This is a genomic window from Pseudarthrobacter sp. SL88 (assembly GCF_026672455.1).
Classification (GTDB): domain Bacteria; phylum Actinomycetota; class Actinomycetes; order Actinomycetales; family Micrococcaceae; genus Arthrobacter.
The window spans coordinates 2,622,569-2,680,239 of record NZ_JAPPRD010000001.1; the positions used below are offsets into that span (position 1 = coordinate 2,622,569).

Here is a 57,671-nt window from a genome sequence, read left to right on the forward strand (position 1 = left end):
CGCCACGGTGGCCGAGGTGTCCAAGGCAACCCGCGCGGGGACCGGCTGCGGCGGCTGCCACGAGGACATCAAGGGCCTGATCGAGCAGCACTTCTCCCCAGCCTTGCCCTGACCTACATGTGGACGTGCAGGCGCCGGGCGGCTTCGGAAATGGAGCCGGTCAGCGACGGGTACACCGTGAAGGTGCTGGCAACGTCGTCGACGTGGAGCTTTTGCTTCACGGCGATGGCGATGGGGAAGATCAGCTCCGAAGCGTTCGGGCCAACCACTACGCCGCCGATGACAGTCCCGGATCCCTTGCGCGCGAAGATCTTCACGAAACCATCACGGGCGCTGCGCATCTTGGCGCGGGCGTTGCTGCGCATTGAGAGCTTCACGACGTCGCCCTGGTACTTTCCGGAGTCGATGTCGGCTTCCGAAACACCCACGTTGGCGATTTCCGGCGAAGTGAAGATGTTGGAGGCCACCTGGTGCAGCTTCAGCGGAGTCACGACGTCGCCCATGAAGTGGGCAACGGCGATCCGGCCCTGCATGGCCGCCACGGACGCCAGTGGCAGGACGCCGGTGCAGTCGCCGGCGGCGTAGATGTTCGGGGCGCTGGTGCGGGAGACACCGTCCACCTTGATGTGGCCGCTTTCGCTGACGGCGACGCCGGCTTCCTCGAGGCCGATGCCGTCGGTGTTGGGGATGGAACCAAGGCACAGGAGGCAGTGGCTGCCGGTGACCTTGGTGCCGTCACTGAGGGTGACCACCACGCCGTCGTCCGTCCGCTCCACTGATTCAGCGCGTGAGCGGGACAGCACGCGGACACCGCGGCGTTCGAAGACCTCCTCCAGGACCACGGCGGCGTCAACGTCCGAGCCCGGGAGCACCCTGTCGCGGCTGGATACCAGCGTCACCTTGGAGCCCAGTCCGTTGTAGGCGGAGGCGAACTCGGCACCGGTGACGCCGGAGCCCACCACGATCAGTTCCTCGGGCAGTTCATCAAGGTTGTACAGCTGGGTCCAGTTGAGGATGCGTTCGCCGTCGGGACGGGCTGTGGCCAGTTCGCGCGGATGGGCGCCGACGGCCAGCAGGATGGTGTCCGCCTCGATGGTTTCGGTGCCTTCCGCGGTCAGGACCTCGATGGTGTGGTTGTCCAGGAGCCGGCCGGAGCCTGCGAGGATCCTGACGTTCTGGCTGGCCAGGGCGTCGTGGATGTCCTTGGACTGGCTGCGGGCCAGGTTGAGCAGGCGGTCGTTGATGTGCTTGAGGTCGGCCCTCATCACGGGGACGAAGTCGCCGCCGTCGACGTCGAACTTCACGCCAAGCTCCCCCGCTTCGGCAACGCGGGTCATCAGGTCGGCCGTGGCGATGAGGGTCTTGGAGGGGACGACGTCGGTCAGGACCGCGGATCCGCCCAGGCCTGCGCGCTCGATGATGGTGACCTGCGCCCCCAGCGAGGCGGCCACGATAGCGGCTTCGTATCCGCCTGGACCACCTCCCAGGATCGCGATCCGGGGTGAACTGAAATCTGGGTGCGTAGTCACAAACGATTATTCTCCCGCATCCTCGCCTGACCACCAAAGAAACCGGTCTCTCGGGGGTGCGGACCAGAGGGTGGGCGGAGCGGGACCGGCAGGATACCTTGTACCAGTGAGTACAACTGACTTCCTGAACACGGACCCTTTCGCCGCCGCGCGCGCTGCTGCCGACTACATTGCCGAGGAAGCCGGGGTGGACTCCCACGACGTCGCCCTGGTGCTCGGTTCCGGCTGGGGCGGGGCCGCTGACCTGATCGGGGAAACCACTGCCACCCTGTCGGCCGAAGAGGTGCCCGGGTTCCATGCACCCGCCGTCGAAGGGCACGTGGGAACCATCCGGTCGATCCTGACCACCGAAGGCAAGCGTGCACTGGTCCTCGGCGCCCGGACGCACTACTACGAAGGCAAGGGCGTGCGGGCCGTGGTTCACGGGATCCGCACCGCGGCCGCCGCCGGCTGCAGTACCCTGGTCCTCACGAACGGCTGCGGCGGCCTCAACGAGGACTGGGCACCGGGCACCCCCGTGCTCATCAAGGATCACATCAACCTCACCGCCGCTTCGCCGCTGGAAGGCGCCACGTTCGTGGACCTGACAGATCTTTACTCCGCACGGATCCGCGGGCTGGCCCGCGAGGTGGATTCCAGCCTCGACGAAGGTGTCTACGCGCAGTTCCCCGGCCCGCACTACGAGACTCCCGCGGAAGTCCAGTACGCAAAGCGCATCGGTGCCGACCTGATCGGCATGTCCACCGCGCTGGAGGCCATCGCCGGGCGCCACGCCGGCATGGAAGTGTTCGGCATTTCGCTCGTCACCAACCTGGCCGCCGGGATTAGCCCCCAGCCGCTCAGCCACCAGGAAGTGCTGGAATCCGGCCAGGCGGCGGGTCCGAGGATTTCGGCCCTGCTTGCCGGAATCATCGCCAAACTCTGATCCAGGGGGCGCGGCACCGGGGCTGCGGTGCCGCACGGGCAGCGCCAATGACGATAGCGTTAGGCCCATGACGTCTTCCGATGCCGATGCTCGCCTGCTCAACGATGCCCGCGAGTGGGCAGCCCAAGACCCGGATCCGGCAACGTCGGCTGCGCTCCTGGAACTCATCCGGGCATCGGTAGAAGGAGACCCCGCGGCCCGGCAGGAACTCCAGGACAGCTTCCGCGGCACGCTGCAGTTCGGCACCGCCGGGCTCCGGGCCGCCCTCGGTCCCGGGCCCAACCGGATGAACCGCGTGGTGGTGCGCCGTGCGGCCGCCGGCCTGGCGGACTTCCTCACCGACGCGGTGGCGAAAGCATCCACGGGAACCCGGCCACGCGCCGTCGTCGGCTATGACGCCCGCCATAACTCGGATGTGTTCGCAGCGGAAACCGCGGCCATCTTCACCGCGGCGGGGATCGAAACCTTCCTGATGCCGGCGGCGTTGCCCACTCCCCTGCTCGCCTACGCCGTCCGCGCCTTGGAATGCGACGGCGGCGTCATGGTCACAGCAAGCCACAACCCGCCCCAGGACAACGGCTACAAGGTGTACTTGGGACGCCACGCCGTGGCGGAAAACGGCAACGGTGCCCAGATCGTGGCACCGTACGACGCCGAAATCGCTGACCGGATCAGCGCCGTGGGCGCCTTGAACACCATCAAGCTGGCCGCGGACGGCTGGACGGTGCTGGATGGATCGCTCGCGGCCGGGTACCGGTCCGAGACGGCGGGACTCGCCCTTCCGGACCTCTTCCCGGCGAGGGACCTGCGGATCGTGCTGACCCCTATGCACGGCGTTGGCGGGGAGACCGCGCTCGCGGTGCTGAACGCCGCAGGTTTCGGGGATGTCACCCTGGTCAAGGAGCAGGCCGAACCGGACCCGGAATTCCCCACCGTGAGTTTCCCGAACCCCGAGGAACCCGGCGCGCTGGACCTGGCCCTCGAAACGGCCGATCGCCTCGAGGCGGACATCGTCCTGGCCAACGACCCGGATGCCGACCGTGCGGCCGTGGCCGCCAAGGACCCGGACACCGGTACGTGGCGGATGCTCCGCGGCGATGAGGTGGGCGCCCTCCTGGGTGCGCACGTCGCCGCACGGCATGCTGCCGCGGGCGCGGAAACCCCTGACGGGGAAAATCCAGGGGTGTTCGCCAACTCGATTGTGTCCTCGCGGCTGCTCTCCCGCATCGCCGCGGCGTCAGGATTCGCCCACGAGGAAACCCTGACGGGCTTCAAGTGGATTTCCCGCGTGCCCGGCCTGGTCTACGGGTACGAGGAGGCCCTGGGCTATTGTGTGGCACCGGACCTGGTCAAGGACAAGGACGGCATTTCCGCTGCAGTCCTCATCGCCGAACTGGCCGCCACCGCCAAAGCCGACGGCAAGACCATCTTCGATACGCTCGATGAGCTCTACCTGCAGCACGGCCTGCACGCCAGTGACCAGCTGAGCATCAGGGTGGCGGACCTTGGCCTGCTGGACGCCATGATGAACCGGCTCCGGGTTTCCCCGCCGGAGTCCTTTGGCCCGTCGGCAGTTGAGGTCTCCACCGACCTCTCCGTCGGCTCCGACCACCTGCCGCCCACCGACGGCCTGCTGTACGTCACGCGCAACCTCACCCGCGTCATCATCCGGCCCAGCGGCACTGAACCCAAGCTCAAGTGCTACCTCGAGGTGATCCACCAGGTGGGATCCGCCGCGGAACTTCCCGAAGCCCGCCAGGCAGCACGGGCAGCGCTGGACGAGGTCCTCCGCGACGTCAGCGAGGCGCTGGGGCTTTAACGCCCTGAAGGGGCGCCCTTTGGGGCACCCCTTGTGGGTGATACGCGTGTCCTCCCGGTTTACAGCTCAACCTCGACGAAGCCGTCAACGATCCGGGTGCCAAAAGCCTCGATCCGCAACCCGGGGGCGCTGAAGCACTCTCCGGTTTCCAGGTCGTAGACCTCTTTGTGCAGCGGTGAGGCAATGGTGGGGCGGGAGCCCTTGGATCCGAGGATTCCGCGGGCCATCACGTGCGAACCCGTGGCCGGGTCCTGCTGTGCCACTGCGAAAACGCCGCCAGCCAAGGTGCGGAAAAGTGCCACCTGCCGGCCGCCTACCAGGGCTGCTTCTCCCCATGCCGGTTCGAGGTCCTCAAGGCGGCAGACACGGTGCCAGCCTGCCGCGGTGTCCGCTGCTTCGGCGTCGAGTGTCCCGAGTTCCAGTGTTGCCGTCATGTCCGGCTCCTCTCCCTGCGCTGCTTGTCCTGATCTCACGTGGTGGCAGCCTGAGCGGCCGTGTTCCACGCTAGGCGCCGGGTGTTTCAGCGGCATGCGCCAAATGTGTCCGGGGCGTAAAAGAGACCTAACCCGGCCGGAAATGCGTTCGTGATGCAGAAGTTAAGTTGACGAAACAATTGGGAAACTGAAGCGAAACTGCCCCTCCCTAGTCTGGTTGGACTGCTCGACAGAGAAAGCCGCGGAGCACCGTCTGCGGCCCATGCGAAAGGCCCACAGTGACCGAACAGACTTCAAGCACCGAGACTCCGCGCCGCATCGTCGTCGCCGGCGGCGGCCCCGCGGCCCACCGTTTTGCGGACGCCATGCATGCCCGCGGCCTCGATGACTGGCATGTCACGGTCCTTACCGAGGAAGCCCACCTCCCCTACGACCGGGTGGCACTGTCCAAGGCCCTTACCGACGGCGGGGTCGACCTGACGCTGGGTACCGCGTCAATGTGGGACCACGGCTCCCTGGACCTGAGGACCGGCGAGCGCGTGGTGCGTATTAACGCAGAAGCCAAGTCGGTGGAAACCGCCGCCGGCAGCGTTTTCGAGTACGACGAACTGGTGGTGGCCACCGGCTCCAACGCCGCACGGCTTCCCATTCCCGGCAACGAACTCACCCACGTTTACCGGACCCTTGAAGATGTCTGGGCCATCAACAAGTCCATCGCGGAACTCACCGTAAAGCTGGGCCGCAAGGTCAACGCCGTCACCATCGGCGGCGGCCTCCTGGGCCTGGAATCCGCTGCCGGGACCGAGCAGCTGGGCGCGACCCCCATCGTCATCGACGGATCGCAGTGGCTGATGGCCACCCAGCTGGACGAAGGCGCTGGCCAGGCCATGGGCCGGCTCATCAAAGCCAAGGGCTTTGAAGTCCACGGCGGCGTCTATCCTTCCGAGGTACTCTCCGATGGGGACGGCCAGGTCACCGGCGTCCTCATGGCCGACGGCCGGATCGTCGACGCCGACATCGTCATCGTCGCCATCGGCGTCCGTCCCCGTGATGAACTCTTCCGCGCCGCCGAGGGAGAAGAACAGGTCTTCAGCCTGGGCCCCCGCGGCGGCGTGGTCATCAACGACTACTGTGCCACCGAAATCCCGGGCATCTGGGCCATCGGCGAAGTAGCCAACTACGGCGGCATGTGCCTGGGCCTGGTGGCCCCCGCCAACACGATGGCCGAGATCGTGGCGGACCGGCTGCATGGCGGCGACGCCACCTTCCCCGGTTTCGACACCGCCACCAAGCTCAAGCTGTCCGGGGTGGATGTGGCCAGCTTCGGCGACGCCTTCGCGAAGACCGAGCACGCCCTGGAAATCGTCTACGCCGACCCCGCCCGCGGCGTGTACCAGAAGATCGTTACCACCGATGACGCCAAGACCCTGCTGGGCGGCATCTTCGTGGGCGACGCCTCACCGTACATGAGCCTGCGCCCGCTCCTGGGCCGCGAACTCCCCGCCGAGCCGGGCGCGTTCCTCAGTGCAGCCGGCGGCGGTGACGCCCCGGAAACCGAACTTCCGGACGACGCCACCCTGTGCTCCTGCAACAACGTCACGGCCGGGACCATCCGGGACACCATCAACGGCTGCGGCGCCTGCGAGGGCAACGCGCCCGTCCAGGAACTCGGCGAGCTGAAGGGCTGCACCCGGGCCGGCACCCAGTGCGGTTCCTGTGTACCGATGCTGAAGAAGCTGCTGGAAACCGAGCTGACCAAGTCCGGCGTCGAGGTTTCCAAGGCCCTCTGCGAACACATCGAACTGTCCCGCCAGGAACTCTTCGATGCCATCCGTGTCCTGGAACTGACCTCTTTCGAAGAGATCATGGCCAAGTACGGCACCGGCGAAGGCTGCGACATCTGCAAGCCCACCATCGCCAACATCCTCGCCAGCCAGAACAGCGCCTACGTCCTCGACGCCGGCCGCGGCACCCTGCAGGACACCAACGACCGCGCCCTGGCCAACATGCAGAAGGACGGCACCTACTCGGTGGTGCCCCGCATCGCCGGCGGTGAGATCACCCCCAAGAAGCTGGGCGTGATCGCCGCCGTGGCGGAGAAGTACAACCTGTACACCAAAATCACCGGCGGCCAGCGGATCGACATGTTCGGCGCCCGGCTGGAGGAGCTGCCGGAAATCTGGAAGGAACTGGTGGACGCCGGCTTCGAATCCGGGCAGGCGTACGGCAAGAGCCTGCGGACGGTGAAATCCTGCGTCGGTTCCACCTGGTGCCGTTTCGGCGTCCAGGACTCCGTGGCCATGGCCATCCAGCTGGAGCTGCGGTACCGCGGACTCCGCAGCCCGCACAAGCTCAAGATGGGCGTCTCCGGTTGCGCCCGCGAATGCGCTGAGGCCCGCGGCAAGGACGTGGGCGTCATCGCCACGGCGGACGGCTGGAACCTCTACGTCGGCGGCAACGGCGGTGCCACCCCGGCGCACGCCCAGCTGCTGGCCAAGGACCTCGACGACGAAACCCTGATCAAGTACATCGACCGCTACTTCATGTACTACATCCGAACCGCCGACCGCCTGCAGCGCACCGCGCGCTGGCAGGAGGAACTCGACGGCGGCATCAAGCACGTCGAGGACGTGGTGGTCAAGGACACCCTGGGCATCGCCGAGGATCTTGAGGCGGCCATGGCCAAGCACGTTGACACCTACGTCGACGAGTGGGCCGACACCCTGAAGGACCCGGAGCGCCTGCGCCGGTTCCGCTCCTTCGTCAACGCACCGGACCAGAAGGACGACTCGATCACTTTCGTCCCCGATGAGCGTGGCCAGATGCGCCCCGCCACGGCCGAAGAGAAGGCAGCAGCTGCCCAGCAGCCCGTCCTCCTCGGAGCCTCCATCGCTGTCCGTCCCGGCACGCCCGCACCCGTCGGAAACGAGGCATAGCCATGCAGCTCAGCATCGACCTCACGGACCGCGAGGTCCTGGTGACCGGAACGGACTCCGCCGCGCGGCAGGCCGTACGGCGCTACGAAGCCGCGGGCGCCGTCGTCCGCCGCCTGGCCGGCCCGCACGGCACCGCCCTGCTCCCGCAGAAGCCGTTCCTGGTGGCCGCGGTCGACGACGGACAGCCGGGCTGGGAGCCCCTGCTCCAGCAGTACCGCGCTGCCGGCGTCCCGGTCGCCACGGAACCTGCGGCAGGCGCCGCCGGGCATGTGACCCTGGTGGGCGGCGGACCCGGCACCACCGAGCTCCTGACCGTTGCCGCCGTCAAGGCGCTGCGCGACGCGGACGTGGTGTTCTACGACCGGCTGGCGCCCTGCCAGGACCTGCCCGCCCTGACCAGCGCCGAGCTGGTGGATGTGGGAAAGAAGCCCGGGCACCACAAGGTGGGCCAGTCCGACATCGAAAAGCTCATGGTGGACAGCGCCCTGGCCGGCAACAACGTGGTCCGCCTCAAAGGCGGAGATCCGTACGTGTTCGGCCGCGGCGGCGAGGAAGTTGCCGCCTGCGTGGCTGCCGGGCTGAAGGTCCAGGTGGTATCCGGTGTCACCAGCGCCATCTCCGTGCCTGCCGCGGCGGGTATTCCCGTCACGCACCGCAACGTGAGCCACATGTTCACAGTAGTGTCCGGGCACGCCCCGCTCACCGAGAAGGAGCATCATCACCTTGCCGGCCTGGGCGGCACCATCGTGGTGCTGATGGGCATCGGAACGCTGCACCACCTGGCTGCAGGACTCCGCCGGGCAGGCATGCGAGCCGATATGCCCATGGCGGTGGTGGAACGGGGTTACCGTCCCGGCCAGCGGACTACCATCGCCGACCTCGGCACCATCGCCTCGGCTGCTGCAGGCTGCAGCAACCCGGCAGTCCTGGTGATCGGCGAGGTGGTGCGGGTGGCGGAAGCCAACCGCGGGCACGCTGAGGCCGCAGCCGACCTGGACCGGCTGGCGGCCTCGCTGCTCGGTTCGTGAAAGGATTGACCCCCATGAATGCACTTGCACCGGCCGAAACGGCAGACGCCACCGGGGCGGCCGACGCCGCAGAGGCCCAGGCGGCCGAATCACCGTTGGAGGGCTTCCGCATCGGTGTGACCTCGCACCGGCGCTCCCAGGACCTGATCGACGCCCTTGAGCGCCGCGGCGCCGAGGTGATCCACGCCCCGGCCCTGAAGATCGCCCCGGTGCAGGAGGACCTCCGCCTGATCGAAGACACCCGCACCATCATCGCGGCCAAACCGGATCTGTGCATCGCCACCACCGCCTACGGCATGCGCCGCTGGTGCGAAGCGGCGGACACGTTCGGCATCGGCGACCAGCTGCTTGAAACCCTGGGCGCCTGCCGGATGTTCGTCCGCGGCCCCAAGGCCCGTGGCGCGGTCCGCGCGGCCGGCCTCGCCGACGTCGGAATCAGCAGCGACGAAACCACGGCAACGCTGGTGGACATGCTGCTGGCGGAGGGGGTTCGCGGCAAGACCGTTGCAGTCCAGCTGCACGGCTACACGGACGTCCGCCAGCTGGAACGGCTGCGCATGTCAGGTGCCACCGTCCTGACCGTCACCCCTTACCGCTGGGTCAAGCCGGACGGTGCCGACCGGCTCCCCCGCCTCATCGAGGCCGCCTGCAGCGGAAACCTCGATGTCCTCACGTTCACCAGCGCACCCGCCGTCGATGCCATGTGGAGCACCGCCCACGAAATGGGCGTCTACAAGCAGCTCATCGAGAGCCTGAAGACCAACGTGACCACCGCCGTGGTGGGCCCTGTCACCGCCCAGCCGCTGCTGGACGCCGGGGTAAAGCCGCTGATCCCGGAGCGTTTCCGGATGGGCGCGCTGATCCGGCTGGTCTGCGAGCACCTGGCGCTGAACCATGTGCGCCGGCTGGACACCCGGTCCGGGAACATCGAGCTCCGCGGCCGCAGCCTTCGCATCGACGGCCAGGCCGTGGAACTGGCGCCCGCTCCCCTGCTGCTGCTCCGCGCCCTGCTCGGCGCCGGCGGGGCGGTCCTCTCCCGCGAAGCGTTGTCCGACCTGTTGGAACTTCGCGGCTCGGTGCACGCACTGGACATGACCGTCAGCCGGCTCCGGTCCTCGCTGCCCGACGGCAAGCTCATCGAAACCGTGGTCAAGCGGGGCTACCGGATCCGGGTCTAGCAGTCACTGCCTTCGGGGGCCGGCGTGCGTGTAACGGCGGCGAACGGCCCGAATGTGTCCAAGTCGGGCGCAATGAGATGCACGTCACCGGTTCTGTTACCGGCCGGTAAATACTGGCGAACACCGGGGTCCTGAACGGCAACTGGCGGGAAACACGCCGGAAAAGGCGCAGGCCTACGCTGGGTTCCATCATGAACTTCCGGCCGTTTCCCGGCCGCCAGCGAAAGGGCCAGCACATGTCCGCTCCGGCACCCACCACGTCCACCTCCGCCGCCACCCGCATCGTCATCGCCGGAGCAGGTCCGGCTGCCCGCGCCCTGGTCCGGCAGCTGGACCAGGGCCGGTTCGACGGCAGCATCACCGTCCTGAGCAACCGCGACGACGCCCCCGAGGAGCTGCTGGAGCTTGCCCTGCTGCCGCAGGTCTCAGTCCGCTTCGGACAGCCGGCCAGCCACATCGATGCCGATAACCGCACCGTGGCCACGGCTGACGGCATGGAGTTCGCCTACGACCAGCTGGTCATCGCCACCGGTTCGGCACCCGTGGCCGCACCCGTCGAAGGCGCCGCACAGTGCCTGAGCTACTCCACCATCGACGACGCCACACGCATTGCGGAACGAGTGCAGGAAGTCACCCGGGAACTGGGGCGCCGTCCGCTCGGGATCCTGGTGGGCACCGGGGCGGCCGCAGGCCAGGCGGAGGCCGTCCTGCGTGCCAAGGGCGTCCGCCCGGTCCGTACCACTGCCCGGCCGGCCGCCGTCGTGCCCGGGACCTCAACCTTTGGCCTGGCCGCCTCCGCCGTGGTCTTCGAGGACGGCAGCAGCATGTCCGGCGACCTGGTGGTCCTGGCCGAGGACCGCGTGTCCTGCGATGGCCTGGCCGCCAGCGCGGGCCTGCGGACGGCCGCCACCGGAGGCATCGTCATCAGCCAGGACTTCCGGACCTCGGTTCCCGGCATCTGGGCCATCGGGGACGCGGCAGCGTTCGACGGCGTACGGCTGGGGCTGCTGGTGGCGGCGGCTTCCGCTGCGGGGGCCTGCGCCACGCAGCTGCTCACGGCGGCCTCGGCAGCCGCGCACTCGCCAGAGGCATCAAGGGAAACAGCAGCTGCAGTGCCGTCACTGGTACCGTCCCTCCAGGCAGCCGCCTGAGCCCCGGCTAAGGGCGGGTTGCACCGTGTGCACCTGTGACAAGATGGTTCCCGAAACGCGAGTCAAGGACGCGCCGGGCCCACGACGCCCGGGCATGCCCCGAGAGGACCATCATGAGCAACGAAGCCACCCCTTCCGTTCAACCCGCTGCCGCTGCGGCCGGGAACATTGCTTCCTACATCGACCACACGCTGCTGAAGCCGGAAGCCTCCGAGGCTGACGTCCTCAAGGTCTGCGCCGAAGCCGCCGAGTACGGTTTCAAGTCCGTCTGCGTCAACCCGGTCTGGGTCAAGACCGTCAAGAAGGCGCTGAAGGGCTCCGGCGTCCTGACCTGCTCCGTGGTGGGCTTCCCGTTGGGTGCCACTCCCACCGACGTGAAGACCTTCGAAGCCCGCGGCGCGGTGCTGGACGGGGCCGACGAAGTGGATATGGTCATCAATATTGCGGCCGCCCGCGCGGAGGACAAGGGCGCCCTGGCCGAGGACATCGCCTCCGTGGCGGAGGCAGTGCACGCCAGCGGCGCCATCCTGAAGGTGATCATCGAGACCGCCCTTCTGTCCGACAACCAGAAGGTCCTCGCCTGCGAGGCAGCCGTGACGGCCGGTGCCGATTTCGTCAAGACCTCCACCGGTTTCAACGGAGGGGGCGCCACGGCCGAGGATGTGGCACTCATGCGCAGGACCGTGGGTCCCGAGCTGGGCGTCAAGGCCTCGGGCGGAGTGCGGTCGCTGGCAGACGCTCAGGCTATGATTGCTGCAGGTGCAACACGTATCGGCGCCAGCTCCGGAATTGCCATCGTCAAGGGTGAACAGGGTTCGTCCGCGTACTGACGGCCGCCGGGCGCGCCACAATCAAGCCCCGCGGGGCCGAGGAGGAACGAATGTCCAGCAAGATCAACGCGTCCAACGAGGGCACAGCGAACACGGGCACTGTCCGCACTCCCCAGAACGAAAACAAGCTTGCCGGCACCATCGTCGTGTTCGTGATCATGATGGCCCTGTTCCTCGGCGCCGTGTACTCTCTGTCCTTTTTGACGCTTGGAAACCCGTGGCCCATGGCCGTCTGCCTGGGCCTGTTCGCCCTGGCCTTCTGGATTCCGCAGACCATCCTCGGCCGCTCGGACTCCGCCGGCGAACACTAAGCCTGCCCACGCACAAAGACCTCCGGACGCCGTCCGGGGGTCTTTTGCTGTTCCAGGCCGGTGAGAACGCCCTCAGGAAAACCAGGGGGCGATCCAGGCGGTGGCAGCTGCCACCACCCGCGGCCAATGGTTCTGGGCAATCGCCCACCCCGCCACCGTCAGTCCCACCATGGCGTAGGCGCTGACGGGGATCAGCACCAGCCACTCGCGCTTGGACCCCGCCCGGCCCAGCAGGGGCAGTGACAGCGCCCCGTTGGGCCGCCAGACGTTCCGCAGCAGCGGCACCTTCCGCAGCAGTTTCGGCGGCCGGATCACCAGCGGCCACAGCAGCGGCACTCCCCCGGTGGTGATGAGGTCTCCCACGATGTGGACCACCACGCCGATGAGCATGGACATGGGCAGCCAGGTCCACTGGTGCGGCGCATACACAGTGACCAGCCCGGCCATCACCAGGGCGAAGATCCAGTTGGAGATGAACCCGCTCTTCGGAAACAGCTTCAGGGCCTTGGCCGCGATGTTGATCAGGAACATGCACAGCAGTCCTGCTCCCACGGACAGCAACCCCCAGGGGGTTTCCATCTGCACCTGGGCGGCCACACCCGCGAGGAGCACAAACCCGGCGGCGCCCAGGACCGAGTGGGTGCCCTGCCGGTGGCCCCCGCTGGCGGTTTCGATGCCCCTGGCTATGGCATTGGACAACGGCGGCAGCGAGTGGGCCACGGTGCTGGACCGGTGGTCCCAGTCGCAGACCAGCGCGGTGCCGGCCGTGGCCATGCCGCCGATGAGGATCCCGGTGGGGTCCAGCGGGTACCAGCCCAGCGTGTACGGGCCGGTGGACGCAACAGCTACCCACGCCGCGGCTCCAGACGCGGCGTGGTGACCTCCCATCATGGCCTAGCCCGCTGACGGGGCGACAGAAAGCGGCTGGTCGGAGAAGATGTTGCGGATGACTCCGTTGGCCCACTCCAGGATTTCGGCGTCCTGGAGGTCCCGGCCACCGATCCGGGCTGTCTTCGGCTTGGGGATGAGGATGGCGTCAAGTGCCGGTTTGGACTGGGACCCCGGGTACATCCGGGTCAGCCGCATCACCTTGGACTCGGGCAGCGATGCCGGCGCGAACTTGATGAAGTTACCCTGCAGCGCGACGTCGGACAGCCCTGCTTCCCGGGCCCCCACCCGGAAGCGCGCCACCTCCACCAGGTTCTGTGCGGGCAGCGGCAGCTCGCCGTAACGGTCCACCAACTCGGCCATGACCTCGTCAATGGCCTCGTTGGTGAGGGCTGCGGCCAGCTTGCGGTATGCCTCCAGCCGGAGCCGCTCACCGGGCACGTAGTCGTGCGGCAGGTGCGCGTTGACCGGCAGCTCGATCTTCATCTCGGCGGCCTTTTCCTCGGCCTCGCCGCGGAAGTCTGCCACGGCCTCGCCCACCAGCCGGATGTACAGGTCGAAGCCCACCCCCTGGATGTGGCCCGATTGCTCACCGCCCAGCAGGTTTCCGGCGCCACGGATCTCCAGGTCCTTCATGGCCAGCTGCATGCCGGCGCCCAGTTCGTTGTGCGCCGCCACGGCCTTGAGCCGTTCCAGCGCCACCTCGCCCAGCGGTTTCTCCGACGGGTACAGGAAGTACGCGTAGGCGCGCTCACGGCCACGGCCCACGCGGCCGCGGAGCTGGTGCAGCTGGGACAGCCCGTACTTGTCCGCGCCGTCCACGATCAGGGTGTTGGCGTTGGAGATGTCCAGGCCGGTTTCAATGATGGTGGTGCACACCAGGACGTCGAACCGGCGTTCCCAGAAGTCCACGATGATCTGTTCCAGGCGGCTCTCGGACATCTTGCCGTGCGCCACTTCCACCCGGGCCTCGGGCACCAGTTCACGGATCTTGGCCGCGGTCCGCTCGATGGTGGACACCCGGTTGTGGACCAGGAACACCTGGCCTTCGCGCATCAGCTCGCGGCGGATGGCGGCAGAGGTCTGCTTGTCCGTGTACGGGCCGACGTAGGTCAGCACGGGGTGTCGCTCCTCCGGCGGAGTGGCCAGGGTGGACGTCTCCCGGATGCCGGTCAGGGACATCTCCAGGGTACGGGGAATGGGGGTGGCGCTCATGGCCAGGACGTCGACGTTGGTGCGCATTTTCTTCAGCGCTTCCTTGTGCTCCACACCGAACCGCTGTTCCTCATCCACGATCACCAGGCCGAGGTCCTTGAATTCAAAGTCCTTGGACAGCAGCCGGTGCGTGCCGATCACCACGTCCACCGCGCCGCTCTTCACGCCCTCGGCGGTCTCCTTGGACTCCTTGGCGGACTGGAAGCGGGACAGCGGTTTGACCCGCAGGGGGAAGCCGGAGAAACGCTCGGTGAACGTCTCGTAGTGCTGCTGGGCCAGCAGCGTGGTGGGCACCAGGACGGCCACCTGCTTGCCGTCCTGCACCGCCTTGAACGCAGCACGGACGGCGATCTCGGTCTTGCCGTAGCCAACGTCGCCGGACACCAGGCGGTCCATGGGGATTTCCCGCTCCATGTCCGCTTTGACCTCGTTGATGGTGGTCAGCTGGTCCGGCGTCTCCACGTACGGGAAGGCTTCCTCGAGCTCGCGCTGCCAGGGGGTGTCAGGGCCGAAGGCGTGGCCGCGGGAGGCCATCCGGGCCGAGTACAGCCGGATCAGCTCACCGGCGATCTCCTTGACGGCCTTGCGTGCCTTGGACTTGGTGCTGGCCCAGTCCGCGCCGCCCATCTTGCTCAGGACAGGAGTGTCGCCGCCCACGTAGCGGGTCACCTGGTCCAGCTGGTCCGTGGGAACGAACAGCCGGTCACCCGGCGCACCGCGCTTGGACGGCGCATATTCAAGGACCAGGTATTCACGGACGCCGTCGCTGCCGCCGGCCACCTTGCGCTGCAGAAGTTCCACGAACCGGCCGATGCCGTGCTGTTCGTGGACCACGTGGTCCCCCGCCACGAGCTGCAACGGGTCAACGGCGTTGCGCCGCTTGGAGGGCATGCGCCGCATGTCCTTGGTGGACCCTGCGGAGGTGCGGCCCAGCAGGTCGGCTTCGGTGAGCAGGCCCAGTTTCAGCCCGTCCAGGACGAAGCCGCGGCCGACGGCGGCAGTGGTCACCTCGATGATGCCCGCCTGGGGCTCGTGGTCGAGGCTGTCCACGCGGGCACAGGGGATGTCATTTTCGTGGAAGAGTTCCGCCAGGCGCTGGGCCGGGCCGGGGCCTTCCGTGGCCACCACGATCCGCCACTGGTCGCGGACATGCGAGCCGATGAAGGCCATCATCTCCGCGACGTCGCCCTGGTAGCCGCGCGGTTCACGCGCGTGCAGGTTCAGGACGTCGATCTCGGGAAGGAGTTCCGCGTCCTGCGCCAGCGACGTGATGGACCACCAGGAAACGCCGTGCCCCAGCGCTGACCCGCGGGTCTCCGCGAGCGAACGGAAGCTCGCCGAATGCAGCGCGGCGGATGCCTGCGAGCTGAGATCCAAAGGCGCGGCACCGCCGTCGGACGCCGTGGACCACGCTGCCTCAAGGAATTCCTCGTTAGTGGCCGAAAGGTCGTGGGCCCGGGTGCGCACCTTCTCGGGTTCGATGACTACGGCGATGGACTCCGCCGGCAGCTGGTCCACGAAGGGCACCATGGCGTCCACCAGCACCGGCGCCAGGGATTCCATGCCTTCGACGGCGATACCGCCGGCGATCTTCTCCAGCATGTCCGCGGCGGCGGGCAGTTCAGCCTTCAACTTCGCGGCCCGGGACATCACTGACGCGGTGATGAGGATTTCCCTGCAGGGCGGTGCATGCAGTTCCGTGGGGTGGTGGATGCCGGGGGCGGACAGCGAGCGCTGGTCCGCCACGGCGAACCAGCGCATCTGGTCTACCTCGTCACCGAAGAACTCCACGCGGATGGGGTGGTCCTCAGTGGGCGGGAAGACGTCGATGATGCCGCCGCGGACCGCGAACTCACCGCGGTGGGTCACCATGTCCACGCGGGCGTACGCGGCATCGGCAAGGCTCCGCACCACGTCGGTGAAGGGAACATCCTGGCCCACCTTCAACGTGACCGGGGCCAGGTCTCCCAGCCCGGCCACCACGGGCTGGACCACCGCGCGGACGGGAGCCACCACCACGCGCAGCCGCTCCGCCGTCGAACTTTCCGGATGGGCCAGCCGGCGCAGGACCGAGAGCCGGCGGCCCACCGTATCCGATCGGGGCGAGAGTCGCTCATGCGGGAGGGTTTCCCAGCTGGGGAACTCGGCCACCGAGTCCGCGGGGAGGTAGGCACGCAACGCCGCCGCCAGGTCCTCGGCCTCACGGCCGGTGGCGGTGACCGCAAGCACCACGCCGGGATCGGCCGCGCCGTCCTGCCCTGCCGCAGCGGCCGCCAGGCCATCCGCCATCTCCGCGAGCAGCACGGGCCGCAAACCCGCGGGCGCGCTGATCTGGTAGTCCTGTCCCCTGACGGCGAACCCGCGTCCGGCCTCAGCCCGGACGCGGGCGAAAGACTGGTCCGGGGCCAATGCACGGCGCAGCCCATCGAGCGTGGGGCCGTGCGTGGCGGTAACGGGAAGGCTCATGACAGCTGCTCCTGGGGTATTCACGGAAGATCGCAGGCAACGCGAAAACCCGAAATTCGCTGCGAATCCCGGGTAACCCCAGCCTACCGCGCACCGGTGACATTCCGGTTTGGACGGATTTTCCCGGGCAGGCGCTGACGCAGGCGCCCGGACTCCGGCAGGGCTACGCTGGCAGGACCGGACCTTTTTCCGGGAGCAGCCGTCCATAACGGCGGCGGCTCCGAACTGGTAGGGCAGAACACCGCTGAGGACGACGAGGAGCCAGCATGACCGGAGACAGCACCACAGATTCGCCTGCAACAGGGCACGAGGGCACAACCGCGCCCCGAACGGTCCTGGTCACCGGGGCCACCGGCTACATCGGGGGCCGCCTGGTGCCCAAGCTCCTCGAAGCCGGCCACACCGTCAAGGTGCTGGTGCGCTCCCCGGACAAGATCGCCGGTGTGCCCTGGCGGAACCAGGTGGAGGTAGTGCAAAGCAGCCTGGACGACGGCGACGCGCTGCGCCGGGCGCTGGCCGGCGTCGACGTCTTCTACTACCTGGTCCATTCGATGGCGGCCGGGGCGGGGTTTGAATCCAAGGAACAGACCATGGCCCGGACGGCCGCCGAAGCCGCGGTGGCCGCCGGCGTCGGCAGGATTGTCTACCTGGGCGGGCTGCACCCCAAGGGCGTGGAACTGTCCACGCATATGCGGTCCCGGGAAGCGGTGGGCCAGGTATTCCTCGACAGCGCGGTGGACGCCATTGTGTTCCAGGCCGGCGTGGTGATCGGATCAGGCTCAGCGTCCTTTGAAATGATCCGGCATCTCTCCGAAACCCTTCCGCTCATGCCCGCGCCCAGCTGGGTCCGGAACAGGATCGAAGCCATCGCCGTGCGCGACGTCCTGTACTACCTGGTGTCCGCGGCCTCCCTCACCAGCCCCATCAACCGCACGTTCGATATCGGCTGCCGCCAGGTGCTGACCTATGCCGGGATGATGAAAGAGTACGCGGCCGAAGCAGGGCTGCCCTACCGGGTGGTACTGGCGCTGCCCGTTCCCGCCCCCAAACTGGCGGGCCTGTGGGTGGCCCTGACCACGCCCATTCCGCTGTCCATGGCCGTACCGCTGGTGCAGTCGCTGCAGCACGACGCCGTTTCCGACGAACACGACATCGACGCCTACGTTCCGCAACCCGACGGCGGACTGACCCCGTACCGGACGGCCGTAGCCCTGGCCCTCGGGAAGGAACGGGACGGCCAGGTGGAAACCACCTGGGCCAACGCCGGAGCGTCCTCCGATCCCCTGCCCAGCGACCCCGACTGGGCCGGGCACAAGGTCTACATCGACGAACGGACATTCCATGGAAGCGTGGACCCGGGCCGCGTCTGGCAGGTCATCGAAGGAATCGGCGGTCGCAACGGCTGGTACTCCCTGCCCCTGGCATGGCAGGTCCGCGGCTGGCTGGACAAGCTGACGGGCGGAGCCGGGCTGCTGCGCGGACGCCGCCACCCGCACACCCTGCACGCGGGCGAGGTTGTGGACTGGTGGCGGGTGGAACGCATCGACAGGGGCAAGCTGCTGCGCCTTCGTGCCGAGATGCGGGCACCGGGACGGGCCTGGCTGGAGCTCTCAGTGGAACCCGAGGGTGACGGAAGCCGTTACCGTCAACGGGCCATTTTCTTCCCGAAAGGCCTCAGCGGCAGGCTGTACTGGCTGGCCGTGCTCCCCTTCCACAGCTTCATCTTCCCGGCGATGGCACGGAACATTACGGCCGCTGCCCAGGAGCTGGCCAATGCGGAACGGCCGGCTGCAACCCCGTAGGATGTTTGGAGCCTCATCCGATCGCGACGTCCCAGGAGGACCCATGGCCCTGAGCGCCACCACCACCGTTCCGCACCCCGTTGACAGCGTTGCCGCTGTCCTGGTGAACGAGGATTTCCAGCGCCACGTCAGCCAGCTGGTAGGCGGAAACCTGGAATCGTTCACCATTGACGGTGACATTGCCGGCGCCTTCAGCGCCACGTTGGTGCGGACGCTGCCCACCACCCGCCTTCCCGAGATCGCCCGGAAGTTCGTCGGTGAGCACCTGAAGGTGACCCAGGTGGAGACCTGGGACGCTCCGGCCGCCGATGGCTCCCGCAAGAGCAACATCTCCCTCAAGGTTGCCGGTGCGCCCGTTGACGTGACCGCTGTCCAGCGCCTGGTGGCCGAAGCCAGCGGAACACGGGTGGAGCTGGAAGGCGAGGTTAAGTCCTCGGTGCCGTTCCTGGGCGGCAAGATCGCCGACGCCGCCGAGCCCATGGTGGCGAAGGCGCTGAACCTGCAGGCCACCCAGGCGCAGGCCTGGCTCGAAAGCCACTAGTTCATGCAGCTCCCTGTCTTCGCCGCGCTGGTCCTGATCATCGCCGGTGTTTGGTCGCTCGCCGTGTGGCCGCAGTTCCTGCGCCGGGTCATGAAGGACCCCCGCGCTCGCGATGCCGCCGGAAAGGCCACTAAATTCCTGACGGTGCACGTGGTGCTGGTCAGCATCTCGATGGTGCTGGGAGCGGCGACTGCCGTCATCGGCGTACTGGGGCTGTTGGGTTAATAACCCGCTCCCGTTTTAACCCAGGAGGTCCACTTCCCAGCGGGAAGGGGACCTCTTGGCAGTTGCGGGCAGTCATGACGTTGCGCCCGGCCCGTTCAGGACGCCTGGTTCAGGGCATCCTCCGCGGCTACCCAGGAAATCATGGCGCATTTCACGCGGGCCGCGTACCGCGCAACGCCCTCAAACGCGGCGGCATCCCCCAGCAGTTCAGGATCGGCCGGGATCTTGCCCCGCGACCTGAGTACCTCGCGGAAACTGTCGATCACTTCGTGCAGCTCCGCCACGGTCATGCCCTCGGCGAGGTCGCTGAAGACCGAGGCCGAGGCCATGGAGATGGAGCAGCCGGCGCCGTCCCAGGAAACCTGGGCCACTTTGCCGTCGGCAACGGCGAGCCGCAGGGTCACCTCGTCGCCGCAGACCGGGTTCAGCTGGTGGGACTGCCCGGTGGAAGCACCGTTCGGCGCTGGTGTTTCGGCCAGGCCGCTGCCGTGCCGGGCCTTGGAGTGGTCAAGGATAATCTGCTGGTACAGCTGGTCAAGGCTCATTGCATACCTTCGGTTCTGGCGGCTAAGCGCGGAAGTAGGCCCGCACGCCGGCCACGGCGTCCAGGAACTGGTCTACGTCGTCGGTGGTGTTGTACAGGTAGGCGCTGGCGCGGGTGGTGGCGGTCAGCCCCAGCCGGCGGTGCAGCGGCTGGGCGCAGTGGTGGCCTACCCGGACCGCGATGCCCATCGAGTCCAGGAACTGTCCGACGTCGTGCGCGTGGACGCCTTCGACGTCGAAGGCGGCCAGCCCGATGCGCTCCTCCCCCGCTGCCGGGCCCAGTACCCGGATCCCGGGAAGCGCCTCAAGGCCTGCCACCATGCGCTGGCCAAGGTCCATTTCCCACCGGTGGATCCGGTCCAGGCCGGTCTCCGTGAGGTAGTTGGCGGCGGCGGCCAGTGCGACTGCCTGCGAAATGCGCTGCGTTCCTGCCTCGAAACGCTGCGGAGCGGGGAGGTATTCGGCCCGTTCCATGGTGACCGTGGTGATCATGGAGCCGCCGGTGAGGAACGGTGGAAGGATATCCAGGAGCTCCTGCCTGCCGTACAGCACGCCGATGCCTGTGGGTGCGAGCATCTTGTGGCCGGAGAAAACGGCGAAGTCCACGTCCAGCTCTTTGACGTCCAGGGGCATGTGCGGCGCGGACTGGCAGGCGTCCAGGACCACCAACGCACTGGAAGCGCGGGCCAGGGCCACCAGTTCACGGACCGGGTTGATGGTTCCGAGGACGTTGGAGGCGTGCGTGAAGGCCAGCACCCTGGTACGGCTCCCGATGATCCCTGCAGCCTGCTCCAGGCTGAGCCGGCCGGCATCGTCGATGGGCAGGTAGCGGAGCGTCGCCCCGGTGCGGAACGCCAGTTCCTGCCACGGGATGAGGTTGGCGTGGTGCTCCATTTCGGTGACCACTATTTCGTCGCCCGGTTTCAGCGCAAGGCCCTTCAGTGCCGAGTCCCCCCGGCCCTGGGCAGCCCAGAGCGCGGCGTTGGACAGCGCGTAGGCAATGAGGTTGAGGCCTTCTGTGGCGTTGGAGGTCCATACGGTTTCGGAATAGTCTGCCCCGATGAGGTCCGCTACGGTCTGCCGCGCGTCCTCGAAGGCCTCGGTGGCTTCGACCGCAAGGTGGTGGGCACCCCGGTGCACTGCCGCGTTGCGTTGCTCGTAGAACTCCTGCTCGGCTTCGATCACGCTGAGCGGGTTCTGGGAAGTTGCCCCGGAATCCAGGTAAACCAGAGGCTTGCCGTTGACCATCTGGTTGAGGACCGGGAAGTCGTTGCGGATGCGGAGCACCTCGGCGTTATCCATGACCGGAACGGACCGCTCCAGGGTGGCGGGCGTTGATACTACGGCCAAGACGTGCTCCTTGAGATGCCAGCGGTTGACACTCAATTGTCCCACAGCACGGCTGTGGCGGCCGCCCGGAGGGGTCAGCCGCCACAGTCGCTCCGGGCTTCAGCCCGCGGAGCGGAGGGCCGGCGACGGCTGGGGGGAGAGTCTCGGTCTCAGAAGACTCTGACGTCGCCGGCCCCGTCTCGGTCCGGCCGCGTGGGCCGGAAGTTCAATGAGGCCTTGATGTGTTTCGGCATCCCGTTCGGCTCTTTGCTGCCGTGTGCTTTGCCTCCTTAAGTAAATCCCGCGGGGCCGGTGCGCACACGAGTAGGGTGTACTCGAATTCCGGCAGGTGCCACTACGGGGACACTGAGTGTCGATACCCGCCGGGCCGCCGGTGCCCTGCGGTGTGCGGTGTTACGGCAGGACCGCGGGTGGCAGCGGAGCCGGCAGGGGCCTGCAGAGTCAGCAGGAGGGCGCGCGGAGTTACGCCGCCCACCACGGTGAATGACGGGGCGGGCAGTGCCTTCAGGGAAGACATGTGGTGCGACGGCGGCAGTTACCGGGGCAGGGCGGTTTCCAGTTCGTCGCGGCTCCGGACGCCCAGCTTCACGTAGGTGCGGTACAGGTGGCCTTCAACCGTGCGGACGGAGACCATGAGGCGCTGGGCTATCTCGCGGTCCGTGAGGCCCTGGACGGCCAGTTCCACGATGTCCTGCTCGCGTCTCGTGAGGTGCACGGTGGGAGCCGCCGCGATGAACCGGCCTTCGCGGAACCGCTCCCCCAGCTCGTGGTCGCACTTTTCGCGCTGCGCCACAGCCTGGCGGGACCGGCGGCGTTCCCCCGCCTGGTCAAGAACGGCACTGGCTCGGGCGTAGGCCTCGCGGGCAAGGTTGACGAAGCCGGATTCCTCCAGCGACGCGGCTGTCACCATCAGGGCGTCGCCATCGGCGGCTTCCCATCCGGTGGCAAGGGTCAGCATCGCCTCGGCCCAGCGCCCCTGCAGGCCGCCTGCTGCTTCCTGCACCATGGGAACGACGGAGGGATCCCCCAGATCCCAGCACATGGCGAGGAGTTCGAGCAGCTGCCCGGCCCGGCCGGAGGCTTCGGTAGTGGTCATCAGCGTGTGCAGCGACGCCAGGCCCTTGCCGTCGTGTGCAAGGTACTCTCCGGCGGCCATAGCGTAGCCCCGGGCCAGGAGGTCGGCGGGACCACCGGTCATGGCGTCTGCATAGTCCTGTTCCAGCCGCTTGGCCTGCGCGGCATCCCCCAGCCGGGCAGCAACGTAGTACCCCAGTGCGGAACCGAAGCCGAACAGCTGCAGGGGGTCATTAAGGCGCAGCGCCTCCACGGCCGGGAGCAACACCTGGTAGGCCCGCTCCATCCGCCCCTGGCGCAGCAGTGAGTACCCGCGCAGCACCTGCAGGCTGCCGCTGAACGTGGCCACTCCTGCAGCATGGGCGGCGGCGTAGCTGTTGAGTTCCCGCTCCGCGGACTCCCATTCGCCCATGGCCAGGTAACAGCTCACCAGCCGGCCGAGGACGACTTCCGGAAAGAAGTACAGGCTGTCCTCAAGCGGGGACAGCTCGGACGCGGCCCGGAGTGCGGCGTCAAGGCCGTCGCCGGGGCGACCTGCCGCGGCGAGTGCGTGCGCCAGCAATGCTTCCCCCAGCGCGGCCATCGGTTCCGCTTTGGTCTCGGAGAGGCCCGGGACCCTGATGCCCGCCACCTCGTCCGCCAGTGCCTGCCAGTCCGCTTCGGCCCCCGACTGGAGCAGGCGCAGCAGCTGCACTGGAAAGGCGGGACCTGCATCCCCGGCCTGGGAAACCTGGCTGAGCACGTCGTCGGCCACGGCTGCCAGGGACTGCCCGGCTGCCTGGTGGGCCGATACCCGCAACAGGAGGACAGCCGGCCCCTGGGGATCATCAGCGAGTGGTGCCCAGCACTCATCAAGGAGGGCCGCGGCGTCAGCGTAGGCGCCCTCGTTGTAAAGCGCCCGGGCCTGGATGGCCTGGGCGAGCGGCAGCGCGCCCGGGTCCTGGATCCGGGCCGCGATGGACCTGGCGCTGCCATTCCGGAAACGCAGGAGTGCTTCGCGGGCGGACTCCAGCATGTCCTCATCGGAGACCTTGACCCCGCATTCGATGGCCCACTCCACGGACCGCAGCCGCCCCTCACCGCTAAGCACCGTGCCGTTCTGCCGGCCACGGACCTTCTCCTGCAGCTGGAGGCTGCGGGAGACCGAGATGGTGTTCCTGATGGCGTCGGAAAAGAGTCCGTTCCACAGGGAAAGCTCGGCAGGCACGCCTGACGTTTCCACGGCCACCTGCTGGTCAAGGAGCGAACGGACCACCGGAGCGCCGCAAATTTCTTCGATGACCTTGCGGCCCACAGGGCCGGCCAGGGCGATGAGCTTCAGTGCTTCCTGCTCCTCGGGGTTGCGCCGCAGGTGGTCTTTGGCCACCACGGCTGTCAGCCGCGGTCCGTCCGCGGGCAGCGCTCCCAGCAGGATCCAGATCCCGTTGCGTTTGGAGAGGATTCCCGCTTCGGCGGCATCGTGCAGCAGCGCATCGAGGAGGCGGGGGTTCCCGCCGGACGCTGCCCAGACAGCCTCGATGGTGGCGGCGGGAACAGTTCCGTCCAGCAGGTGGGCGAGTACTTCTTCGATCTGTTCCCTGTTCAGCGGGCGCAGGTCCACGCGCTCGGCGAGCCCGTCGTACCAGAGCTGGTCCAGCGGCTGGGGCAAGCCCGGACGCGGCCTTGCCGCCGCCACAACCGTGGCCCAGCCGGCCGAGATGAGTTCGGCGACCACGCCGGCGGACGCATCGTCCAAGTAGTGGGCGTCGTCCAGCACCATCAGCACGGGCGCGCTGTTCCCGGCCCGCAGCTTTTCGAAATAGCTCCACATGGACCGCAGCACCGCCACCGGGGAGACGGATTCCTCGGCCGTCAGGTCGCCGGTATAGGGCGTCAGGACACCGAACGGAACCGCCGAGAGGGCGGAGCTGCCATGGATCCGCAGGATGTTCAGCTCGCCCGCGAGCCGTTCCGAAATGGCTTCGGCCAGGGACGATTTTCCAATCCCGGGACCGGCCATGAGAAACACCGCCTGGCTGATGCGGTTCCGGACGATGTTGCAGATCCTGTCCAGCGGCTCGCGGCGTCCGGTGAGGACCCTGCTTGCTGCTGCCTTGTGGCCGTTAGACGAGTCCAGTCAGATCACCCCTGGAGGTTACGCCGAGCTTGGTGAACACCTGGTACAGATGGCCCTCAACAGTCCGGACTGACACGCCCATTTCCAGGGCAATGTCGCGGTTGGATGCACCCCGGCCCGCAAGCCGCGCTATTTGCCGTTCCCTGCTGGTCAGCAATGGGCTGCCGCTGCTGGGCACGATGGGGAGGTTCGCAACCGTGGTGGCCAGGATGTCTAGGCGGGCCTGGGCCGTCCGGGCTGAAATCGAGTCCCCGTCCTGGCGCGCGAAGTCCACCGCGAGGGCCATGCACCGGGCCTCGACAGCGTCCAGCTCCAGGGTGGCGGCCAACTCGCCGCCGGCCAGGAGGGTCTTGGCATCCTTGGTACGGCTGCCCAGGGCAATGAGCCGGGAGACCTCGGCCAGCGGACCCTGACGGCGGCCGGCAATGTCTTCGAGCAACCGGAAGTCGGCATCGCTGCCGTTGACCGTGGCCGCGAGCAGTTCGACGCCTGCAAGGGTGTAAAGGCCGGCGGCGAGGTTCCGCCGGGCAGATTCCTTGAGCCGGGCCACGGAGTCGGCGTCGTTCAGCCAACGGCCGGCCGTCAGTGCGCAGAAGCGGATGATGCTGTCGTCGGCGAAGCCGGAGGCTGCACGGATCCGTTGCAGCTTGCCCAGGTACTTGCGGGCCTGGGGAGCGTTTCCTGTCTGCGCGTAGGCCAGGGCGGTGGCTGCATAGGTGTAACGGAGCGCGGTCTGGACGGGTTGGAGTTCCAGCTGCGCGCCGGCGGAGATCAGCAGGTCCAGGGCTGCGGCGCCACGGCCTGAGAAGACGTAGGCTATCCCGGCGCCCAGCTCGCTGGAAGCTGTCCCATAGGGCAGCCGGTACGGTTCGTCCGTGCTCTGGGGGCCCAGGAAGTCCAGGCAGCGCCGCCACTGCCCCGCCAGCAGAAGGACCATATAGGACTCCTTGGTGTACTGCTCCCGCAGCCCCACCACGTGGGAGGCGTCGCTGATCTGACCGCCGAGTTGGCGCATCAGTCCCAGCGCGTCCATCTCACGACCGGTGAGCACCAGCGCGGTCATCAGCAGGATCGCGGCGTGCATGCGGTAGCCGGTGTCCAGGTTCAGGGCGGGATCGGCGGCGGCTTCAAGATCGGGAATCAGTTCGGCGTAATCGCCCATGAAGGCCCGGTACTCGAACGCGCTCAGTGCCACCCGGTTGGCTGCGATGGCTGCCGGTTCGGGCCAGGATGGCCGCTCAGCCCCCATGCCGGCCAGCAGGCGCTCCCGGGCTTCGTCGAGCATTGACGGCACATTGTCCGCGTGCTCGGGCAGGCCCATCATCACTTTTGCCCTGGCCGCGACCACCTGTGCATATTCTTCGACGTCGAGGGCGTCCAGCTCCGGCTGCGAAATGTCCCCAAGGGCGGCAAGGGCCTGGTCCGGCATGTCCAGCTGAAGGTAGGCGGCCGCCCGCTGCCGCTGGGCAGGAACCCATTCCCGGTCTCCGCGGCGAAGCAGTTCGCCGTAGGTCAGCGCGAACCGCGGGTCAAACAGCTGGACGGCGGCTTCGGCTGCCGCAAGGGCCAGCGCGGGGCTCAGTTCTGCCTCGCACTCGTGGGTCCAGGCGGCAAAGGCCATCAGCTCCTCGACGGTCATGCCCGCCGGGTCCGGCTCTACACCGCCCAGGAGCACGGCACGCAATTCGCGGCGCCGGGCGATGCTCAGCCAGGTCCGCACGACGTCGCCGATGTATTTCTCGCGCAGTGATACCCAGCGGTGGTCGGAATCGTCGATTTCGAGGAGCCCGCCGTCCTCCATGTCCGCCACAACGTCGGCGCCGTAGATCGAGGTCAGCCGGGACAGCTCCACGCTCCGGGCGCAGGACAGCATTTCTATGACTTCGCGGGTTTCCTGGGTTTCCCGCGACCACCGGGAACGGACGATGTCGTCGAGGCTGGCCGCGCCGTCGAGGACTACTTTGTCGCGCAGGGTCCAGACGGAGTCGGACAGCACCAGGTTGCCGGACAATTGCTGCTCGGTGACCAGGGCCTTGAGCAGCAGCGGATTGCCTCCCACCATCTGGTGGTACGTGGTGACCAGGGAGGCGGACACACGGTGGCCCAGCAGTGAAAGGAGGACCTGCCGCGTCTGGAGCTCATTGAGGTTGCTGAGCCGGACCTCGGTGAGACGCCGGTCCGTGAGGAGCCAATGGAAGTCCGCGGGGAGGTCGCTGATCTTGGGTGCCACGGCGATGATTTTGGCGGTACCGGTCAGGAGCACGTTCAGGAGCACGCCGGCGCTGAGGTCATCGATGGTGCCGGAGGTGTCCAGCGTGACCACGCAGGGCCGGCCGGCAGCGTCACTGCGGATCAGGGACGTAATGCCACGCAGGATGGCGGTGGGCGAACCCATGTAGGCCTGCGGGAGGCGGGCAAGCAGGAAGGACAGGCACCCGTACGGTGTGGTGGAGCCGGCGGGTCCGCTGCGGAGCTGCAGCGACCAGACGTCCGGACCAAGGTCCGTGATGGCGGCACGTGCGAGGGATGATTTACCGACCCCCCGGCCGCCGGTGATAACGACGCCCAGCGAGTTATCTGCGGTCAGTGCTGAGCGGACAGATTCAAGGTTGCCGCTGCGGGCGGGCGCCGACCATTGCGGCCCGGGAATACCTTGGGCCGGAGTACGCAAACCAGTGTCGTGGGGTGCTGACCCACGCCCCCAGCTAAGTGGCTCGATTGACATGAACGTTCCCCTACATCCAGCTATAGCGGGATGTAGCCCCATTGCTCCCCCGCATAGCAAGAAGAGTACCTTGCCCGGCGGACAACGAGACAGGTCAAAGCCACTTTAAGTTTTGTGGCGCCCGGCGCGGCCAGCTATCCGGCGGTCTTGGCCGGATGGAACTTCTGCTGCGCCGCCGTGAGGCCATCCCGCAGGAGCAGCTCGACGGCGTCGGCCGCCTCGTCCAGCAGGAACGGCAGTTCCTTCAGCTCGGCAGTACCGAAATCACGTAGCACGTAGTCGGCAGTGTCCATACGGCCGGGCGGACGGCCTACCCCCACCCTGACGCGAACGTAATCCTTGGTGGCAAGGGCCTTGGAGATGTCGCGCAGGCCGTTGTGACCCCCCTCGCCGCCACCGATCTTCAGTTTCACAGTATTAAAGGGGATGTCGATCTCATCGTGGACCGCCACCACGTGGTCGGGTGTGATTCCGTAGAAGTTTGTTAGCGAGGACACAGGTCCGCCGGAGACGTTCATGTACGTCATGGGTTTGGCCAGCACCACGCGCGGACCGCCGATGCCCAGCCGCCCTTCGACCACTTGGGCGCGTGCCTTGTGGCTCTTGAACCCGGCACCTATCCGCCCCGCCAGTTCGTCCAGGACCATCTGGCCGATGTTGTGCCTGTTCCCTTGATACTGGGCTCCCGGGTTTCCAAGGCCTACGATCAGCCAGGTATCAGTCATGGGTTAATCCTAAGGTGGGTGTGGCGGTGCAATGGTGGGGAATGGCAATGGCCGGACCCCGTGCGGGATCCGGCCATTGCCACAGCGTGCGAGTTGGCTACTCGGCGGCTGCTGCTTCGGTGGCTGCAGCTTCGCCGGCGGAAGCCTCGGCCTGCTCGCCCTCTTCCTCGGCGATTTCGACTTCCTCAGAGATGTTCACAACCAGTGCCTCGGCGTCGGTCAGCAGGACAACGCCCTTGGGCAGCACGAGGTCGGATGCGTGGATGTGCTCGCCGGCGGCGCGGCCTTCGATGCTGACCTCGACGGCGGTGGGAACGTGGGTTGCCTCGGCTTCGAGGGACACGCTGGTCAGCTCGAGGTTGTGGACGGTGCCGGGCGCGGACTCGCCTGCAACGTGAACGGCGACGTCAACCGTGACCTTCTCGCCCTGGCGGACGGTCAGGAGGTCGATGTGCTCGATGATCTGCTTGATGGGGTCGCGCTGGATGTCCTTGACCAGGGCCAGGTGGCCTTCGCCGTTGATGTCCAGGGACAGCAGGGCGTTGGCGGTGCGGACGGCCAGGGTGGTGGCCTTGGCGGGAAGGGTGATGTGGATGGGCTCTGCGCCGTGGCCGTAGATGACGGCGGGGATCAGGTTGGCCATCCGTGCACGGCGGGCGTAGCCCTTGCCGAATTCGGTGCGCAGTTCTGCTGCGAGCTTCTGCTCAGACATGGAATCTCCTTGAAGGCTAAACGGTGTTCAGCGAGGGCGGAGGTCTGGGATGACCTTCAACGCCGGGCGGCCGGGGCGGCCCAATCCAAGAAGGCTGTTCTTCATCTGAAGGACAGGTCAGACCCAGTCGATCACGGAGATCTGCGGGCCGTCGAAACGGCCGCACTCCCTCGCCAAGGTTTCGGGCTACAGCCTACCAGTGCCGGCACCGTTTACTGAAAACGGTACCGGCACTGGCACTCAGGCGGGTGCTAGGCGTTGCCGTCGAACAGGCTGGTGACCGAACCGTCGTCGAACACTTCACGGACGGCGCGGGCGATGAGCGGCGCGATGGAAAGCACCGTCAGCTGCGGGAAGCGCTGCGACGGGTTCAGCGGCAGGGTGTTGGTGACCACCACTTCACGCGCACCGGACTCGGACAGGCGCTGTGCCGCCGGTTCGGAGAAGACGGCGTGCGTGGCGGCGATGATGACGTCCTTGGCACCGGCGTTCTTCAGCACCTGGACGGCGCCGGAGATGGTTCCGCCCGTATCGATCATGTCGTCGATCAGGACGCAGGTGCGTCCCTCGATCTGGCCCACCACGGTCTTGGACACGGCTTGGTTGGGGACGGTCAGGTCGCGGCTCTTGTGAACGAAGGCCAGGGGTGCGCCACCCAGGCGCTCGGCCCACTGTTCGGCAACGCGGACCCGGCCGGTATCCGGGGAAACCACGGTGATGTTCTCGGCATCAACGCGGGTGCGGATGTAATCGGCCAACAGCGGGATGGCCATCAGGTGGTCAACGGGGCCGTCGAAGAAGCCCTGGATCTGGGAGGTGTGCAGGTCCACGCTCATGATGCGGTCCGCACCGGCGGTTTTGTAGAGATCGGCCACCAGGCGGGCGGAGATGGGTTCGCGGCCGCGGCCCTTCTTGTCCTGCCGGGCATACGGGTAGAACGGCGACACCACGGTGATCCGCTTGGCGGAGGCACGCTTCAGCGAATCAATCATGATCAGCTGTTCCATGAGGTGGTTGTTCAGCGGGGCGGGGTGGGCCTGGATCACGAAGGCATCCGTGCCGCGGACGCTTTCACCGGCGCGGACGTAGATCTCACCGTTGGCGAAGTCATAGGCGTCCACCGGGAGGAGGTCGGTGCCGAGCTCCTTGGCGATCTCCCGGGCCAGCTCCGGATGTGCCCGCCCGGTGGCGAGCACCAGCTTCTTCTCGCCGTGCGCCGTAATTTCGCTCATTGTTACTTGCCCTCTTCTGTAGATGCCGGGGTACTTGAGGAGTTGTTGATGGCCGCCTGGGCCAATTCGGCGGATCGGCTGCCGGGACGGTTGGCCGGGACCCACCCTTCGGTGTTGCGCTGGGCGGCGATGCTCAGCGCAAGCGCACCTGCCGGGACGTCCTTGCGGATCACCGCGCCGGCGCCGCTATAGGCGCCGTCCCCCACGGTGACCGGCGCAACGAAGACCGTATTCGAACCTGTCCTGACGCCTGAGCCGATGACGGTGCGGTGCTTCTTCTCGCCGTCGTAATTGGCGGTGATGTTGCCGCAGCCGATGTTGGTGTCCTCGCCGATTTCAGCGTCGCCGGCGTAGCCCAGGTGGGACAGCTTGGAGCCGCGTCCGATGGTGACGTTCTTGGTTTCGTAGAAGGCGCCGATTTTGCCCTTTTCGCCAAGCACGGTGCCCGGGCGCAGGTAGGTGAAGGGTCCGACAGCGGCGCGCGGGCCGATCACTGAACCGGAACCGTGGGTGCGGATCACCGTTGCGCCCTCGCCCACCTCAACGTCGGTGAGGGTGGTGTCCGGCCCAACCACGGCGTCCCGCGCCACCGAGGTGGTGCCGTGCAGTTGCGTGTTGGGCAGCAGGCGGACGTCCTCGTCCAGGGTGACGGAGGAATCGATCCAGGTGGTGGAAGGGTCCACCACTGTTACGCCGGCGCGCATCCAGGCCTCCACGGTGCGCCGGTTCAGCTCCGCACCGAGGGCGGCCAGCTGGACGCGGTCGTTGGCGCCCTCCACCTGCCAGCGGTCAGCGGTGACGACGGCGGCAACGCGGCCGCCTGCCTCGCGGGCCAGCCCCAGCACGTCGGTGAGGTACTTCTCGCCCTGGGCGTTGTCGGTGGTGACCTTGCCAAGTGCTTCGCGCAGCACGGCGGCGTCGAAGGCGTAGATCCCGGAGTTGACCTCGCGGATCAGGCGCTCGGCGACGGTAGAGTCCTTGTGTTCGCGGATGCCGGTCACGGTGCCGTCCTCTCCGCGGAGGATCCGGCCGTAGCCTGTGGCGTCTTCCAGGACTGCGGTGAGCACGGTGACCGCGTTGGCTTCCCGTTCGTGGGTGGCAACGAGTTCGGCCAGCAGGCCGCCCGAAAGCAGCGGGACGTCACCGTAGGTCACCACCACGGTGCCGGTGAGCTCTTCCTTGGTGTCCAGCGCCTGCAGCGCGACCTCCACGGCACGGCCGGTGCCGGGAACCTCGTCCTGGTCCACGATGGCCGCGGACGGGTCGAGTTCTGCCACGTGCCCTGCCACAAGGTCGCGTTCGTGGCGGACCACGATGGCGAGCTGGCGGGGTTCAATGCTGCGGGCGGCCAGGAGTGCGTGGCCCACCATCGAGCGTCCACCGATTTCGTGGAGGATCTTGGGGGTACGTGACTTCATCCGGGTACCGGCACCTGCTGCCAATACGATGACTGCGGCCGGACCGGTGTTTTCAGGGATCACGTACGGATTCTCCTCGCTTTGTTGCGCTGGCGCTTCATGGTGTCCGGCCAACCTCCGCCGGCCCGGCACCGGGAGTTACCTGCTGAACTCCCCGCACAGCAGTTCCGCCCATAGGATTCGAACCTATACTCCACGGCTCCAAAGGCCGGGGTGCTGCCGTTACACCAGGGCGGACCATGCCTCCGGCACAAGGCCCGGGCACAAGTCCCTATTTTGCCACGGGTTCGGGGCAGCGCGCGACACAGCCCCTGCCAGCCGGGAGCCGGCGCCTTCCGGAAGCGGGAAAACGGGCCCGCCGGGGTAGGGCATGATGGAAATGTGAGCAACAACCCCCCGCGGACACGGATGACCGGCCTTCAGCGGCGGAACCAGCTGATCGACGTGGGGCGTGGCCTGTTCGCAGTCCGCGGACTGGACGGCACCACCATCGAAGAAATCGCCGCCTGCGCCGGCGTCTCGAAACCGGTGATCTACGAGCACTTCGGCTCCAAGGAAGGCCTCTACACCCAGGTGGTGGACTTCGAGTTCCACATCCTCCTGGACGCCATCAACACCGCACTGGCCGACGAAGCCAAGCCGCGCGTCCTGGTTGAACGCGCCGCCCTCGCCCTGCTCACGTACATCGAGGACCGCACTGAGGGCTTCCGGATCCTCATGCGCGACGCTCCCCCGTCCCAGCCCGAAGGCGCCTTCTCCACCCTGCTGTCCCACGTCACCGCCAGGGTGGAGCACATCCTGTCCGACGAGTTCTCCCGGCGCGGCTTCAGCGGCCAGGACGGTGCCATGTACGCGCAGATGCTGGTGGGCATGGTGGCCATGACCGGCCAGTGGTGGCAGGACAGCCGCCAACCCGACAAGAACACCGTTGCGGCGCACCTGGTCAACCTCGCCTGGAACGGCCTCACCGGCCTTAAGAAGGACCCGGAGCTGCAGTCGGAGCTCTAGGCGCTGGTCACCTTCGCGAGCGCGGCACCTGTCCCCTGCGTGCTGCTCCTTCGCATTGACGCGCGCTGCCGGGCAGCGTGCCCACGTCGGCGACGCCGGAGGCGGCCCTTCGGAAAGTCGCGCATCGCGGCGCATCGGGTGCCGGAGGTCGCTCAGCGACCGCAGGTGCCCTATGCGTCGTGTCTAAGCGACGGCGAAAGGCGGCCTCCGGCACCCAAGGTGACCTAGTCGCCGAGGAGTTCTGAGGCCTCGAGCCACTCGAGCTCCAGGGTGTCCTTTTCGTCGGCCAGGTTCTTCAGTTCGCTGTTCTGTTTGGCAAGGGCGTCGAAGTCCGACTTCTCGGTGCTCTTCACCATGTCGTCGTGCAGTTTCTTTTCCTGCTGGTCGAGCTTCTTGATCTGCCGCTCGATCCGGTTGAGGGCCTTGCGGGCCTCACGCTTTTCGGCTTCGGAGGGTCCTGTCCCGGTTGCCGAAGACGCGGCGCCGGCGCTGGTGACGGGGTTTCCTCCGCCGGTCACGGTGGATCCGGCCAGCGCGGCCTCGCGGAGTTCAAGGTACTGGTCCACGCCGCCGGGCAGGCCGCGGAGCTTGCCGTCGCCAAGGAGCGCCATCTGGTGGTCGGTGACGCGTTCGAGCAGGTAGCGGTCGTGGCTGACCACCACCAGGGTTCCGGGCCAGCCGTCCAGGACGTCCTCGACGGCGGCGAGGGTGTCGGTGTCGAGGTCGTTGGTGGGCTCGTCGAGCATCAGCACGTTGGGTTCGCCCACCAGCAGCCTCAGCAGCTGCAGGCGGCGACGCTCACCACCGGAGAGGTCCCGGACCGGTGTCCACTGCTTCTGGTTGGTGAACCCGAGCTGCTCCACCAGCTGGCCGGCGGTGAATTCCTTGCCGCCCACGTTGAAGGAACGCTTCTCGCGCTCAATGACCTCGATCACGCGCAGGTCAGCGACGTCGTCGAGCTCCTTGACTTCCTGGGTGAGCACCGCGGTGACCACCGTCTTGCCGCGCTTCAGCTTCCCGGCATCGGGGGCGATCTCGCCGTTCAGGAGCTTCAGGAGCGTGGTCTTGCCGGCGCCGTTGACGCCCACCAGTCCCAGCCGCTCACCCGGGGCCAGGCGGAGGGTGATGTTGTCGAAGAGCTTCTTCCCGGCGTCGTCGCCCTGGAAGTTCAGCGAGACGTGTTCCAGGTCCAGGACATCCTTGCCCTGGCGCGCGGTGGCCATCTTGCTCAACGCCATGGAATCCCGCGGCGCGGGAACATCGGCGATGAGCGCGTTGGCCGCCTCGATCCGGAACTTCGGCTTGGCGGTACGGGCAGGGGCTCCACGGCGCAGCCAGGCCAGCTCCTTCTTGACCAGCTGCTGGCGCTTGCCTTCCACCACGGAGGCCATCCGGTCCCGCTCGGCGCGGGCAAGCACGTATGCAGCGTAGCCGCCCTCGAAGGGGTCCACGATGCCGTCGTGCACCTCCCACGTCTTCGTGCAGATTTCGTCGAGGAACCAGCGGTCGTGGGTGACCACCAGGAAGGCGCCCTGGTTGGCGCGCCAGCGCGATTTCAAGTGGCGGGCCAGCCAGGCAACACCTTCGACGTCAAGGTGGTTGGTGGGCTCGTCGAGCATGATGACGTCGTGGTCCTCGATCAGCAGCTTGGCCAGGGCCACCCGCCGCTTCTGCCCGCCGGACAGCGCATGGACGTTGGCGTGCCAGTCAACGTCGGACACCAGGCCGCCCATGACTTCACGGATTTGCGGGTTGCGCGCCCACTCGTAGTCGGCCTGGTCGCCGACGATCGCGACGCCCACTGTCAGGTCGCCGTCGAGCACGTCGCTTTGGTCCAGGTAGCCGACGTTGACGTCGCCGCGCTTGGTAACGCGGCCGGAATCCGGGGTGGAGCGCAGGGCGAGCAGCCGCATCAGGGTGGACTTGCCGTCGCCGTTCCGGCCCACCATGCCGATGCGGTCGCCCTCCTCCAGTCCGAGCGTGACGCCGTCCAGGACTGTGCGGGTCGCGAAGGAGACCGTGAGGTTTTCGCCGCCAAGAAGGTGTGCCAAAAAGAACTGCTTTCTGCTGCCCGGATGGGCATTGCGCTGCTAGAGAAGGGTGTCGGAGATGATGCGGGCACCGGGAACGGGACCGTGGACGGCAAGGGCGGACAGGCCTTGGTGCTGCAGATCTTCCGCCAGTGCTTCCGCTGCCACGGAGTCATCCGCGAGCAGGGCCACGGTGGGCCCGGAGCCGGACACGATGCCGGCGATGGCGCCGTGCGATTCGCCGATGCCCAGCGTATCGCGCAGTGACGGGGCCAGTTCAATGGAGGCCCGCTGGAGGTCGTTGACCAGGATGCGGCTGAGGGCGTCTGCGTCGCCGCCGCGCAGGGCGGCCAGGATGTGCGGGTCGACGCCGGTGGGCTCGTCCGCGTGCACACCCTCCGCTTCCCGCAGCCTGTCCAAAGTCCGGAAGACTTCCGGGGTGGACAGCCCGAAATCGGCCGTAACCAGGACCCAGTGGGTCTTTGCCTTGGCGAGTGCCGGTGACAGCTGGTCACCAACCCCGAGCCCTACCGCCGTTCCGCCGAGCAGGGAGAACGGAACGTCGGCTCCGAGTTCGGCAGCAAGGTGCGCGAGTTCCTCCCGTGAGAGGCCGCTGTTCCACAAGGCATCGCAGGCCAGGAGCGTAGCGGCGGCGTCAGCCGATCCCCCGCCCATCCCGCCGGCCACGGGCACCCGCTTGGTGATTTCCAGGTGGACCCCTGTGGCGTGCTCGGAAACGTCGGCCATGATGGCGGCGGCCCTGTAGGCCAGGTTGCTGGCGTCGAGGGGAATGTCGACGGCGTCAAGGTCAAGGGTGCTGCCCGGGCTCAGGCTCACCGTGATGCCGGGCGTTTCCGTGCTGGTGGCGGCGACTTCTTCATAGAGGGAGACGGCCAGGTAGACGCTGGCCACGGAATGGTAGCCATCCGGCCGGAGCGGGCCGACGTCCAGCGAGACGTTGATCTTCCCAGGCGCCTTGACCCGGACCGTCCGCGCGGCGAACCGGACGGCGGGCGTGTTCACGCGCCCGCTTCCTTGGCTTCGGCGATCCTGGCGAATGCGGCGATGTCGATGACCTCACCGCGTGCGGTGGGGTCGACGCCGGCCGCCAGCAGGCAGCGTTCGGCTTCCGCCCCTCCCCCGGCCCAGCCGCTGAGCGCTGCACGCAAGGTCTTCCGCCGTTGGGCGAAGGCTGCGTCAATCACGGCAAAGACCTGTTGGCGGGTGGCGCTGGTGGCAGGCGGCTCGCGTCGGGTGAAGGCGACCAGTCCGCTGTGGATCTTGGGCGCGGGCCAGAACACGTTCATGCCGATCACTCCGGCTTTGCGCATCTGGCTGTACCAGGCCGCCTTGACCGACGGAACGCCATAGGTCTTCGAGCCCGGACCGGCGGCCAGCCGGTCGGCTACCTCGTCCTGGACCATGACCAGGCCATGCTGCAGGCTCGGGAAATGCTCCAGGAGGTGCAGAACCACAGGGACCGCCACGTTGTAGGGCAGGTTGGCTACCAGCGATGTTGGTTCGACGGGAAGGTCCGTGACCTTCATGGCGTCAGCCTCGACGAGGTGGAAATTCCCGACGGCGGCCGGCCGCCATTCAGCCACAGTGGCCGGAAGCTTGGCGGCGAGGACGGGATCGATCTCCACTGCCACGACGGCCGCGGCGGCGTCCAGCAGGCCCAGCGTCAGTGAGCCGAGGCCTGGGCCGACTTCCAGGACCGTCTCATTGGCCGCGATTCCTGCTGCGGACACGATCCTGCGGATGGTGTTGCCGTCAATGACGAAGTTCTGGCCGAGGGTCTTCGTGGGCCTGACACCGATCTCCCCTGCCAGCCGGCGAATGTCGGAGGCACCGAAAAGCGGTGCGGGCGCGGCGGGGTTGGGTTCAGTCACCTAGGTATCCTATCCCGCGCGGCCGGGCCGTTTCCGCCGGGCAGGCCGTGTTAACGGCCGAAGCCGGGCCCGGAAAATACCGGGCCCGGCTTCGGCGCGTGGACCATGCCAGTACGGGCTGGCAGCGGATCAGCTAGCTGCTGGCTGCCCAGCCGCAGCCCCACGGCTGCAGGCCGCGCTGCGCGTACACGCGGTTCGCGATGTCGATCTGCTGTGCCTTGGTGGCCAGGCTGGCGTTGGGGGCGTAGGCCCCGCCGCCGGCGCCGATCCACGTCCGGATGTCGAACTGCAGGCCGCCGTAGTAGCCGTTGCCGCTGTTGATGCTCCAGTTTCCGGTGGACTCGCACTGGGCGATCTTGTCCCACATGGCTTCGTTCATCATGGCCGGAGCAGCAGCGCCGGTGTTGCTGCCGGCGGCCGGGGCCGCAGCGGCCTGGGCGACGGGCTTTGCCTTGGTGCCGACCGTGACCTTCTCAGCGACAGGCTGGACGGCTACGGCTTCAGAGACGAGGGTGCGGGAGGCTTCACGGCCGTCCACGAGGACCAGCTTGAAGGTCTTCTCCAGCTTGCCCGCAGCGCCTGCCTGGGTGACTTCCTTTTCGCCCTTGAGCATCTCGGCGTCTTCGGTGGTCACGGTCTCGAAGGGGACGTCCTCGGTGGTTTTCGCCGTCTGGCCGTTATCAACGCGGGACACTTTGATCACCATGTTGTTGACGACGTGCGCGTTGGCGGGCTGGGAGGTCCTGTCGTTGGCGCCGATGGTCAGCCCGGCGCCCTGGAGCACGTCGCCTACAGTGGCCGCGGTGGTGGTGGTGGTGTTCACCTTGCCATCGGCGACGATGCTGACGGACTTGGGGGTGGAGATGGACACGAAGGAGCCGGCAAGTGCGAGCTGCGCGTCCTTGGGAACGGACAGCGATGAGGTGCTGGCCACGCCGAGTTCGGTGACCAGGCCTGCGACGTCCTGCGCGGTGGTACTGACCGTTTTTTCTGCTCCGTCGAGGCTGACCTTGACTTCCTTGGCCTGGTTGACGTTGATGACGGTTCCGTTGTGGACCGAGGCGTCGATGGCTGGGGAAACCCTGTCTGCGGGCTTCAGTTCGATGTTGGCGCCCTTGACGACCTGGCCTACGGTGCCGCCGAAGGTCTGGACGGAAGAGACCTTGCCATCAACGTTGAGCGTGACGGTTTTGTTATTGCCGACGAAGGCTACGAGCCCCGCTACCAGGGTGCACAGCACCAGCAGCTGGGCTCCAACCTTGAAAAAGCTGATCTTGCCATCCGATGTGAAGAACTTGACCACGATTGCCCGTAACTTTAGGTCCATCCGGGCACGGGGATTTGCGCAGTAAAATGCCCGGCACCGCCTTTGAGCAGCAGTCCGGGCACCTTTGCGCCGCCTGCTTCCCGACAGCGGCCATGTCGGAACGGGGTCCCGGCATGTGATGCTGAAAAGGAAGCGAAATTACCCGTTGGCCTTCCCCGACCCCGGCTAATAGTTTTCCACTGTAACCGTAGCGTTATAAACGGACCAACAAATTTGCATACCACGTATGCCTTAAAGGTTCCTCAATGTGACTCTTCTCAGCCCCAGGATCCGTATGCCCGCACCGTATTAGAGCTGATCCGGGTGCACAGTTCCGCGAGGTCCGTGCCTGTCAATTCGGCCATGGCCCGGACGGTGTAAGGCACCATATAGCTGGCGTTGGGCCGGCCCCGGTGCGGATGCGGGGTCAGGAACGGGGCATCCGTTTCCACCAGGACAAGTTCCGGGTATGCGACCGCGAGCGCGGACCGCAGGTTGGCCGCGTTCCGGAAGGTCAGTGTTCCGGCGAACGACATATACCAGCCCTCGCGGTTGCAGATGGCGGCAAGCTCCTCATCGCCGGAAAAGCAATGGAATACCACCCGGTCCGGAGCGCCCTCTTCCGCCAGAACCTGCACCACGTCGGCATGTGCGTCCCGGTCATGGATCTGGAGGGTGAGGTCCAGCCGTTTGGCGATGTCAATGTGCCGCCGGAACGAGTACCGCTGGTGGGCCAGCCCCTCGCCTTCCGTGCGGAAGAAGTCGAGGCCTGTCTCGCCAATGGCACGGATCCGCGGGTGGGCTGCCAACTGCTCTATCTCGGCGAGGGCGTCTTCGAGTTCGCCGCGGGCGGCATATTCCGGAGCATCATTGGGGTGCAGCGCCACAGCGCCCAGCAACCGGTCATCCTGCTGCACCGCCTGAAGGGTGAACCGCGACGATTCCAGGTCGCAGCCCACCTGGACTGCCCCCTGGACACCGACGGCGGCAGCGGCATCCAGGGCCGCGGTTATTCCCACCGGCCCTTTCCCATCAGGAAAATCCAGGTGCGTGTGGTTATCCATCACGGGTACCGGCAGCGGTTCGGGCGCTGGCGGATATTCGCGTTTGGGGGATGCCGCGGCACTCTGGGAACCGCCCGTTGAGGGTTCGCGGTAGGCATCGGGGGTCTGCGGACTGCACATCACTCCAGCCTAACGGCGGATGGCACCACGATTTCGCCGGAACTCTATGCCAGGCCAGGCAGTTGTGTTAGTAGTCTGGTGGGAGCACATGAGAACGCCCACCGACGGGCGAAGGCAGGCTTGCTGTCCCGTCCAGGTGAAACCCGGGCTGAAAGGTTGCCGATGGAATCCTACCGACGCACTGCCAACGATGTGAGCGCTGCGAACCGCAACCTGGCGGGCGTTTCCGATCCCGTCAGCCACCTGAACGGGCACCGTGCCGCCGCCATGGCTGCGGACTCGTTCCACGACGCCAGCCAGCGGATCCTCAGTACTGTCAACACGGTGATCGACGGGAAGTCCGACGCCGCGGAGCTTGCGTTGACCGTCCTGCTCGCCCAGGGCCACCTGCTGCTGGAAGACGTTCCAGGCGTCGGCAAAACCCTGTTGGCCAAAACGCTTGCCAAAACCATTGACTGCACCGTCAGCCGTATCCAGTTCACGCCGGACCTGCTCCCTTCCGACGTGACCGGCGTGTCCATCTACAACCAGTCATCCCGGCTCTTCGAGTTCCGTCCGGGTGCGGTTTTTGCCAATATCGTCATCGGCGACGAGATCAACCGGGCGTCAGCGAAAACCCAGTCCGCCCTCCTCGAATGCATGGAAGAGCACCAGGTGACGGTGGACGGCACTTCCTACCGGCTCGACGAACCGTTCATGGTGGTTGCCACCCAGAACCCCATCGAGATGGAAGGCACATACCCGCTGCCCGAGGCCCAGCGGGACAGGTTCATGGCAAGGATCTCCATGGGCTACCCGGACAAGGACGCCGAAATCGAGATGCTCGAAACCCATCAGGCGGCCTCCCCGCTGGCCAAGGTCTCGGCCGTGGTCACCGCTGCGGAGGTAGCGGCCATGATCACCACCGTCCAGCAGGTGTACGTCTCGCAGGCCGTGAAGGAATACACCGTGTCCGTCGGCAGGGCCACCAGGGAAAGCCCACTCCTGCGGTTGGGGGCCAGTCCGCGATCCATGCTGCAGTTGCTTCGCGCGGCGAAGGCAACCGCCGCCCTGGACGCCCGCGACTTCGTCCTCCCCGACGACGTGGTCCAGGTGGCCGAGGCTGTCCTGGCGCACCGGATCATCCTGGACCGCAAGGCGGCCGGGGCCGGCGAAACGGCACACACCGTGCTGCAGGGCATCCTGTCGCGGCTCCCGGTCCCGCAGGCACCCGCAGGCGCCGGCAACACGGCGGGTGCGGGCACAGCCGCCGGAACACGGAGCCAGGCCGCCCGGAATGCCGCGTCCGTGGCAGGTTCGGGCAGGAACCGCTAAGCGGTACGCCATGGCCCTCATGGACAGACTGCCCCAGCACCTCTTCACCGCGCGGGGGTGGGGCATGCTTGCTGCCGGGGGCTTCACCCTGGCCGCCGCCCAGATCATGGGACGCAGGGACCTCCTGACCCTCAGCATCCTGCTGCTGGTCCTCCCCTTGGTTTCGCTGGCCGGTATCCGGTTAGTGAAGCCCCGCTTCCGGGTGTACCGGGAGTTCCATCCTTCGCCGGTGGAGACGTCCTCCCCCACCACCGTGCGCCTTGCCGTGGCGCGGTCCGGTGCAGGCAGCGGCCGGGCCAGCATGGAGGAACGCCTGCCGCCGCGGTTCGGTTCTTCGCCCGCGTTCCGGTTTCCCTCGCGTACGGCCTCCGGCGGTACCAGCCGGTACGAATACCACCTGCGTTCGGAGCAGCGCGGCCAATTCCGCATTGGGCCGGTCACCGCCGAGTTCACGGACCCCTTCGGGCTGTCGCTTCACCGCCAGTCCATCGACGACGGCGACACGCTCACCGTGACGCCTGCCGCCGTCGTGCTCCCCGCTACCGGCCTGGCCGGCGCGCGCGGGAACGACGGCGTGACGGCGACCAGGACCCGCGCCAACCCCAGCGACGACGACGTCATGACGCGCGAATACCGTCACGGCGACCCCATGCGTAGGGTCCACTGGGCGGCCACCGCCCGGCATGGCTCGCTGATGGTCCGCCAGGAAGAATCCGTCACGACTCCGGAGGCCACGATTATCCTGGACCACCGGTACGGAGCATTCTCCAGCGGTTCCACCGCAGCCGCCGGCCAGGCCGGCCAAGCCAGCCAGGACGGGCACACCATGATGACCAGCCGGACGTTCGAATGGTCGGTGGTGGCGGCCATGTCCATCAGCGCACACCTCGCCGAGCGGAACTACGGCCTGCGCTTCCTGGACGTCCGCGGCGAGCCCGCCTTCCTGCATTCGCCCTCGGCGCCGGAACCGGAGTCAGAGGAATACGGCGGCGCGTCAGGGCTCCAGTCCATCGCAGAGAGCCTCGCTGCCATCCAGCTCACGGGGCCGCACCACGCTCGGACCAGTGGCAGGTTCCGGCCGTCCTCCGGCCCGGGTTCCGCTGCAGCGCTGCTGCGCCCCCGCAGCCGCAATGGCCAGGATGCGGGACCGGCGGCATTCGACGACCGGCTCATGGACAAGCTGGCCGCACACCGCATGCGCGGGCCGCTGATTGCGGTCCTGGGCCGCATCTCGCCCGAGGAGGCAACCGCCCTGGCACCCGCAGCCAGTTACGGAACCAACGCCTTTGCCGTCATCGTGGCTGAGAAACCCGAAGACTTCTCGCCCGCGCTGGAGACCCTGCGACAGGGCGGATGGCGCGCCGTGGCCGTCCCGGCATCCGTGGGCACCGCTGCCGCCTGGGGATCGTTCGACCAGGACGTGCCGTTGCCCGCGCCCTCCAGCGACGCCAGTCGCGGGGCGGGGGTGGTCCGGTGACCATGGCGCCGGCCCGGACCCCGGGAACGGGTACCCAGGGCCCACCGACTGACGGGGCAAGGCCCGCCCGCGTGGGCGCCTACCCCTGGGCCATGGCCGCAGCCATCGTGCTGGCAGTCTGCGGGGCTGCCCTGTCCCTGAATGGGGTCCTGCGCGGCTGGGCCTGGTATTGGCCGGCGGCAACCACCGTGGGCGCGGTGGGCTTTACCCTCGCCGGGCTTCGGGCACTGCGCGCAGCACCGCTGCTGGTCACCGCGGGCGGCTTCCTCTCGCTGGGGGCCATCCTCACCCTGACGTTCTTCCGCGGGTCAAGCATTCTGGGCGTGATTCCCAGCGCCGCAACGTTTTCCGACGTCAGCCAGCTGATCCGCCGTGCCAGCGAAACCGTCCTGTCAGAGACGGCCCCCGTTGCACCCAACGTGGGCATCGTCATGGTGATCTGCGCCGTCCTTGGACTGGCAGTGATCCTGGTGGATGCCCTGGCCGTCCCGCTCGGAATGCCGGCGGCCACCGGCGTGGGGCTGCTGGCCATCCTGGTGGTGCCGGCAATGATCAAGCCGCAAAGCGTCGGCTTCTGGGGATTCGTTGCAACGGTGGCCGGATACCTGATGATCCTGGCCTGCAGCCAATGGTTTGCCCCCGACTTCCGCAGCCAGGGCGGGGCTGCACGGAACCCGGGGCAGCTTCGCCGGGCCGTTCTCACCGGAGCCGTGGCGCTGGCCGCCACCCTGGTGGTACCGCTGGCTGTCCCCGGCTTCGACCAGGGCACCTTCCCGCAAGGCTCCCGGCTCAATCCGTGGGGAACCGGAACCGGCCTGAATCCCATGATCACCCTGGGAAACAGCCTGAGGACACCGGACGGCAGCGGCCGGATCACCTACGCCACCAGCGCCACCGCTCCCCTGTACCTGAGGTCCGTCACGGTGGACCATTTCGACGGCGAATCATGGGGCCCGGACGATCGCACCGCATCGCGGCTGCCGCTGGGCGGACCGATCGATCCCGGCTATGCGGTCCTCGCCGACGAACAGCAGCAGGTTACGGCCATTGACACCGGCACGTTCAGCAGCCCGTACCTTCCGGCCCCGTACGCCCCGGAAACCGTCCGCGGCCTCAACGGCCGGTGGACCTGGGACCCCGCGACACTGAGCATCAAAGGCTCCGACGCCACAGCCTCCCGGCGCCAGGAGTACGTGGTGACATCGTCGGTGCCCAACCTGACGGCCGCGTTGCTGGAGCAGTCTTCCGCTCCAGTGCGGGACGTTCCGGACGACTTCACGCGGATCCCCGGGAACGTGCCGGAAATCGTCCGGACCACCGCCGGGCGCGTGGCCGGTGCGGGCGCCACGCCATATGAGAAAGCCATGGCCATCCAGCGCTACCTGCGCTCATCGGAGTTCACGTATTCCCTGCAGTCGCCCGTGCAGGGCGGCTATGACGGCAACGGCCTGTCAGTCCTGTCCGACTTTTTGGAGCAGAAGAGCGGATACTGCATCCACTACGCCTCAGCTATGGCGGTAATGGCGCGGTTGGAGGGGATCCCCAGCCGGATCGCGGTGGGGTATGCGCCGGGGAGGCTGACCGGTGCCACGGTAACTGTGGCCGGCCAGGGCGAGCTTTCGGAGTACGAGGTGGACGCGCGGGACGCGCACGCCTGGCCGGAGCTGTACTTCCAGGGGCTGGGCTGGGTGCCGTTCGAGCCCACGCCGTCCCGTGGCGTGGTGCCGGACTACGCCAGCGAAACGGCGTCCCCTGCCGCGCCGGGCTCTGTTGAGAACAATGATGACCTCGTGCCCGATCCCGCCCCGGCTCCGACCCCGGCTCCCAGTGCCACCCCGGTACCGGCCCCCGGCGTTGGCGGCGGAAGCACTGATGCCGGCGCGCAGGTGCTGCCATGGCTGCTGGGAACGGGTGGCGTGCTGGGCGTGCTCCTGCTCGCGGCGTCACCGCGGCTGGTGCGCACCGGAATCCGTGCGCGGCGCCTCCGGCCAAGAAACGCCGCTGATGCAGTTCCGCTGGCATGGAGCGAGATGCTGGACCTTGGCCGGGACTACGGGCTCCCGGCCGGCACCAGTGAATCACCGCGCGCCTACGCGTCGCGCCTGCGGACTTCGCTGCTGGGCGAGCCGGACGGCATGGATGAGGCGGCGCACCGTGCGGTTGCCGCCGTCACGGCGGCCTTCGAACGGCGCAGGTACGGCCGGCCGCCGGAGCAGGATGACGGTCCTGCCGAACCCGACGCCGGTTCGTCCGGTCCCGGGCGCGTTGCGGATTCGCATGGCGCCGCCACAGCGCCTGGACAGTTGGGGCCGCTCGAGGATTCACTGCGGGCCAACGCAACACTGCTGCAGCGGTGGCGGGCCAGGTGGCTGCCGCCCTCCGTCCTGGGCCGCCTGGGCAGGCTCGCCACCGCTCCATTCAGGCTCGCTGGCCGCGCGTGGACGCGGCGCGCAGAGACCAGCGCAGAAGCCGCCGTGCGCGCCCGCCCGGCCGGGCCGGGCCGGACTGCGCACGGCGGCTTCCACGAGCAGGAAGGCAACTGACTAAGGCGATCCCACCACGTTCGCCGGCCCTCCTGCCGGCGCAGAGATCAGCCCGCGTAGGGGTCGGCGATGCCGATGTACTGGGTGTAGAGGTACTCCTCAATGCCTTCGAGCCCGCCTTCACGTCCCAGGCCGGACTGCTTGACGCCGCCGAACGGTGCCGCGGCGTTGGAAATCACCCCGGCGTTCAGGCCGAGCATGCCGGTTTCGAGGCGTTCACCCATCCGGATACCCCGGTTGAGGTCCTTGGTGAAGACGTACGCCACCAGGCCATATTCGGTGTTGTTGGCCAGGCGGACGGCGTCGTCCTCGCTGGAGAACGTGATGATGGGGGCCACCGGGCCGAAGATCTCCTCCGACAGGATCCGGGTGCCTTCGCTGACTCCCGAGAGGATGGTCGGCTGGTAAAAGTAGCCCGGGCCGTCCACCGGCGCGCCGCCCAGTACAGCCTTCGCGCCGGAGGCAACGGCGTCGGAAACCAGTTCGTGGACCTTGTCCCGGCTCTTGGCATCGATCAGCGGGCCCACCTTGGACTCGGGCTCGGTGCCGCGGGCGGTGGTCATCTCCTTCATCTTCGCGGCGAACTTCTCCGCAAATTCGGTGGCGACGGACTCGTGCACGATGAACCGGTTGGCAGCGGTGCAGGCCTCACCCATGTTGCGCAGCTTGGCCAGCATTGCACCGGCGACGGCCGCGTCCAGGTCAGCATCCTCGAAGACGACGAACGGGGCGTTGCCGCCGAGTTCCATCGAGGTCCGGAGCACGGTTTCAGACGCATCGGCAAGCAACCGGCGGCCCACTTCGGTGGACCCGGTGAAGGAAAGCTTCCGCAGCCGGGAGTCTTTGATCAGCGGACCGGTCGTGGCGCCGGCCGTGGACGTGGGAATGACGTTCAGGACACCGGCGGGCAGTCCGGCTTCCTGCATCACGGCGGCGAACAGCTGCGAAGTCAGCGGCGTCAGGTTGGCCGATTTCAGGACCATGGTGCAGCCGGCGGCGACGGCCGGTGCGATCTTGCGGGTGGCCATGGCCAGCGGGAAGTTCCACGGCGTGATCAGCAGGCACGGGCCAACGGGCTTCTTGGTCACCAGCAGGCGGGACTTGCCGTCCGGGGCAACGGAGTAGCGGCCGAACGCGCGGACAGCTTCCTCGGAGAACCAGCGCAGGAACTCTGCACCGTAGGTGACCTCGCCGCGGGCCTCGGCCAGGGGCTTGCCCATCTCCATGGTCATCAGCAGCGCGAAGTCCTCGGCACGCTCAGTCACAAGCTCGAAAGCCCGGCGCAGGATCTCCCCACGCTCGCGCGGCGGAACCTTTGCCCAGGACTCCTGTGCAGCCACCGCTGCGTCCAAGGCCGCGGCACTGTCTTCGGCGCCGGCGTCGGCAATGCTCAGCAGCACCTTGCCGGTGGCGGGATCCTCGACGTCGAACGTCTTGCCGGAAGCGGCATCACGCCACTCGCCATTGATCAGCAAACCGGTGGGAACGGAGGCCAGAAGCCGGCTTTCACGGTCGGCGGTAACAGCGGCCTGTGCAGTAACAGTCACGATGACTCCCTCGTCAGTAGGGTTGTGGCGGCCGTGGTGTCCTGCCTTAGCGGCGGAGCGTCGGAGGCCGATTAACTGTCACACTACTGCGGGCACGGAGAGGGGTCTACGCTCCGGCGCACTGCCCCATCACGGGTTTACTGTGCAGCTGCACAGCACTTTCCTCCACGGGCCGGACGGGTTCGAGCTGGACTCAGCGGGCGGCAAGGACGGCCGAATACAGCTCACGTTTACTGACCCTGACGTCCTCTGCGACGGCGGCCACGGCTTCCTTGAGCCTGATGCCCTGGGCCACCAGTTCGTTCACTGCCGCCACGTGGTCCTCCGGCGTTCCGGCAGCCTGCTCCGGCGCGCCACCGAGGACCACGGCAATCTCGCCGCGGACCTCGTTGTTTTCGGCCCAGTGCAGCAGCTCGTCGAGGGACCCCCGGATCACTTCCTCATATGTCTTGGTCAGCTCCCGGCACACAGCGACGGGCCGCTCCGGCCCGAAACGCTCCCGCAGCGCGCGGAGCATCACCTCAAGCCGGTGCGGCGCTTCGAAAAACACCATGGTCCGGCGCTCACCGGCGAGGTCTGCCAGCCGGCCGGCACGTTCACCGGCTTTCCGCGGCAGGAAACCCTCAAAGCAGAACCGGTCAGTCGGCAGGCCGGACAGCGCCAGGGCGGTCAGGACAGCGGACGGGCCGGGGACGGCGGTGACCGTCAGCCCGGCGGCAACGGCACCTTCCACCAGCCGGAAACCAGGATCGGAGACCGACGGCATCCCTGCATCCGTCACCATCACCAGGGTGCTGCCCGTCCGTACCTGGTCAAGGAGTTCCGCGGTCCGGGTCGCTTCGTTGTGCTCGTGGTAGCTGATGATCCTTCCGGCCACAGTGACGCCGAGGCTCTGGACCAGGCGGTGCAAGCGGCGGGTGTCCTCCGCGGCAACAATGTCCGCTGTCCCCAGGAGCTCAACCAGGCGCGCGGAGGCGTCGCCGACATTTCCGATGGGCGTGGCAGCAAGGACGATGCGCCCGGGGGTCGCAGGGCCGGCGGCTGGTGAGGTGTTGGGGGAAGAATCCACGCCACCAGCCTACTGCTGGGAAGGACTGCCAGCTGCAAAAGGTAGCATGGGGCTCGTGACGCAGACCTCGACGCGGCGGCCGGGAGCCGGACAACCCGCTCCCGCGGCGTCTGCAGGCACCCTTCCTGGGCTTGGTGAACAAGGTCCGCTCCGGTCCGTACGCGGCAGGTCCCGGCCGTGGGTGGTCCGGCCGGCGGAAGCCTTCAGCGCTGACGGACTCCGGACGCGGCTGCTGGGCAACGTCCGGTCATGGCGGGAGTACCCGCCCTCGCTGCGGATCTGGTTCGTCCTGGTGCCCGTCTTCACGGCGGTGGTGGCGGGAATCCTCCGCTTCTTCCGCCTGGATGCACCGCACAAGCTGGTCTTCGACGAGACGTACTACGTCAAGGACGCGTACTCCTACCTCATCAGCGGCTACGAGCGCAGCTGGCCGGACAAGGCGAACGACTCCTTTAACGCCGGTAATCCGGATGTCCTGCTGAACGCCCCCGAATACGTTGTCCATCCGCCGGTAGGCAAGTGGATGATCGCCGCGGGTATGGCGCTCTTCGGCTCCGACAATCCCTTCGGCTGGCGCTTCGCAGCGGCCCTGACCGGAACCCTCTCGGTCCTGCTGGTCTCCCTTATCGCCCTCAAGCTCTTCAGGTCGCTTCCGCTGGCCGGAGCCGCCGGCCTGCTGCTGGTAGTGGACGGCCACCACCTGGTCATGTCACGCACGTCGCTGCTGGACATCTTCCTGATGTTCTGGATCCTGGCGGCATTCGGGGCGCTCCTGATGGACCGGGAAGATGGCCGGAGGAGGCTCGCTGCCCGGCTGGCCGCTGCTGCGGCACGCAATGGCGGACGTCCGCCGGTGGCAGAACTGCTGTCCGGCCCGTGGCTTGGCGTCCGCTGGTGGCGCATCGCGGCCGGTGTCTGCCTTGGACTGGCTGTCGGCACCAAGTGGTCCGGCCTGTTCTTCCTGGCGGGGTTCGGGCTGCTCACCGTCTTCTGGGACCTGAATGCGCGGCGGGTGGCGGGCATCCGGGGCTGGGTCAGCGGCGGAATCATCAAGGACGGCCTTCCCGCCTTCTTCAGCACGGTTCCGGTGGCCGCCGTCGTTTATTCGCTGACGTGGATCGGCTGGTTCCGGTCCGACAATGCCTACTTCCGCCACTGGGCAGAAACCAACCCCTCCGCAACGTGGGGCTGGTTGCCGGACGCCGTGCGGTCACTCGCCCACTACCACCAGGAGGCCTACACCTTCCACCAGGGCCTGAGTTCCGAGCACCCTTACGAGGCCAGCGCCTGGAGCTGGCTGGTACTGGGCCGGCCGACGTCGTTCTTCTATGAATCCCCCCAGCAGGGCACCCCCGGCTGCGACGTCGCCAAATGCACGTCGGCCATCCTCTCCGTGGGCAACCCCCTGATCTGGTGGGCTGCGGCCATCTCCCTGGTTGTCCTGCTTTTCTGGTGGGCGGGACGGCGCGACTGGCGCGCCGGTGCCATACTGGCCGGCGTTGCCGCGGGATACCTGCCGTGGTTCATGTACCCGGACCGGACCATGTTCTATTTCTACGCGGTGTCCTTCGAGCCCTTCCTGGTGCTGGCCCTCGCCTACTGCCTGGGCCTGGTCCTCGGCAGGGCATCCGATCCGCCATGGCGGCGCCGCTCGGGGCTGTACCTGGTGGTCCTGTTCGTGGCGGCAGCCATCATGCTGTCGGCCTTCTTCTACCCCGTGTGGGCAGCGGAGGTCATCCCCTACGACGCATGGAAGGTCCGCATGTGGATGCCGTCATGGATCTAGGGCAGGATGGCATCAGACCCCAATGGACGCCGCTGCCGCGGCCTGGCTGCGGAACGGAGACCTGTCGTGAGAGAAGCAAGCACTGAACTGTTGGTCGGGCTGGACGCCGCCAGCAACGTAACGGACCTGTTGCTGGAACGGAACGCCGCCAATCCCGCGCATGCTTTGTACCGGCGCAAAGGGCCGAACGGGTGGGTGGATGTACCGGCCGGGAAGTTCCTGCAGGACGTCAGCGCACTGGCCAAGGGGCTGATCGCCGGCGGGCTCGAACCCGGCGACACTGTAGCCGTCATGTCGGCCACCTCCTACGAGTGGACCCTGGTGGACTTCGCCATCTGGTTCGCCGGCGGAGTGACAGTCCCCATCTACGAAACATCCTCAGCAAGCCAGGTGGACTGGATCCTCCACGATGCCGGAGCGCGCCGCGTCTTTGTCCAGGACCACGCTACGGCGGAGCTTGTCAGCGGCGTGGTGGCCGGCTCTGCCACGCTCCGGGACCGCCTGGTCAACGTCATACGGATGGATTACGACGGCGAAGCACCGCACCTCGCCAGCTTGTCGGCTGCGGGCGCGGGAGTCAGCGACGCCGAACTTGAACGGCAGCGGAGCACGGCGGGCCTCGACGACGTCGCGTCCCTGGTTTACACATCGGGCACCACCGGCAGCCCCAAAGGGTGCGAAATCACCCACGGCAACTTTGCTTTGGTGGCCCGGAACATTGTGGCGTTCCTGCCGGAGCTCCTGGTCCAGGACCAGTCCCGGACCCTGATGTTCCTGCCGCTGGCCCACGTCCTTGCCCGGGCCGTGCAGGTGGTCTGCCTCTCCGCCGGGGCCACCCTGGGACACACCCCCGGCGCCGCGCAGCTGCTGGAGGACCTGGGAACGTTCCGGCCCACCTTCCTGCTGGTGGTCCCCCGGATCTTCGAAAAGGTCCGGGCCACCGCCGCACACAAGGCAGTACTGGCCGGGAAAGGCCGGCTCTTCCAGGCGTCCGCAGCAGCAGCGATCTCCTACTCCACCGAACAGGACCGGCAAAGCCGAGGGGAGGGGTCCGGGCCCGGGTTCGTCCTGCGGGTCCGGCACGGCATATTCGACCGGCTGCTCTATCCCCGGCTGCGCCAGGCACTGGGCGGCCAGGTGGGCTACACCGTGTCCGGAGCCAGCCACCTTTCCCTGGAGGACGCACACTTCTTCCGCGGTGCAGGCATCCCGGTGCTGGAGGGGTACGGCCTCACCGAAACCACGGCGCCGTGTACGGCCAACACCCCCACCCGGACTCGCGTTGGCTCCGTGGGCATTCCCATTCCGGGCACCACCATCCGGGTGGCCCAGGACGGCGAAATCCTGGTCAAAGGCATCGGCGTGTTCAGGGGCTACCACAATAACCCGGAGGCAAATGCCGACGCGTTCGTGGATGGCTTCTTCCGCACCGGAGACCTCGGGGTACTGGACCCGGACGGCTTCCTGACAGTCACGGGCCGGAAGAAGGACATCCTGGTAACGGCCGGCGGAAAGAACGTGGCCCCCGGGCCCCTCGAAGACATCATCAGGGCGCACCAGCTGGTGGGCCACGCCGTGGTGGTGGGTGACGGCCAAAAGTTCGTGTCAGCGCTGATCACCCTTGACCCGGATGGACTGGCTGACTGGAGGTCGGAGCGCGGGCTGCAGCCGCTGGAGCGCCAGGCCGCCGTCACTGACGCCGAGGTCCTCGCGGCCGTCCAGGAAGCGGTGGACCATGCCAACCTTTCGGTCTCAAAGGCCGAATCCATCCGCCGGTTCACGCTCCTGGACACGGAGTTCACGGTGGAATCCGGCCACCTGACGCCGTCGCTGAAACTGAAGCGGTCCGCCGTCGTCAGCGATTTCAACGCCGAGGTGGCCAAGCTTTACGCCTGAGCGGGCTCCGTGGTCTCTTCCGCCGCCCGAGCCACGCCGCGCCGGCGGCGCGTGGGCCAGGTGAGGATCAGGGTCACCAGCGAGACGAGGAGCACCAGGCCCCCGATCACGATGCCGGCGTCCATCCAGAACTGGCCGGGGAACAGCCGGATCAGGGTGTCATCAAGGCTGAAGGTCCAGGATCCGTCCGCAAAGAAGATCCGGTGGAACTCGGTGAAGAACTGCTGCCAGCCCAGGAACGCCAGCGTGCCGAGTCCCACGATGAGGACCAGCGTGACAATGGAACCGGCGAAGAGGCCCCGCCGGACTCCCCCCGCGCTGCGCTTGCGCAAATACAGGACGGCAATGACGCCCAGGACCAGCAGCAGGATGCCCGCTCCGAAGGTGGAAAGGATCACGGTCTTGACGTCGGCCATGTGGCTGACTTCGCCGTCCTTGAACAGTTTGTCGCCGCTGCGGTGCACCAGGTCGCCGAGGTAGCGCGGACCTGCCCAGTTACTCAGGTAGTCGACGGCGTAGGAGCCGTAGGTCATCCTGTCGTCCGTACTGAACCCGTAACCGTCGCCGGGAAAGCTGGGGCGGTTGTATTCGATCCACAGGAACAGCGGGCTGGTGACTGCGCGGACCGCGAGCACCAGCAGGACCACCGGGAAGAAGATGGCAAGAAGGACCTGCATGACCCTCGGTGCTACAGGTTTGGCGTTGGCCGCACTCTCACGCTCGGCATTGCGCCGCTCCACTTCCTCCTCGGGTGGGCGGACCGAAAGCGCGGACGTGGGGAGCGGTTCGCGGAACACCCCGCCGTCGCCCTTCCCGGAAGGCTTGCCGGTGGCGGATGGTGCTGCAGCAGAGGATCCCGCAGCGGACGTCCCGGCTGCAGGGGCCTGCACAGTGGCAGATTTTTGGGCGGCTGGTTCGTCGGCGGGTTCCGCGGCGCGGCGGCCAGACCTGCTGTCCGGCTGCTGGTCCAGGGGTACAGCCGCGCCTTCCGTGACGGTCCCATCCCCGGTGCGTACCGGAATCGGGGTCTCCTTTCCGGAGCCGTCCGCAGTGCGCGCCGGTGCCGGGGATTCCTTTCCGGTGCCGTCATTGAGGGACCGGTCCCGGGGGGTGGTGTCCTTGCCGGTGTCGCGGTCGGCCGAGTCAGCCGCCATCCAGGAGAAGGCGGGCTCGTCCGAGTCCCCTGACGTATCCAGGAAAGGTTCAGGCTGCGGCTTGGCGTTTTTGGCGCGGGCCGGTGTCTCGTCTTTCACAACAGCGTCACTTCCGTTGGGGTGTCCGCGCCGCGCTGGGATAGGCTGGCGCGCTTCATCTGTTGTTGAGCCTACCGCCCGCTCCTTGACGCGGGCGAGGAACCACCCCGGAGCAATTACAACGATTCAGGCAGCGATTTCCGTGTAGCCTGCATCCTCGCGGCGCAGGTCGCCCCGCTCCCCCGCCTGGTAGGCGCGGCGGCCCCATACCAGGGTGTATGTCCAGTAACAGGCCAGCACGGCGGCGCCGATGGCAATCTTCGCCCAGGCTGGAAGCGGGCTGGGCGTGATGAAACCTTCCACGAGGCCGGACACGAAGAGCACCAGGACCAGGCCCAGCGCCACGGTGACCAACGAACGGCCCTCCTCCGCCACAGCCCGCAGCCTGGTTCTTGGCCCCGGCGACACCATGGCCCAGAAGATCCGAAGGCCAGCGGCGCAGGCAATGAAGACGGCGGTGAGTTCCATGAGGCCGTGCGGAAGGATGTAGCTGAAAAAGACGTCCGACTTGCCGGCGGCGGCAAAGATGCCAGCTGCCACGCCTACACCTTGGGCATTGGTGAAAAGGATGATGGGCACCCATACACCGGTGATGCCCAGGGCAACAGCCTGGGCGCTGATCCAGGCGTTGTTGGTCCACACCGCGCCGGCGAAGGAAGCAGCCGGGTTCTCCGAGTAGTAGTCAATGAAGTCTTCTTCGACGTACTGCTTGGCCGCAGCCTCCGATGCCACCGCGCGCAGGGCCTCGGGCGATGATCCGATCCAGACCGCGTAGGCGGCGCCAATGACGAGGAAGGCAGCCCCACAGGCAAGCGTGAGCCACGCCAGGCGGTAGAACGCTGCCGGCAGCGCGAGGACGAAGAACCGCTCCAGGTCTGCCATGGGGTTGGACCGTGCACCGGTGAACCGTGTCCGTGCCTGCGCCAGGGTGGCTGAGAGGGACGCGGACAGTCCGCTTTCCGGGGCAACTGAACGGACGAGGGACAGGTGGGCGGACGTGGCCTGGTACAAGGCAAGCAACTCATCGGCCTCCAGCCCGCTGAGCTTGCCCTTGTGGGAAAGCTCGTGCAGCCGCGACCACTTGTCCGCGTTGACGGCGGAAAAGGCGTCCATATCCACGGCACCAGCCTAGCGGCACCGCACTAGACTTTGACCGACTGCACCATCGGCCGCAAGGAAACGGATACGCACGTGGGTTCGATCATCACCGGTGAGGCCGTGGTCCTGGAGCTGCGCCCCGCCTCCTTCGCAGCGCGCGCCCTGGGACTGTTCCTCGACGTCCTCTTCAACATGGTCCTGCTGGTGGTCATCCTGATCGGCCTCGCCACCGCCGGCGGGGACCTGGACGAGGCCGCCATGCGCGCGCTGGTCCTGTGCAGCGTGGTCTTCTGCCTGGTGGTTGTCCCGGTGGGGCTGGAAACACTGAGCCGGGGCCTGTCCCTGGGCAAGCTTGCCGCAGGCCTCCGGGTGGTGCGGGACGACGGCGGGGCCATCCGCTTCCGGCACGCCCTCATCCGTGGGCTGGCCGGCTTCCTGGAGGTCTACCTGACCTTCGGCGGCCTGGCCATTGCCGTGGCACTCTTCAACGATAAGTCACGGCGGCTCGGCGACCTGATGGCGGGAACTTACGCAGTCCGCACCCGGGTCGCTGCCGAGCGGCCGGTTCCGGTCTCCATCCCGCCAGGCCTCCACGCCTGGGCCCGGACGGCGGATATTGGCCGCGTCCCTGATGCCACCGCACGCCGGGCGTCCCAGTTCATCCGGCAGGCCGGCAGGATGGCGCCGCTTTCCCGGGCAGGCATGGCCGCGTCTATCGCCACCGAACTCGCGGCCCACGTGGCGCCCGGGCCGCCGCCCGGCACCGGCCCGGACGACTACCTTGCCGCCGTCGTGGCCGAGCGGCGGAACCGGGAACTCTCCAAACTGGTCAGGCAGCGCCAACGCAACACGGAGGTCGGCGAGCGGCTGCAGCGGCTGCCTTTCGGCAGCTGACGTCAGTTGTCGTACTCAGCCCAGGGGATGTTCCAGTCGCCGTATCCGTCATCGTGGGCGGCGTAGTCACCCTCGGTGTTAATAATGTTCACCACGTCGCCGGTGCCCATGTTGTCGAAGACCCAGGCGGCGCCGTCGGGGGCGAACCCGATGCAGCCGTGCGAGACGTTCGTGTTGCCGATGTACGGGAAGGCGGATTCAAGCGCCTGGTGGATGTAGGCCCCGCTGAGCGTCAGCCTGATGGTGTACTCCACATCCACGTCACCGTAATAGGCCGGGTCGCCGGGTTTCAGCCCGATGCTGGAGGCGCGGAAGTGGTCGAACCGGTTCTTTTCCATGAGGACGCCAAAGCCGCGGGCTGACGGGAACCGTTTGTCCCCCATGCTGACGGGCAGCGTCTTCACCGGCTGGTCGTTGACGCTGAGGGTGAAGGTGTGTGCAGCGGCATCCGCCACGGCCACCTTCTTATCCCCGATATTGACCTTCACTTTTTTGTCGAAATTGGCGATCTGGCCGTTGCCCAGGTCCACGCCGAACATCTGCATGTCCATGGTGACGGTGGAATTTGCGGCCCAGAAGTTTTCCGCCCGGTACCGCACCATCTTGTCGCTGTACCAGTGGAAGGCGCCCACCTGCCCGGCGCTGCTGGTAATCTTGATGGCCTTCTCCACGGCGTCCCGGTTGAGTACGGGTTCGCTGAAGATGATCTGCAGCGGCTGGCCCACGCCCACCTTCATGCCGTCCAGCGGGTACACTGCGGCGTCAGCCTCGTGCGAACTCGAGACGGTGCTGAACTGCTGGGTGGTGCTCGTTTCGCGTCCCGCACCGTCCTTCACCACGAACGTGTAGCTGTAGTCCGTGTTGAACTTCAGTGGCGCCGTGGCGGTCCATCCGGTGCCGGCAGGGTCGATGCTGCCATCCACTTTTTCGCCGGCAGTGCTGGTCAGCGTCACGCGCTCGATGGTGCCGTTGCTGACCTTCAACGACACGGGAGCCGCGGGGTTGACCTGCTTGGCGCCGTTGACCGGGGAAGCCTCGGACTTCACCGCAGCCACCACCGGTGACGCGATGCCGGGAGAGGTCCGGGTAGCGGATCCGGCTTCGGATTCCAGATCCACGCCGGCGAGGCCGGGGGCGACGGCGGCGAACACACCGCCGGCAGCCGCGAGGATGCACACCACAGCGATGATGAGCATCTTCTTGAGGGACCGGGGGCGGCGGGGCTGGACTTCAGGCTCCATGATCAGATCCTAGGCGCTGGAAGTAACGGCCCGGGCGCGGAGGGCGCCCGGGCACCTTACTTCTTGGTAACGGCTTGTTGGCGGCGGCTTCTAGTACCGGTAGTGCTCGGGCTTGTACGGGCCGGCGGCGTCGATGTCCAGGTACTCGGCCTGGTCCTTGGTCAGCTCGGTCAGTTCCACGCCAAGGGCATCCAGGTGCAGGCGGGCCACCTTCTCGTCCAGGACCTTGGGCAAGACGTAGACCTGGTTCCCGTACTCGCGCTCGTCGGCGGGCTGGTCCTTCTTGGTCCACAGCTCAATCTGGGCGATGGTCTGGTTCGCGAAGGAGTTGCTCATTACGAAGGAGGGGTGGCCGGTGGCGTTGCCCAGGTTCAGCAGGCGCCCCTCGGACAGGACGATGATGGAACGCTCGGAGCCGGTGCCCTGGTCAAAGACCCATTCGTGTACCTGCGGCTTGATCTCGACTTTGTTGACGCCGGGGACCTTGGCCAGTCCGGCGATGTCGATCTCGTTGTCGAAGTGGCCGATGTTGCCAACAATCGCCTTGTTCTTCATGCCCACCATGTGCTCGGCCATGATGACGTCCTTGTTGCCCGTGGTGGTGATGAAGATGTCGCCCTGGGCGAGCACGGATTCAAGCTTGGCCACCTGGTAGCCGTCCATGGCCGCCTGGAGTGCGCAGATGGGGTCGATTTCGGTAACGATCACGCGCGAGCCCTGGCCGCGGAGGGCTTCCGCCGCGCCCTTTCCGACGTCGCCGTAGCCGCAGACGACGGCGACCTTGCCGCCCATGAGGACGTCCGTTGCCCGGTTGATGCCGTCCGGAAGCGAGTGGCGGATGCCGTACTTGTTGTCGAACTTGCTCTTGGTGACGGAGTCGTTGACGTTGATGGCCGGGAAGAGCAGCTGGCCCTGTTCGGCGAGCTGGTACAGGCGGTGGACGCCGGTGGTGGTTTCCTCGCTGACGCCCTTGATGGTGGCGGCGGTCCGGGTCCACTTCTGCGGATCGGCGGCCAGCGAACGGCGCAGGACGTCGAGGAAGATGCCGTATTCCTCGGAGTCGGTGGGGTCTGCCGACGGAACGTTGCCGACTGCTTCGAACTCCACGCCCTTGTGCACCAGCATGGTGGCGTCGCCGCCGTCGTCGAGGATCATGTTGGGGCCCAGCTCAGGGTTGGCCTCGGCACCCGGCCAGGTGAGGATCTGTTCGGCCGTCCACCAGTATTCCTCAAGCGTTTCGCCCTTCCAGGCGAAGACGGGGACGCCCTGGGGGTCCTCCACCGTTCCCTTGCCCACGACGACGGCTGCGGCAGCCTCGTCCTGGGTGGAGAAAATGTTGCAGGACGCCCACCGGACGTCGGCGCCGAGCGCGGTGAGGGTCTCGATCAGCACAGCGGTCTGTACCGTCATGTGCAGGGAGCCCGCGATCCGGGCGCCCTTCAGCGGCTGGCTGGCGCCGAATTCCTCGCGGAGGGACATCAGGCCGGGCATCTCGTGCTCCGCCAGGCGGATCTGGTGCCTGCCGGCCTCTGCCAGGGAGATATCGGCAATTTTGTAATCGAAGGTCATAAATGGTCCTTTGCTGTGTCCGGGAAATCATGAACAGGCCGCATCAGCGTTTCCGGAGGGCCTGGAAATGGCAGTTGTTTGGTGTTCCGCAGGGGGCTCCGGGAGTCATGCACCGGGGCCGGGCGGGGTTAGCGGACGGCGCCTTCGGCGGGGTCCGAGTCGTGCTGGTCGGACCCGGCGGCCGTCGCGGCTGCCAGGAGTTCCGGGGGCAGGAGGAGGGGAATGCCGTCCTCGATGGCGTAGCGGGGCTTCACGCCGCCAGCCCCCGCGGCCGTGGCCACCAGTTCCTCGCCCTCCTGCACCAGGGGCGAGCCCGTGACGGGACAACGCAGGACAGACAACAGTTCGGAACTGATTTTTGGCATATGCTTCAGGCTCCCTGGCGGGCGCGCTCGCGCCGGTAGCGGAAATGGTGTGCAGGTTCCAGCGTACCGCCAGAAAGGGCTTAGGACGGCTCGCGCAAAATGCGCAGGTGTCCCCTTCGGGTCCCTTCGGCCCCGGCGGGCGCCTCCAAGGCGGAATGCTGGCTGCGCTGCGCGGGTTGCTGCGGCGCCTGGGCGGGCACTGCTGCCGCGTCCCGCACCGCGTTGGCCAGCGCGAGGAGATCGTCCGGGCCGTGCTGCTGCGGAGTTGAGGGCATGGCCAGCCGCAACACCTCCCAGCCACGGGGAACGGTCAGCGAGTCGGCGTGTTGCTCACAGAGGTCATAGCAATGCGGTTCTGCGTATGTGGCAAGCGGACCCAGGACAGCGGTGGAGTCCGCGTACACATAGGTCAGGGTTGCCACCGCCGACTGGCGGCAGGCAGATCTTGAACACTGACGGATAGCTCCCACGACATCCCAGACTACTCTGCACCCACGCCAAAACGCCGCATTGGGGCCCCTGCCCGGACGCGCCTTCGCTGCGGGGCGAATCTGTCGCGGAATCCCCGGTCCGGGTTTAAAGTCAATGTATGCAGTCATCGAACCAGAATTCAGGCCTGACGGTCCGGTTGGCTGACCCGGATGTCGAGTCCACCACCGGGGCGTCCGCCGCCGGCCGGAGCTTCATGCGGCGCCATCGGAACCGTCACGGCCGGGGCCTGCGCGGGGAAGTCATGCTGCCCACGCACCCCGGCTACCGAACGCGCGGCGACCGCTTCGATGACATGGTGCTGGACTCGGCCCAGCGGCTGCACGATATCTGGGGCAAGACCCTGGACGGCGTCAGGTTCGGCGTTGATGAAATCCCACCCGAGCTGGAACTCCTGGCCGCCACCGGCGCACCCGCACCCATGGGCGCCTACACGCCGGCAGCCGGGGATGACGGGCCGCTGATCACCGTCTACCGGCGCGTAGTGGAACAGGCCTGCCCGGGCGTGGAGGAACTCCAGGACATGGTTCACGACGT

Annotated in this window: 45 protein-coding genes and 1 tRNA gene (2 of these 46 running past the window's edge); 20 read left to right on the top strand and 26 right to left on the bottom strand. The window is 67.3% G+C overall.

Annotation, left to right across the window (positions count from 1 at the left end; all coding sequences use genetic code 11):
• Window positions 1-112, top strand: partial view of an FAD-dependent oxidoreductase gene (locus OVA06_RS11885; RefSeq protein WP_268158488.1) — the final stretch only. 1,448 nt of this gene lie to the left of the window's left edge; the window shows 112 of its 1,560 coding nt (coding positions 1,449-1,560); the start codon falls outside the window, past its left edge; its stop codon occupies window positions 110-112.
• A gap of 1 nt (window position 113) precedes the next feature.
• Here OVA06_RS11885 and OVA06_RS11890 read toward each other — a convergent pair whose 3' ends face one another.
• Window positions 114-1,529 (bottom strand): NAD(P)H-quinone dehydrogenase, encoded by a 1,416-nt coding sequence (locus tag OVA06_RS11890; protein WP_056081776.1) that lies wholly within the window; start codon window positions 1,527-1,529, stop codon window positions 114-116.
• Window positions 1,530-1,635: 106 nt separating this feature from the next.
• Between OVA06_RS11890 and OVA06_RS11895 the strand changes: the two genes are divergently transcribed.
• Together OVA06_RS11895 and OVA06_RS11900 are read left to right on the top strand one after the other, a co-directional pair.
• Entirely contained in the window at window positions 1,636-2,454 is an 819-nt protein-coding gene (locus tag OVA06_RS11895; RefSeq protein ID WP_268158490.1) for a purine-nucleoside phosphorylase, read from the top strand.
• 67 nt (window positions 2,455-2,521) lie between these two features.
• Window positions 2,522-4,273, top strand: a complete 1,752-nt coding sequence (locus tag OVA06_RS11900) for a phospho-sugar mutase (protein WP_268158492.1) — start codon at window positions 2,522-2,524, stop codon at window positions 4,271-4,273.
• Between the two features lie 59 nt (window positions 4,274-4,332).
• On the opposite strand, the gene nirD is transcribed toward OVA06_RS11900, so the two are convergent.
• Window positions 4,333-4,707, bottom strand: coding sequence for a nitrite reductase small subunit NirD (gene nirD / locus OVA06_RS11905; RefSeq protein WP_056081785.1), 375 nt, complete (start codon window positions 4,705-4,707; stop codon window positions 4,333-4,335).
• A 278-nt stretch (window positions 4,708-4,985) separates the two neighbouring features.
• Between nirD and nirB the strand changes: the two genes are divergently transcribed.
• The 6 genes from nirB (at window position 4,986) to OVA06_RS11935 (ending at window position 12,141) form a co-directional block, all read left to right on the top strand.
• A complete protein-coding gene (gene nirB, locus OVA06_RS11910) occupies window positions 4,986-7,643 on the top strand; it encodes a nitrite reductase large subunit NirB (RefSeq protein WP_268158494.1) in 2,658 nt (885 codons plus the stop codon).
• A 2-nt stretch (window positions 7,644-7,645) separates the two neighbouring features.
• On the top strand, window positions 7,646-8,671 hold the full coding sequence (gene cobA, locus OVA06_RS11915; RefSeq protein WP_056081791.1) for a uroporphyrinogen-III C-methyltransferase: 1,026 nt from the start codon (window positions 7,646-7,648) through the stop codon (window positions 8,669-8,671).
• Between the two features lie 14 nt (window positions 8,672-8,685).
• On the top strand, window positions 8,686-9,849 hold the full coding sequence (locus OVA06_RS11920; RefSeq protein ID WP_056081793.1) for a uroporphyrinogen-III synthase: 1,164 nt from the start codon (window positions 8,686-8,688) through the stop codon (window positions 9,847-9,849).
• Between the two features lie 236 nt (window positions 9,850-10,085).
• Entirely contained in the window at window positions 10,086-11,000 is a 915-nt protein-coding gene (locus OVA06_RS11925) for an FAD-dependent oxidoreductase (RefSeq protein WP_268158497.1), read from the top strand.
• Between the two features lie 113 nt (window positions 11,001-11,113).
• On the top strand, window positions 11,114-11,830 hold the full coding sequence (gene deoC, locus OVA06_RS11930; protein ID WP_056081796.1) for a deoxyribose-phosphate aldolase: 717 nt from the start codon (window positions 11,114-11,116) through the stop codon (window positions 11,828-11,830).
• Between the two features lie 50 nt (window positions 11,831-11,880).
• Entirely contained in the window at window positions 11,881-12,141 is a 261-nt protein-coding gene (locus tag OVA06_RS11935) for a hypothetical protein (protein WP_056081798.1), read from the top strand.
• Between the two features lie 72 nt (window positions 12,142-12,213).
• Here OVA06_RS11935 and OVA06_RS11940 read toward each other — a convergent pair whose 3' ends face one another.
• Both OVA06_RS11940 and mfd read right to left on the bottom strand, forming a co-directional pair.
• Window positions 12,214-13,032 carry a metal-dependent hydrolase gene (locus OVA06_RS11940; RefSeq protein WP_200937841.1) on the bottom strand — a complete coding sequence of 273 codons (819 nt, stop codon included), beginning with the start codon at window positions 13,030-13,032 and terminating at the stop codon, window positions 12,214-12,216.
• Window positions 13,033-13,035: 3 nt separating this feature from the next.
• Complete coding sequence (gene mfd / locus OVA06_RS11945) at window positions 13,036-16,710, bottom strand: transcription-repair coupling factor (protein WP_056081800.1); 3,675 nt, start codon at window positions 16,708-16,710, stop codon at window positions 13,036-13,038.
• A gap of 266 nt (window positions 16,711-16,976) precedes the next feature.
• On the opposite strand from mfd, the gene OVA06_RS11950 reads away from it, so the two are divergent.
• Genes OVA06_RS11950 through OVA06_RS11960 form a run of 3 tightly spaced genes read left to right on the top strand, consistent with a single transcriptional unit; the run spans window position 16,977 to window position 19,278 of the window.
• Window positions 16,977-18,512 carry an SDR family oxidoreductase gene (locus OVA06_RS11950; RefSeq protein WP_268158500.1) on the top strand — a complete coding sequence of 512 codons (1,536 nt, stop codon included), beginning with the start codon at window positions 16,977-16,979 and terminating at the stop codon, window positions 18,510-18,512.
• Between the two features lie 43 nt (window positions 18,513-18,555).
• Window positions 18,556-19,053 (top strand): DUF2505 domain-containing protein, encoded by a 498-nt coding sequence (locus OVA06_RS11955; RefSeq protein ID WP_261620496.1) that lies wholly within the window; start codon window positions 18,556-18,558, stop codon window positions 19,051-19,053.
• A 3-nt stretch (window positions 19,054-19,056) separates the two neighbouring features.
• Window positions 19,057-19,278 carry an SCO4848 family membrane protein gene (locus OVA06_RS11960; RefSeq protein WP_045730894.1) on the top strand — a complete coding sequence of 74 codons (222 nt, stop codon included), beginning with the start codon at window positions 19,057-19,059 and terminating at the stop codon, window positions 19,276-19,278.
• A gap of 95 nt (window positions 19,279-19,373) precedes the next feature.
• Here OVA06_RS11960 and sufU read toward each other — a convergent pair whose 3' ends face one another.
• The 9 genes from sufU to OVA06_RS12005 all read right to left on the bottom strand — a co-directional run bounded on the left by sufU (window position 19,374) and on the right by OVA06_RS12005 (window position 31,410).
• Window positions 19,374-19,823 carry a Fe-S cluster assembly sulfur transfer protein SufU gene (gene sufU, locus OVA06_RS11965; protein WP_261620497.1) on the bottom strand — a complete coding sequence of 150 codons (450 nt, stop codon included), beginning with the start codon at window positions 19,821-19,823 and terminating at the stop codon, window positions 19,374-19,376.
• A gap of 22 nt (window positions 19,824-19,845) precedes the next feature.
• Window positions 19,846-21,171 (bottom strand): aminotransferase class V-fold PLP-dependent enzyme, encoded by a 1,326-nt coding sequence (locus OVA06_RS11970; RefSeq protein ID WP_268158504.1) that lies wholly within the window; start codon window positions 21,169-21,171, stop codon window positions 19,846-19,848.
• A 535-nt stretch (window positions 21,172-21,706) separates the two neighbouring features.
• Window positions 21,707-24,244 carry a helix-turn-helix domain-containing protein gene (locus OVA06_RS11975; protein ID WP_268158506.1) on the bottom strand — a complete coding sequence of 846 codons (2,538 nt, stop codon included), beginning with the start codon at window positions 24,242-24,244 and terminating at the stop codon, window positions 21,707-21,709.
• Between the two features lie 103 nt (window positions 24,245-24,347).
• Window positions 24,348-27,086, bottom strand: a complete 2,739-nt coding sequence (locus OVA06_RS11980; protein WP_268158508.1) for a helix-turn-helix transcriptional regulator — start codon at window positions 27,084-27,086, stop codon at window positions 24,348-24,350.
• 134 nt (window positions 27,087-27,220) lie between these two features.
• The gene (gene pth / locus OVA06_RS11985) at window positions 27,221-27,811 is read right to left on the bottom strand and encodes an aminoacyl-tRNA hydrolase (protein WP_261620501.1); all 591 of its coding nucleotides are present in this window, start codon (window positions 27,809-27,811) and stop codon (window positions 27,221-27,223) included.
• Window positions 27,812-27,908: 97 nt separating this feature from the next.
• A complete protein-coding gene (locus tag OVA06_RS11990; RefSeq protein WP_056081820.1) occupies window positions 27,909-28,523 on the bottom strand; it encodes a 50S ribosomal protein L25/general stress protein Ctc in 615 nt (204 codons plus the stop codon).
• A gap of 251 nt (window positions 28,524-28,774) precedes the next feature.
• Entirely contained in the window at window positions 28,775-29,755 is a 981-nt protein-coding gene (locus OVA06_RS11995) for a ribose-phosphate diphosphokinase (protein WP_056081823.1), read from the bottom strand.
• 2 nt (window positions 29,756-29,757) lie between these two features.
• The gene (gene glmU, locus OVA06_RS12000) at window positions 29,758-31,236 is read right to left on the bottom strand and encodes a bifunctional UDP-N-acetylglucosamine diphosphorylase/glucosamine-1-phosphate N-acetyltransferase GlmU (RefSeq protein WP_268158510.1); all 1,479 of its coding nucleotides are present in this window, start codon (window positions 31,234-31,236) and stop codon (window positions 29,758-29,760) included.
• 102 nt (window positions 31,237-31,338) lie between these two features.
• Window positions 31,339-31,410 (bottom strand) — tRNA-Gln (locus tag OVA06_RS12005).
• A gap of 144 nt (window positions 31,411-31,554) precedes the next feature.
• On the opposite strand from OVA06_RS12005, the gene OVA06_RS12010 reads away from it, so the two are divergent.
• Window positions 31,555-32,181, top strand: a complete 627-nt coding sequence (locus OVA06_RS12010) for a TetR/AcrR family transcriptional regulator (RefSeq protein ID WP_056081829.1) — start codon at window positions 31,555-31,557, stop codon at window positions 32,179-32,181.
• Between the two features lie 224 nt (window positions 32,182-32,405).
• Here OVA06_RS12010 and OVA06_RS12015 read toward each other — a convergent pair whose 3' ends face one another.
• The 5 genes from OVA06_RS12015 to OVA06_RS12035 form a co-directional block, all read right to left on the bottom strand.
• Window positions 32,406-34,232 carry an ABC-F family ATP-binding cassette domain-containing protein gene (locus OVA06_RS12015; RefSeq protein ID WP_056081831.1) on the bottom strand — a complete coding sequence of 609 codons (1,827 nt, stop codon included), beginning with the start codon at window positions 34,230-34,232 and terminating at the stop codon, window positions 32,406-32,408.
• A gap of 39 nt (window positions 34,233-34,271) precedes the next feature.
• Window positions 34,272-35,234 carry a 4-(cytidine 5'-diphospho)-2-C-methyl-D-erythritol kinase gene (locus tag OVA06_RS12020; protein ID WP_082497432.1) on the bottom strand — a complete coding sequence of 321 codons (963 nt, stop codon included), beginning with the start codon at window positions 35,232-35,234 and terminating at the stop codon, window positions 34,272-34,274.
• Entirely contained in the window at window positions 35,231-36,103 is an 873-nt protein-coding gene (gene rsmA, locus OVA06_RS12025; protein WP_056081836.1) for a 16S rRNA (adenine(1518)-N(6)/adenine(1519)-N(6))-dimethyltransferase RsmA, read from the bottom strand. Before rsmA ends, OVA06_RS12020 begins: the two co-directional genes overlap by 4 nt.
• A gap of 133 nt (window positions 36,104-36,236) precedes the next feature.
• A complete protein-coding gene (locus tag OVA06_RS12030; protein WP_200937842.1) occupies window positions 36,237-37,430 on the bottom strand; it encodes a resuscitation-promoting factor in 1,194 nt (397 codons plus the stop codon).
• A gap of 257 nt (window positions 37,431-37,687) precedes the next feature.
• Window positions 37,688-38,593 carry a TatD family hydrolase gene (locus OVA06_RS12035; protein WP_268158516.1) on the bottom strand — a complete coding sequence of 302 codons (906 nt, stop codon included), beginning with the start codon at window positions 38,591-38,593 and terminating at the stop codon, window positions 37,688-37,690.
• 162 nt (window positions 38,594-38,755) lie between these two features.
• Between OVA06_RS12035 and OVA06_RS12040 the strand changes: the two genes are divergently transcribed.
• Genes OVA06_RS12040 through OVA06_RS12050 form a run of 3 tightly spaced genes read left to right on the top strand, consistent with a single transcriptional unit; the run spans window position 38,756 to window position 43,927 of the window.
• Window positions 38,756-39,907, top strand: a complete 1,152-nt coding sequence (locus tag OVA06_RS12040; RefSeq protein ID WP_056081846.1) for an AAA family ATPase — start codon at window positions 38,756-38,758, stop codon at window positions 39,905-39,907.
• Between the two features lie 10 nt (window positions 39,908-39,917).
• Complete coding sequence (locus OVA06_RS12045) at window positions 39,918-41,384, top strand: DUF58 domain-containing protein (protein WP_268158518.1); 1,467 nt, start codon at window positions 39,918-39,920, stop codon at window positions 41,382-41,384.
• Window positions 41,381-43,927 (top strand): DUF3488 and transglutaminase-like domain-containing protein, encoded by a 2,547-nt coding sequence (locus OVA06_RS12050; protein ID WP_268158520.1) that lies wholly within the window; start codon window positions 41,381-41,383, stop codon window positions 43,925-43,927. Before OVA06_RS12045 ends, OVA06_RS12050 begins: the two co-directional genes overlap by 4 nt.
• A gap of 47 nt (window positions 43,928-43,974) precedes the next feature.
• Here the strand turns inward: OVA06_RS12050 and OVA06_RS12055 are convergent, their stop codons facing one another.
• Together OVA06_RS12055 and rsmI are read right to left on the bottom strand one after the other, a co-directional pair.
• Window positions 43,975-45,474, bottom strand: a complete 1,500-nt coding sequence (locus OVA06_RS12055; RefSeq protein ID WP_268158522.1) for an NAD-dependent succinate-semialdehyde dehydrogenase — start codon at window positions 45,472-45,474, stop codon at window positions 43,975-43,977.
• Between the two features lie 193 nt (window positions 45,475-45,667).
• Window positions 45,668-46,543, bottom strand: a complete 876-nt coding sequence (rsmI, locus tag OVA06_RS12060; RefSeq protein ID WP_056081857.1) for a 16S rRNA (cytidine(1402)-2'-O)-methyltransferase — start codon at window positions 46,541-46,543, stop codon at window positions 45,668-45,670.
• 46 nt (window positions 46,544-46,589) lie between these two features.
• Between rsmI and OVA06_RS12065 the strand changes: the two genes are divergently transcribed.
• Window positions 46,590-48,329, top strand: a complete 1,740-nt coding sequence (locus OVA06_RS12065) for a dolichyl-phosphate-mannose--protein mannosyltransferase (RefSeq protein WP_268158524.1) — start codon at window positions 46,590-46,592, stop codon at window positions 48,327-48,329.
• Window positions 48,330-48,395: 66 nt separating this feature from the next.
• Window positions 48,396-50,225, top strand: coding sequence for an AMP-dependent synthetase/ligase (locus OVA06_RS12070; protein WP_268158526.1), 1,830 nt, complete (start codon window positions 48,396-48,398; stop codon window positions 50,223-50,225).
• On the opposite strand, the gene OVA06_RS12075 is transcribed toward OVA06_RS12070, so the two are convergent.
• Window positions 50,216-51,478 carry a TIGR01906 family membrane protein gene (locus OVA06_RS12075; protein WP_268158528.1) on the bottom strand — a complete coding sequence of 421 codons (1,263 nt, stop codon included), beginning with the start codon at window positions 51,476-51,478 and terminating at the stop codon, window positions 50,216-50,218. The genes OVA06_RS12070 and OVA06_RS12075 overlap by 10 nt on opposite strands.
• Before the next feature lie 126 nt (window positions 51,479-51,604).
• A complete protein-coding gene (locus OVA06_RS12080) occupies window positions 51,605-52,597 on the bottom strand; it encodes a stage II sporulation protein M (protein ID WP_268158530.1) in 993 nt (330 codons plus the stop codon).
• Between the two features lie 72 nt (window positions 52,598-52,669).
• Between OVA06_RS12080 and OVA06_RS12085 the strand changes: the two genes are divergently transcribed.
• Complete coding sequence (locus tag OVA06_RS12085; RefSeq protein ID WP_268158532.1) at window positions 52,670-53,470, top strand: RDD family protein; 801 nt, start codon at window positions 52,670-52,672, stop codon at window positions 53,468-53,470.
• A 2-nt stretch (window positions 53,471-53,472) separates the two neighbouring features.
• On the opposite strand, the gene OVA06_RS12090 is transcribed toward OVA06_RS12085, so the two are convergent.
• The 4 genes from OVA06_RS12090 to OVA06_RS12105 form a co-directional block, all read right to left on the bottom strand.
• The gene (locus OVA06_RS12090; protein ID WP_268158534.1) at window positions 53,473-54,711 is read right to left on the bottom strand and encodes a L,D-transpeptidase; all 1,239 of its coding nucleotides are present in this window, start codon (window positions 54,709-54,711) and stop codon (window positions 53,473-53,475) included.
• 90 nt (window positions 54,712-54,801) lie between these two features.
• Entirely contained in the window at window positions 54,802-56,280 is a 1,479-nt protein-coding gene (gene ahcY, locus OVA06_RS12095) for an adenosylhomocysteinase (protein WP_268158536.1), read from the bottom strand.
• 128 nt (window positions 56,281-56,408) lie between these two features.
• Complete coding sequence (locus OVA06_RS12100; protein WP_056081880.1) at window positions 56,409-56,645, bottom strand: Trm112 family protein; 237 nt, start codon at window positions 56,643-56,645, stop codon at window positions 56,409-56,411.
• A gap of 80 nt (window positions 56,646-56,725) precedes the next feature.
• Window positions 56,726-57,115: a DUF3499 domain-containing protein gene (locus OVA06_RS12105; protein ID WP_268158540.1), complete on the bottom strand. Its 390-nt coding sequence runs from the start codon at window positions 57,113-57,115 to the stop codon at window positions 56,726-56,728.
• A 119-nt stretch (window positions 57,116-57,234) separates the two neighbouring features.
• Between OVA06_RS12105 and OVA06_RS12110 the strand changes: the two genes are divergently transcribed.
• Window positions 57,235-57,671: the 5' portion of a metallopeptidase family protein gene (locus OVA06_RS12110; RefSeq protein ID WP_268158542.1), read on the top strand. Its footprint extends 76 nt past the window's final position; only the first 437 of its 513 coding nucleotides appear in the window; the start codon lies at window positions 57,235-57,237; the stop codon falls past the right edge of the window.

Excerpts from the sequence above, each read along its gene's own strand:
- OVA06_RS11900 (WP_268158492.1), top strand. The coding sequence starts at position 2,522 with ATGACGTCTTCCGATGCCGATGCTCGCCTGCTCAACGATGCCCGCGAG.
- nirD (WP_056081785.1), bottom strand. The coding sequence starts at position 4,707 with ATGACGGCAACACTGGAACTCGGGACACTCGACGCCGAAGCAGCGGAC.
- cobA (WP_056081791.1), top strand. The coding sequence starts at position 7,646 with ATGCAGCTCAGCATCGACCTCACGGACCGCGAGGTCCTGGTGACCGGA.
- OVA06_RS11920 (WP_056081793.1), top strand. The coding sequence starts at position 8,686 with ATGAATGCACTTGCACCGGCCGAAACGGCAGACGCCACCGGGGCGGCC.
- OVA06_RS11925 (WP_268158497.1), top strand. The coding sequence starts at position 10,086 with ATGTCCGCTCCGGCACCCACCACGTCCACCTCCGCCGCCACCCGCATC.
- deoC (WP_056081796.1), top strand. The coding sequence starts at position 11,114 with ATGAGCAACGAAGCCACCCCTTCCGTTCAACCCGCTGCCGCTGCGGCC.
- OVA06_RS11935 (WP_056081798.1), top strand. The coding sequence starts at position 11,881 with ATGTCCAGCAAGATCAACGCGTCCAACGAGGGCACAGCGAACACGGGC.
- OVA06_RS11940 (WP_200937841.1), bottom strand. The coding sequence starts at position 13,032 with ATGATGGGAGGTCACCACGCCGCGTCTGGAGCCGCGGCGTGGGTAGCT.
- mfd (WP_056081800.1), bottom strand. The coding sequence starts at position 16,710 with ATGAGCCTTCCCGTTACCGCCACGCACGGCCCCACGCTCGATGGGCTG.
- OVA06_RS11950 (WP_268158500.1), top strand. The coding sequence starts at position 16,977 with ATGACCGGAGACAGCACCACAGATTCGCCTGCAACAGGGCACGAGGGC.
- OVA06_RS11955 (WP_261620496.1), top strand. The coding sequence starts at position 18,556 with ATGGCCCTGAGCGCCACCACCACCGTTCCGCACCCCGTTGACAGCGTT.
- OVA06_RS11960 (WP_045730894.1), top strand. The coding sequence starts at position 19,057 with ATGCAGCTCCCTGTCTTCGCCGCGCTGGTCCTGATCATCGCCGGTGTT.
- sufU (WP_261620497.1), bottom strand. The coding sequence starts at position 19,823 with ATGAGCCTTGACCAGCTGTACCAGCAGATTATCCTTGACCACTCCAAG.
- OVA06_RS11975 (WP_268158506.1), bottom strand. The coding sequence starts at position 24,244 with ATGGCCGGTCCCGGGATTGGAAAATCGTCCCTGGCCGAAGCCATTTCG.
- OVA06_RS11980 (WP_268158508.1), bottom strand. The coding sequence starts at position 27,086 with ATGTCAATCGAGCCACTTAGCTGGGGGCGTGGGTCAGCACCCCACGAC.
- pth (WP_261620501.1), bottom strand. The coding sequence starts at position 27,811 with ATGACTGATACCTGGCTGATCGTAGGCCTTGGAAACCCGGGAGCCCAG.
- OVA06_RS11990 (WP_056081820.1), bottom strand. The coding sequence starts at position 28,523 with ATGTCTGAGCAGAAGCTCGCAGCAGAACTGCGCACCGAATTCGGCAAG.
- OVA06_RS11995 (WP_056081823.1), bottom strand. The coding sequence starts at position 29,755 with ATGAGCGAAATTACGGCGCACGGCGAGAAGAAGCTGGTGCTCGCCACC.
- OVA06_RS12030 (WP_200937842.1), bottom strand. The coding sequence starts at position 37,430 with ATGGACCTAAAGTTACGGGCAATCGTGGTCAAGTTCTTCACATCGGAT.
- OVA06_RS12035 (WP_268158516.1), bottom strand. The coding sequence starts at position 38,593 with ATGTGCAGTCCGCAGACCCCCGATGCCTACCGCGAACCCTCAACGGGC.
- OVA06_RS12040 (WP_056081846.1), top strand. The coding sequence starts at position 38,756 with ATGGAATCCTACCGACGCACTGCCAACGATGTGAGCGCTGCGAACCGC.
- OVA06_RS12045 (WP_268158518.1), top strand. The coding sequence starts at position 39,918 with ATGGCCCTCATGGACAGACTGCCCCAGCACCTCTTCACCGCGCGGGGG.
- OVA06_RS12065 (WP_268158524.1), top strand. The coding sequence starts at position 46,590 with ATGGGGCTCGTGACGCAGACCTCGACGCGGCGGCCGGGAGCCGGACAA.
- OVA06_RS12090 (WP_268158534.1), bottom strand. The coding sequence starts at position 54,711 with ATGGAGCCTGAAGTCCAGCCCCGCCGCCCCCGGTCCCTCAAGAAGATG.
- ahcY (WP_268158536.1), bottom strand. The coding sequence starts at position 56,280 with ATGACCTTCGATTACAAAATTGCCGATATCTCCCTGGCAGAGGCCGGC.
- OVA06_RS12100 (WP_056081880.1), bottom strand. The coding sequence starts at position 56,645 with ATGCCAAAAATCAGTTCCGAACTGTTGTCTGTCCTGCGTTGTCCCGTC.